This window comes from Amycolatopsis sp. NPDC058986 (assembly GCF_042741125.1).
Lineage (GTDB): Bacteria > Actinomycetota > Actinomycetes > Mycobacteriales > Pseudonocardiaceae > Amycolatopsis.
Genome location: NZ_JBHYJW010000056.1, coordinates 1 through 56,137, shown reverse-complemented (window position 1 = coordinate 56,137; position 56,137 = coordinate 1). Strand labels below are relative to the sequence as shown.

Genomic DNA, 56,137 nt, shown 5'->3' with positions numbered 1-56,137 from the left:
TCGGCACCAAGCTCGGCGGTGGCGAGTCGACGTCGGCGAGCAGCGCCTCGACCACGCACGTCGGCTCGCAGTTCAACAACAACTCCGGGTACTCCGGTGGTGGCGGCGACGGGGGCGGCAGCGGCGGCGGTGGGGGAGGTGGCGGCGGAGGCGGCGGTGCGCACAAGCCGCGCCTGCCGGTCGCGATCCCGCCGCAGCCCGGCACCGGCGTCGACGTCAACCTGCCCGGCGGCAAGACCGTCAAGGCCCCGAACGAGACCGCGGCGAAGGCCGTGCGCGCCGCGTTGTCGCAGCTCGGCGTCCCGTACGTATGGGGCGGCACCGCGCGCGGGCAGGGGCTCGACTGCAGCGGGCTGACCATGACGTCGTACAAGGAAGCGGGCCTCCAACTGCCGCGCACCGCGGCCCAGCAGACTGTCGGCGCCGAGGTCCCGTCGATGGACCAGCTGCTGCCCGGTGACCTCGTCGTGTGGTCCGGGCACGTGGCGATGGTGATCGGCGACGGCCAGATGGTCGAGGCGGGCGACCCGGTGCAGGTCAGCAAGATCCGCACCACCAACGCGGGGCAGTCCTTCATCGGCTTCTACCGGCCGACTGGCTAATCTGGGCAACGTGGCTGAATTCGACATCGACCTCGCGTCCGCGCGGGTCGCCGAGCAGGTGGAACGCACGGCCCGCGAGGCCGGCGAACGCTTCGCCAGGAGCGGGCCGGTCGTCGGCCGCGCCGAGTCCGGTGACGGCGCGGTCAAGGTCGAGGTCGCGCCGGGCGGGCTGCTCACCGGGATCGAGCTGAGCCGCTCGGCGCTGCGCTACGGCTCGGCCGCGCTGGCCGAGCAGATCTTCGAACTCGCGCAGCGTGCGACCCGCCGCGCCGGAGACCGGATGTACCACCAGCTGGCGCCGGTCCTCGGTCCCGACGACGAGAACCTGAAGTCGCTGGGCTTCGAGCCGATCCCGGAGGACGACGTCGACGCCGAACCGCCCGCCGGGTACTACGGGAGATGAGCACGGTGGACCAAGTCCCGGTCACCTCGACCACCAGACAGCTGATCGACCAGGCCCGCGCCCGGCAGGACGCGCTCGCGCAGGTCGAATCCCTGATGGCACAGGCACGCGGCACCGCACACGATGTCGACGGAACGATCGAGGTCACCGTCGACGCGCGCGGCAAGCTGCAGCGGCTGTGGCTCGCCCCGGACGCGGTGAACTGGGGCCACGACCGGCTCGGTTCGCTGATCGTCGAGGTGTCCCAGGCCGCGATGCGCGAGGCCACGCAGGACAGCTACAACAAGGTCGCGCTGCTGCTCGGCGAGGACATGACGTACATGATCGAGCAGATGTCCGGCATGCCCGCGCCCGCGCGGGCCGAGGACGACGATCCGGGCATGACCGTCGAAGAATTTCAGCGGCAACGCGCACAGCGGCTCGGCGAAGCCCCGCCCGCGACGCATACGTCCACTGTAGACACTGCGAGCGCCGCGCACGAAGACGATGACGCGTACTGGGAATCCTTCGACCCGGCCTCGCTCCGCTCCGACCGCTAGTTCGGCGCGGCCAGTTTTTCGCACAACGCCGGCGGAAACTCCGGCTCCACCGCTTTGACCTCGGCGCAGCCGCCGTCTTTCGCGCCCGCGAAGCTCTTCCAGCCGTTGCCCGCCCAGTGGTAGAAGACCCGGTTGGCGCGGCGCGTGTTCTGGCACGCCGGCGCGCCTTCCGCGGGCGGGCAGTCACCGACGTGCCGGTCGAGGTCGAGGACGAGCCAGTTCTGGTCGCAGCCGCGGAGATCGCGGGCCCCGTGCAGGCGGTTGACCGGGACGTCGGCGCTGAACACCGTCTGGTTGATCCACGGCTCGGCGCAGTGGTCAGCGGGTGGGACGCAACCCAGGTATTCGTCACAGTGGCCGTACCCGGCGCCCTTCCGGTGCCAGGCCTGGCCGCTGTTGAGCGAGATCGCGCGGTCCCCGATCGGCGATCGCGCGGTGAGCGGGACGTCGATTTGTTCCTTGCGCGGGCAGGCTTCGCGGGCCAGCGTCGCACGCGTGCTGTACACGATGTTGGCGTAGACCGTGTCGTTTTCTTCGGTGACCTTGTCGACATGCGGTGAGCGCGCGCAGTCCGGCTCCCCGGCGGGCACGGTGGCCCGCGCGACCACCACGTTCGGCTCCGGGCCGGGACGCACGGCCGTGACCTCGGCCTGAAGGTCCCTCCACACCGTTTCCGCCGCGCCCGCCGGGGCTTCGCCGGTGTCGGACGCCGGTGCACGCGTGGCGGCGAAGACAATGCCGCCCACCAGCAGCACGCCGAGCACGACCAGCATCGGTGGCGCGAATCTAGGCCATTTGCTCATTCTCGTTCCCCCTCGTCACACCGAGTCGCCGATTCTCCGCTCGATCGGCTGGACTTCCCACGCGCCGGTTTTCCGGCGGTCCGCACGTGGAGATCATGGACGCTCCGGTCCCCGATGGAAAGGTGAAAATTCCGCCATGGCACCGACGAGAACCGTACTGAGTGCCGCTCTCGCGCTCCTGATCGCGGCCACGGCCGCGGCTCCCGCGCAGGCCGCCGAACCGCGCGACGAGGTTGTGGGCTCCGCGGTGTTGCCGAGCGGCGACGACTACCCGTACCGCGACCAGCCCGACGTCGTGGACCGATGGGCCTTCTATTCCGGGCAGGACACGTCGTTCGTGGCCTGGCGGATGGAACAGCTGACCGGGTACTTCCACAATTCCATGTCCCGCAACGGAATCGCCGGGCACTGGGGCAACGCCCCGGAGTGGGCGGCCAACGGGCGCAGGCTCGGCTACGACGTCGACCGGGTGCCGAAGGCCGGTGCGATCGCGCAGTGGGATCCCGGGAAGCTCGCTCCGCCAGGACATGTCGCCTACATCGCCGCGGTGACGGGTGATCAGGTGACCGTGGAGGAGTACAACTGGTCGACGCCGCTGCGGTACAGCACACGGGTCGTGCCGTCGAGCCAGCTCAGCTGGGTGATCCACTTCGCGCCGGGAACCTAGCCGCGACGTCCACAAAGGACTTGACCCGTGCGGTTTCCCCGGCGCGGCGCCACAGTACGCCCCAGCCGACGTCGGGGGACCCGCGGAACGGGACGAACGCGATCCGCGGGTGACTGAAATACGTCGTCGCGTGCGCCGCGAGCGGACAGATCCCACCGCCGTTCGCGATGACGGCGAGCAGTTCCTGGAAGGTCTCCAGCGGCTCCCCGCGTTCGATGGGCTTGCCGCCCGGGGTGTGCCACGGCTCCGGCGGGGCGATCCAGTACGGCGCGGGCGGATTCGCCGCGCGGAGCACGCGATCCCGGGCAAGATCTTCGAGAGTGACGTGCTCGCGTCGCGCGAACGGATGCCGGGCCGGAACGGCGAGCACCATCGGCTCGGTGTACACGACCGGCCCGGCGACGAGATCCGTTTCGTTCACCGGGAACAGCGTGATCAGCGCGTCGATGTCACCCGCGCGGAGCATGCCGAACGGGTCGGCGAAGTCGACCTCACGGATCTGCACCTCGCAGTCCGGATGTCGTTCGCGGAAAGCATCGAGCAGTTCCGCGACGAGATCGGCGACGCCGGGCGCCTCGAAGCCGAGGCGCAGCACCCCGCCGATCCCGCGCCCGGCGGCCACCGCGCGGGCGATCCCGTCGTGAATGCCCTGGTACGCGGGCGCGAGATCGGCACGCAACCACCGCCCGATCGGAGTCAGCTCGACCCGGCGGCTCGTGCGCGCGAACAGCGGCGCGCCGATGCGGCGTTCGAGCTGCTTGACGCTCTGGCTGACTCTGGCCTGCGAGACGTGCAGACGCTCGGCGGTGCGCCCGAAGTGCAGTTCCTCGGCGAGCGTCAGGAAGATCTCGATGTCCCGCAGTTCCATAACCTCCATGTTATCGATCGGCCCGGTTTCGCGCGTTGTTCGGGCCTCGCTCCGGCGAGAAGGTGGAGAGGTCGAAGAGACCTTCTGAACAGGGAGAACACAAGATGCGCGCACGGATGACGAACCTGCCGAAGCTGGCCGCCGGTGGCTACAAGGCGATGGTGGCGCTGGAGATGTACCTCGCCGGGACGAACCTGCCGAAGAGCACGTTGGAGCTGGTGAAGCTGCGGGCGAGTCAGATCAACGGCTGCGGCTTCTGTGTCGACATGCACGCCCGCGACGCGAAGAAGGCCGGGGAGACCGACGAACGGCTGTGGTCGGTCGCCGCGTGGCGCGAAGCGCCGTACTACACCGACGAGGAGCGCGCGGCGCTCGCGCTGACCGAGGCCGCGACACGTCTGGCCGACCGGTCGGACCCGGTGCCCGACGACGTCTGGGACGACGCCGCCGACCACTTCGACGAGGAATCCCTCGCGGCGCTGGTGGTCGCGATCGCGGCGATCAACGCGTGGAACCGGATCAACGTGACGACGCGGCAGCTCGCCGGTGGCGCGTCCTGAGCGTGGGCGTGCGACCCTGAGGGCATGGCGAACCGACTCGCGACCGCGACCAGCCCGTACCTCCTTCAGCACGCCGAGAATCCGGTGGAGTGGTGGCCGTGGAGCGAGGAGGCGCTGGCGGAGGCGCGGCGCCGGAACGTGCCGATCCTGCTGTCGGTGGGGTACGCGGCCTGCCACTGGTGTCACGTCATGGCCCACGAATCCTTCGAAGACGAGAAGACCGCGACGTTGATGAACGCGCACTTCGTCAACATCAAGGTGGACCGCGAAGAGCGTCCCGACATCGACGCCGTGTACATGGCGGCGACACAGGCGATGACCGGCCAGGGCGGCTGGCCGATGACGTGTTTCCTGACCCCGGAAGGAAAACCGTTCCACTGCGGCACCTACTATCCGCCGACGCCGCGGCACGGGATGCCGTCGTTCAGTCAGCTCCTGGTCGCGGTCGCCGAGGCGTGGCAGGACCGGCCCGACGAGCTGCGTTCCGGGGCGCAGCAGATCGTGGGGGCGCTGGCCGAGCGGAGCGGCCCGCTAAATGAGTCCGAAGTGGACTCTCCGGTGCTGGCCGCCGCCGTCGAGAAGTTGCGGGAGGAAGCCGATCCGGTGAACGGCGGCTTCGGTGGGGCGCCGAAGTTCCCGCCGTCCATGGTGCTGGAGTTCCTGCTCCGGCACCATGAGCGAACGGGCTCGGACATCGCACTGTCGCTTGTGGACTCCACGGCCGAGGCGATGGCGCGTGGCGGCATGTGCGACCAGCTCGCCGGTGGCTTCGCACGGTACTCGGTCGACGCCGCGTGGGTGGTGCCGCATTTCGAGAAGATGTTGTACGACAACGCCTTGCTTCTGCGTTTCTACGCCCATCTGGCGCGGCGGACCGGCTCCGCGACGGCTTGGCGGGTCGCCGAGGGAACGGCGTCCTTCCTGGAGGGCTACCTTCTCACCGAGCAAGGCGGATTCGCCGCGTCCCTCGACGCCGACACCGAGGGTGTCGAGGGCCTGACTTATGTCTGGACACCCTCGCAGTTGCGTTCGGTGCTGGGTGACGATGAGGGCTCGTGGGCCGCGGAGTTGTTCGGTGTCACCGAATCCGGCACGTTCGAGGAAGGTGCTTCCACGCTGCGACTGCTGCAGGACCCGGAAGACGCGGACCGCTTCGAACGGGTGCGGCTGGCCTTGCTGGACGCGCGGGAAATCCGGCCGCAGCCGGGCCGGGACGGCAAGGTGATCGCCGCGTGGAACGGCCTGGCCGTCGCCGCGCTGGCCGAGGCCGGTGTCGCGCTGGGCCGTCCACAATGGATAGACCTGGCTCGTGGCGCCGCCGAATTGCTGCTGGACGTCCACGTCGTCGACGGCAGGCTGCGCCGGAGTTCGCGCGATGGCGTCGTCGGCGAGGCAGCCGGTGTGCTGGAGGACTACGCGTGCGTCGCGGACGGCCTGCTCACGCTGCACCAAGCGACCGGTGAACCGCGTTGGCTGACCGAGGCCACTCGGTTGCTCGACCTCGCTTTGACGCACTTCGCCGTCGAGGACGCCCCCGGCGCCTACTACGACACCGCCGACGACGCGGAAACGTTGGTACAGCGTCCTTCCGACCCCGGCGACAACGCCACCCCGTCCGGCGCTTCGGCGCTCGCGGGCGCGTTGCTGACGGCGTCGGCGCTCACCGGCGTCGAGTCCTCGGCCCGGTATCGCGAGGCCGCCGAGCAGGCCCTGCGCCGGGTCGGCCTGCTGGCCGCGCGCGTGCCGCGGTTCGCCGGGCATTGGCTTTCCGTCGCCGAGGCGGCGCAATCGGGCCCGGTGCAGGTCGCCGTGGTGGGTTCGGCGCGTGATGAGCTGGTCACCGCGGCCGCGCGGGCGATCCACGGCGGCGGCATCGTGCTCGGCGGCGCCCCGGACGCTCCCGGCGTCCCGCTGCTGGCCGACCGCCCGCTGGTCGACGGCGTCGCGGCGGCCTACGTCTGCCGGGGCTACGTCTGCGACCGGCCGGTGACCACCGCCGAGGCCGTTGCCGCCCAGCTCTGAGCGTGCGCTGACAGCGAACACCCTGGTCAACGGTTGTATTCGGCGTATCGTCAGTAGCGATGTAATTATGTAATCGTCGCTGGAGGCGACCATGAACACGTGCTTCGGGGTGGTGGGACACATGGGACGAGGATGGAAGGGCCGCGGTGGCTGGCAGCAGACCGAGGTGCCCTCGGCGGACGACGCGGCCGCGTGGTTCGGCGGGCGGTTGCCGGACGGCTGGTTCACCGGGGACGCGGAGGTCACCGTCGACCGGGACGAGATCGTCGTCGTCGGCGAGCTGCCGTCACTGACCGGTGAGTATGCCGACGACGCGGCCCGCGCGGCCGCGGAAGAGGGCCGGATCAGCCGGTTCCGCGAGGAAACGCGGGACGAACGCATCGAAATCGCGCGGCAGGCCGAACACCGCTATCAGCGCAAGGTCGCCTGGGGCGCCCGGATCGGCGGCACGAAGGTCCTGTTCACGACGTTGTCCGCGCCGGTGATGACCCGCCTGCGGCAACCGGAACGTCAGGTCCTCGACACGCTCGTCGACGCCGGCGTCGCGCGCTCGCGGTCGGAAGCACTGGCGTGGGCGGTCCGCCTCGTCGGCCAGCACGCCGACACCTGGCTGGCCGAACTACGCGAGGCCATGACCAAAGTGGACGATCTGCGCGCCAAAGGCCCGGACCTGGGCTGACTCGCGTACCCAGAGGGTCGGCTCACGGGCCGACCCTCTGGGTACGTCAGCCGACTGCTCAGGTACGCGAGCCGACTGTGCGGGTGCAGGCGCGGCGGCGGCGCTCATGAGTCCTTGACACTTCTTCGGCACCCTGTCCGCCATGAAGTTCTTTCGCGCGGCGGTCGCCGCATTGATTCTGGCCTTGGTGACCGTCACGGCGCCGCAGGCGGCAGCCACGCAGGGCGTCGGCGTCGTCGAGTACAACCTCGGCGATCAGGCGTTCCGCGATCCCACCGTGTCCGTGCCGATGGAGCTGGCCGCCGTCGTGCACTACCCGCGCGACCTCGGCCGACGTCCGCATCCGCTGATCGTGCAGGAGCACGGCAGCTGGTGGAGCTGTGTGGACCCCGTCGCGAAGACACCGCAGGGCGACTGGCCGTGCCCAGCGGGGCAGCGACCGCTGCCGAGCTTCCGTGGCTACGACTATCTCGGTGAGAAGCTGGCCGAGCGGGGTTTCATCGTCGTCTCGATCAGCGCCAACGCCATCAACGCGCATCTCCTCGGCGAGGAGGGCTACTTTTCCCGGGCGCATCTGGTCAACAAGCACCTGGAGCTGTGGCGGGACCTGGCGCGCGGCGAGGGGCCGCTGGCGGGTGCCCTCGGACGGTTCCGCGGGCACGTCGACCTCACCCGCGTCGGCACGATGGGACATTCCCGCGGCGGCAAGGGCGTGATGTGGCAGGCCTCCGACAAGCACACGCCCGAGTGGCCCGCCGGCGTCCGGATCCGCGCGGTCGTCCCGCTCGCGCCGGTCTACTTCAACTACCCCGAGGAGAACAACAGTGACGTGCTGGTCACCAGGGTGCCGTTCAAGGTCATTGTCGCCAGCTGCGACGGCGCTGTCGGCGTCGTGGGCCTGCAATACGTCAAGGACGTCGAGGGAAAGAACTCCGATGCCAGCGCGGTGACGCTCACCGGGGCGAACCACAACTTCTTCAACACCGAATGGTCGCCCGGCAAGATCGGCGGGGAGGACGACGCGCCCGCGAGCTGCGTCGGCAAGCTGACACCGGCACAACAGCGCGGCGGCGCCGTCCGTGAGATCGTCTCGTTTTTCACGAGCCGCCTGCAGGTCTGACTCTGACCTGCGAGATCCGCAGTGGTGCGGCAGGCTGGCGGGTAAGGGAAACCAGCCTGCCGCACCCGGAGGAATCGTGGACGTCCCAGCAGTACCCGCCAAAGTGGATCCGGACGCGCTGACCGCCGTGCTCGACGGCCGATGGGCCGCGCTGCGGCGCGACGTCCGCGCGCAGATGACGGCCGCGTCCTTCCGCGAGACAGTGGGTTTGGACGTCGAGGCACACCGCGCGCAGGTGCTGGACCAGCTCCGGAAGCTCGCCACCACGGACCTGCCCGGCCTGGGTTTCGATCCCGCGTACGGTGGTGGGGGAGACGTCGGTGGTTCGGTGACGTCCTTCGAGATGCTCGGCTTCGGGGACCTGTCGCTGATGGTGAAGGCCGGGGTCCAATGGGGCCTGTTCGGCGGCGCTGTGCAACTGCTGGGGACGTCGCGGCACCACTCGCGGTACCTCCAGCGGATCAAGGATCTCGACCTGCTCGGCTGTTTCGCGATGACGGAACACGGGCACGGCTCGGACGTCCAGCATCTGCGGACGACGGCTGCTTACGATCCGTCTACTGGCGAATTCGTCGTGCACAGCCCGGATGCCGACGCGGCCAAGGAGTACATCGGCAACGCCGCCCGCGACGGCGAACTGGCGGTTGTGTTCGCCCAGCTGGTGACCGGCGGCGAATCCCGTGGCGTCCACGCCTTCCTGGTCCCGATCCGCGTCGACGGCGGCCCCGCATCCGGTGTGTCCATTGAGGACTGTGGGGCCAAGGCGGGCCTGAACGGTGTCGACAATGGACGGTTGCGCTTCGACCACGTCCGTGTCCCGCGCGAGGCCCTGTTGAACCGCTTCGGCGACGTCGCCCCGGATGGGACGTACTCGAGTCCGATCGAGAGCGACGGACGACGTTTCTTCACCATGCTCGGCACGTTGATCCGCGGGCGTGTCAGCGTCGCGGGCAGTGCGGGCAACGCGACGAAACGCGCGCTGACCCTGGCCGTGCGCTACGGCGAAACGCGGCGCCAGTTCGCCAAACCGGACGGCGAAGAGGTCGCGATCCTGGACTACCTCGGCCACCAGCGGAAACTGCTCCCTGCCCTGGCGTCGACGTATGCCCTGCACTTCGCCCAGGAAGAACTGGTCTCGAAGCTGCACGACATCCCCGCCGACGCCCCCGACGAGGAACAACGCGAACTCGAATCCCGCGCCGCGGGCCTGAAAGCCGTTGCCACCTGGCACGCGACGTCCACCATCCAAGCCGCGCGCGAAGCCTGCGGCGGCGCCGGCTACCTCGCCGAAAACCTGCTGCCCGCCCTGAAAGCCGACACCGACGTCTTCACCACCTTCGAAGGCGACAACACGGTGCTACTGCAACTCGTCGCGAAGGGCCTGCTGACGAGCTACAAGGAATTCTTCTCCGACCTGAGCCCGCTGGCCACCGCCCGCTTCGTCGCCGAACAGGTGGTGGACGCGGTTCTGGAACGCACGGCCGCCTTGAAGTTCCTCGAACGCCTCACCGAATCCGCCGACTCCGAGGTCCTGTTCGACCGCGACTGGCAACTCCGCATGTTCGAAGACCGCGAAGAACACGTCCTGAGTGGCGTCGCCCAACGTCTACGCCGCGCTTCTTCCGACGATGCCTTCTCTGTGTTCAATTCCGCGCAGGATCATGTTTTGCGTGCTGGCCGCGTCCACGTCGACAACTTGGTCCTGCAAGCTTTCGTCTCGGCTCTTTCCCGCTGCGCGGACCCGGACGCCCGTTCTCTGCTTGAGCGGGTCTGCGACCTCTACGCCCTCTCCACTCTCGAAGCCGACCGCGCCTGGTTCCTCGAACACGGTCGCCTGACCGCCGCCCGCTCCAAGTCCCTGACCGCCGCCGTCAACTCCCTGTGCGCCGCTCTGCGCCCCCAAGCGCGGACACTCGTGGACGCTTTCGCCGTCCCCGAACAATTCCTGGCCGCGCCCATGTTGCACTCCTGAACGTGCCTGGCCGTCAGGCCGGAATCGATACGGAGTGTTAAAAGATGAACGCGGTCGGGCACCGGATTGGCCGTAGCGTGTCATCCTGACGAGGCGCAACGCTGAGGTGCATGGCTCAATGTCGTGCCAGGACCAAGGCGAACAAACTTTGCAAACGCCGGGTCCGTCGCGCTGGAGAGCGCTGTTTCGACCATCGCGGTATGCCTGAGGCCGGGCCACGACAACGAAAAACGTCGCCGCGACGGAAGAAATCCTCGAAGCCGGGAGCCACGAGCCGAGCACCCTCGTCTCGCCGCGAAGTCAAGCAGCGTAAGCGGCAGAAGCGTGTGGAAGAGGCCGCGAAGCTCTGTCACGAGGTCGCTACAGACGGCTGGCAACAAGCGGTCGCCACCCGCGCCACCAACTACATCACCGGACACACCTGGGAGCGGCTCTTCTCGGCCAGGAAGAGGCGCAACTGCAAGGCATTTGCCCGTCTGGCTGCGAAGATCCTGTCCTACAAACAGAAGCTTCACGGCCTTGCGGGAGCGCTTGGGGCATGGCTTGCCGGGTCTCTGGGCGGCGGCCGATTGGTCCGGGCCGTGGCCAAGGAACTCGCCGCTGCGATCCCGTTGCCCACCGACGCCAAGATGGTGGCGGTCGCGCGAGGCCTCCAGCTCACCGGGATACTCCTGTGCCTGGCCAACGGTGACGATCTCACGCGTTGCCAGTGCTTCATCGATCTCGCCCTCAACGAGACCAAAGATCGTCTGAAGAAGCTTCTCGCCGCCGCCGTAGACGACTGGGCGCGCCTCCCTGATCGTGTCCCCTTGTCCAAGGAACTCGAACCACTATGAGGCTTGCGGTTAGGCGTACATCGCGAGCCAGATGGCGATGTAGTGCGACACCGCCGCCAGCACCGTGCAGGCGTGGAAGTACTCGTGGTAGCCGAAGGTGTCCGGCCAGTGGTTCGGCCACTTCGTCGCGTAGAAGACGGCGCCGAGGGTGTAGAACAGGCCGCCGACGCACAGCAGCACGAGGGCGGCGACGCCGGCGTGGGTGGCGAGTTCGGGCATCACGAAGATGGCGACCCAGCCCAGCGCGATGTAGATCGGGACGCCGAGCCAGCGCGGGGCGTGCGGCCAGAGCATCTTCATCGCGACGCCGAGGATGGCGCCGCCCCAGACGATGCCCAGGATGACGTAGCCGGTCGGCTTCGACATCGCGAGCAGGGTGAACGGTGTGTAGGTGCCCGCGATGAACAGGAAGATCATCGAGTGATCCGCCCGTTTCATCCACTTGTAGGCGGTCGGGCTCCACACGCGACGGTGGTACAGCGCGCTAACGCCGAAGACGCCGAGCACCGTCAGGCCGTAGACGCTGGTGGCCAGCGCGGCCACAGGGGACACCGTGGCCGCGGCCAGGCTGATCAGGGTCGCCGCGGCGGCGACGGCGCCGAAGAAGGACCAGAAGTGGATATGCCCTCGCAGCCGTGGGCGGGTGTCCACGGGCAGCGGGCCGGACGGCTGGGGTTCAGTCGCGAGGGTCACATGCCAAGGCTACGTAACCGTAGGTTTTTCGCCAGTACCCGTGGCGAGTCACACGTCTCTCCGAGGGTGCGTACGCTCCCGTGACGTGAGTCTCCGGTCCTTCTTGTCCACAATCGTCTACAGCGCGTACGGGCGGCGCCTGATCCAGCAGGCCGCAGGCCGCCATCCGCGCCACATCGCCATCATGCTCGACGGCAATCGCCGCTGGGCCAGGGAAGCGGGCTTCACCGACGTCGCGGACGGGCATCGCGCGGGCGCGAAGAAGATCGCGGATTTCCTGAGCTGGTGTCAGGAAGCCAACGTCGAGGTGGTCACGATGTGGCTGCTCTCGACCGACAACCTCAACCGGGATCCCGACGAGCTGACGCCGCTGCTCAAGATCATCACCGACGTCACCGACGAGCTGGCCGGGCCGGACACGCCGTGGCGGCTGCGGATCGTGGGCGCGCTCGATCTGCTGCCCGCCGAGGTCGCCGAGCGGCTCACCGCGGCGGCGGCGCGCACGGAGAACCGGCCGGGTATGGAGGTCAACATCGCCGTCGGCTACGGCGGCCGCCAGGAGATCGCGGACGCGGTCAAGAAGCTGCTGCTCCAGCACGCCGACGAGGGCACGTCGATCCGCGAACTGGCGAAGATCCTCGACGTCGATCACATCTCCGAGCACATGTACACGTCGGGTCAGCCCGATCCGGACCTCATCATCCGTACCTCCGGGGAGCAGCGGCTTTCCGGGTTCCTGCTCTGGCAGTCGGCACATTCGGAGTTCTGGTTCACCGAGGCCTACTGGCCCGCCTTCCGCCGGGTCGACTTCCTGCGCGCGATGCGTGACTACGCCTGGCGTCACCGTAGGTTCGGCGCCTGACGCGCGAGGGGCCCCGGAGCGAACTCCGGGGCCCCTCGACCTGCTTGGCTCAGTGGTTCGCGAACGAGTGCGCGACCAGGGCCGGGGTGGTGGCGATGCCGGTGTAGGCGCCCGCCACCAGCGAGGCCGCGCCGTAGCCGAGGGCGCCGCCGCCGTGGATGAACGTGGTGTACGCGTCACCGAACGTCGGGTCCGGGGCGCCGGTCGGCTCGGCGCCGCCCGTGGAGGCGAACGCGGTGCCGCCCAGCATCATCAGACCGGCGGCGGTGGCAGCGACGAATCCAGCTTTCTTCAGCACTTATTGCTCCTCGATAGAACTTTCGGGATTGGGGGAACTGGGGACTCCAAGGGGGTGACCCCGTAGTTGGAAAATTACTCGCTTATCACTGGATACGTTTGCCCGGTGCACCTATCGTGTGAGCCTTGACCAGGCGGTTTCACTCGGTCCGGTTCTCTTTCCCGGTCGCAAAATGCGCCTGAAAATCTTTCGTGGTAAAAGCTGTCAGCCGATCGAATAAACACGTTGAGTCAGTGAATTCGCCGAGACAATTCTGTCGAGGGAAGATGATTTCGCGCTGTCGATCACGCAGAGTCACGGTTACGGGTGGTCGATGTCGGACGACTGACGGTGAGATGACGAATTGGCGAATCACCTGTGTGGCTGCCTGCACGATCCTCCGGACGTAGGTACCTTCCGGAGGTGAGGGCGCGCGTACCGTGCGGGTCCTCGCGGGAGGCCCTGGTCGTGGCGGTGATCGAAGGGGCGGCGCAGCCGCCCACGAGATGCACGAGGGGGCCGGCACCCGGCCCTCGTGGCCGTGTCCGCTGACGCATCCAGCGTCGGAGGAAGCGGTTTCAGCCAGGGAGGTGCCCGGCCCAGCGAGTGCGGGCGTGGGGTGCACACGCCCTCGAGGGAGATGCCGTCGTGACTGCGCAGCGTTTGCCCCGCAAGGCCTCTGGCCGTTCTTCGACCGGTGCCGAATCTGGCCCGGAGAAAGCCTCGATCTCGCCCGAAATCCAGCGGTCCACCTTCGTGCTCGACACGTCGGTCCTGCTCTCCGACCCGTGGGCGGTGACCCGTTTCGCCGAACACGCCGTCGTGCTTCCGCTGGTCGTCATCAGTGAACTGGAGGCGAAGCGGCACCACCCCGAGCTCGGCTGGTTCGCTCGTGAATCCCTGCGCCTGCTCGACGACCTGCGCCGCCAGTACGGCAGGCTCGACGCGCCGATCCCGATCGGCGAGCACGACGGGACACTGCAGGTGGAGCTGAACCACTCGGACCCGACGGTGCTGCCGGTCGGTTTCCGTACCGACTCCAACGACCACCGGATCCTGGCCTGCGCGCTGAACCTCGCGGTCGAACGGGACTCGGTCACGCTGGTGACCAAGGACATCCCGCTGCGGGTCAAGGCGGGCGCCGTCGGCCTCGACGCCGACGAGTACCGGGCGCAGGAGGTGACGCCGTCGGGCTGGACGGGCATGGCGGACGTGGACGTCCCGCAGGAGCTGATCGACACGCTGTTCAGCGCGAACTCCGCGGATCCGGTGGAGTTCGGGATCGACGACGTGGGCGAGCTGCCGTGCCACACCGGGCTGCGGCTGCTGGGCGGCAACTCCAGCGCGCTGGGGCGGGTGACCGCGGACAAACGGATCCGGCTGGTGCGCGGTGACCGCGAGGCGTTCGGGCTGCACGGTCGTTCCGCGGAGCAGCGGATCGCGCTGGACCTGCTGCTGGACTCCGACGTCGGCATCGTGTCGCTGGGTGGGCGCGCGGGCACCGGGAAGTCGGCGCTGGCGCTGTGTGCTGGGCTGGAGGCGGTGATGGAGCGCCGCCAGCACCGCAAGGTCGTGGTGTTCCGGCCGGTCTACGCCGTCGGCGGCCAGGAACTCGGCTATCTGCCGGGCTCCGAGAGCGAGAAGATGCAGCCGTGGGCGCAGGCGGTGTTCGACACGCTCGGCGCGCTGGTCAGCCAGGACGTGCTGGACGAGGTGTTCGACCGCGGCATGCTCGAAGTACTGCCGTTGACGCACATCCGTGGCCGGTCGCTGCACGACGCGTTCGTCATCGTGGACGAGGCCCAGTCCCTCGAACGCAATGTGCTGCTGACGGTGCTTTCGCGGCTCGGCACGGCGTCACGAGTGGTGCTCACCCACGACGTCGCGCAGCGGGACAACCTGCGGGTCGGGCGGCATGACGGCGTGTCCGCGGTGATCGAGAAGCTCAAGGGGCACCCGCTGTTCGCGCACGTCACGCTGACGCGCTCGGAGCGCTCGCCGATCGCGGCGCTGGTCACCGAGATGCTGGAGGACCACGGCTGATCGACTGTCCGTGAAGGCCTCCTTACCGGCGCCCAGTGCCGGTAAGGAGGCCTTCACGGCACGTCACCAGCCTGTGGGCAGCGGGCGGCCCTCGGCGAAACCGGCGGCCGACTGGACGCCGAGCAACGCGCGCTCGTGGAACTCTTCGAGCGTCCGCGCGCCCGCGTAGGTGCAGGCGGACCGGACGCCGGAGCCGATCGAGTCGAGCAGGTCCTCGACGCCGGGGCGGGCCGGGTCCAGCGCCATGCGCGAGGACGAGATTCCTTCCTCGAACAGGGCTTTGCGGGCGCGGTCGAAGACGTTGTCGGTGCGTGTCCGCGCGCCCACCGCGCGCTTCGACGCCATGCCGAACGACTCCTTGTACGGCTTGCCCTGCTCGTCGAACCGCAGGTCGCCGGGGGATTCGTAGGTACCGGCGAACCACGAACCGACCATCGCCATCGACGCGCCGGCGGCGAGCGCCAGCGCGACGTCGCGGGGGTGGCGGACACCGCCGTCGGCCCAGACGTGCTTGCCCAGCTCGCGCGCGGCGGCCGCACAGTCGGCGACGGCGGAGAACTGCGGGCGGCCCACGCCGGTCATCATCCGCGTCGTACACATCGCGCCGGGGCCGACGCCGACCTTCACGACATCCGCGCCCGCCTCGATGAGGTCTCGGGTGCCGTCGGCGGTGACGACGTTCCCAGCCACGACGGGGACCCGCGGCGACACCGAGCGGACGGCCTTGAGCGCGGCGATCATCTTCTCCTGGTGGCCATGTGCCGTGTCCACCACGAGCACGTCGACACCGGCCGCGAGGACCGCCTCGGCCTTCGCCGCGACGTCGCCGTTGACGCCGATCGCCGCGGCGACGCGCAGGCTGCCCGAGTCGTCGACCGCGGGGGTGTAGATCTCGGAGCGCAGCGCGCCGACCTCGGTGAGCACCCCGGCGAGCTTGCCGTCGGAGTCGAGACCGAGCGCGAGGCGGCCGCCGTGGTCGTGCAGCCGCTCGAAGACCTCGCGCGGGGACGTGTTCAGCGGGACGCTGACGAGCGCGGGCTCCGCGACGTCGGCGAGACGCGCGAAGCGGTCGACACCGGCACAGGACGCCTCGTCGACGACGCCGACAGGGCGGCCGTCGTCGTCCACGACGACCACGGCGCCGTGGGCACGTTTGTGGACCAGGTTGAGGGCGTCCGCGACGGCGTCACCGCCGGTCAGCACGAGCGGGGTGTCCCACACCGGGTGCCTGCTCTTCACCCAGGCGACGATGTCGGTGACGGCGGCGCTGTCGACGTCCTGCGGCAGCACGACGAGGCCACCACGGCGGGCGACGGTCTCGGCCATGCGGCGCCCGGCGACGGCGGTCATATTGGCTACCACGATGGGGATCGTCGCGCCGGTGCCGTCCACAGTGGACAGATCGACGTCGAACCGGGACTCCACGGCGGACCGGTTCGGCAGCAGGAACACGTCGTCGTAGGTCAGGTCGTGAGCGGGCTGATGCCCAGTGAGAAAGCGCACGAGTCGCCAGGATACCTGCATGCCACACTGAGTGCATGAGCGACGCTTGCGAGCGAATCATGGGCATCATGCGCCTTGAGGGATTGGACGCAGCCTCGCGGAGCGAGTCGATCGCATGAGCAACCGGGATCGCGACGAGGCGGGCCGCGCCCGCAACGCCCGCCCGCGCGACGGCCTCGGCAGGCCGTTGCCCTACGGCGCCGAAGGGGTCGAGCGTCAGCCCGAGGGGATCGCCCGGACCCCAGCCGAGACCGTGATCGAGGCGCAGCGCCTGCTCGACGAAGGAAAGCCGTTCCACGCGCACGAGGTGTTCGAGGACGCGTGGAAGGCCACGGACGGACCCACCCGGGAGCTCTGGCGAGGCCTCGCGCAACTCGCCGTCGGTCTCACTCATGCTGCGCGCGGCAACTGCGTCGGCGCGGCGGCGCTGCTGGAGCGAGGCGCGGCCAATATCGAACCGTTCCGTCAGGAGCCGCCGCACGGGATCGACGTCGCGGGGCTGCAGGAGTGGGCGCGCTCGCTCGCCGCGGAGGCGAAGGACCGGGTTCGGGTGGAGCCGGTCGCGCCGCGCCTACGTCCCGGGGCACAGCGATAGCAAAGGTCCCTCGCTCCCGCCCGGCGATAGCAAAGGTCCCTTGCTCTCTTTTTGCAGGTCAGGGCGTCGACCACGCTGCTGATCGGGCCTTCTCGGCGGCGATCGTCGTACTTTCGCCGTGGCCGGTGCGGACCGAGGTCGTGTCCGGCAGCGTGAACAGCCTGTCCCGGATCGAGCGCACGATGGTCGGGTAATCCGAGTACGACCGCCCTGTCGCGCCTGGCCCGCCGTGGAACAGCGTGTCGCCGGTGAAGACGATGTCGAGCTCTTCGGCGTGAAGGCAGATCGCGCCCGGCGCGTGGCCCGGCGTGTGGAGGACGCGCAGCGCTGTGCCTGCGATGGTCAACGTCTGCCCGTCGGCGAGGTCGCCGTCGGGCGCGCGGTCGGGGTGGGTGAGGTTCCAGACGACGCGGTCCTCGGGGTGCAGGAGGATCGGTGCTCCTGTTTCCGCCGCCAGTTCGGGGGCGGCATTGACGTGGTCGTTGTGCGCGTGCGTGCAGACGATCGCCCGCACCTTCCGGCCACCGATGGCGTCCGCGATGGCCCCGGCGTCGTGGGCCGCGTCGATCACGATCACCTCGGACTCGTCGCCGACGAGCCAGACGTTGTTGTCGACGTCCCAGCTGCCGCCGTCGAGCTCGAAGACGCCGGAGGTCACCACGTTCCGCACCGTTGCCGTCATGGGACGACCCTATCCAAGGTTGACATACCGCCGGTATCTACCGGAAGGTATCCTTACTGCCAGTAAGAACCGGGTCAGGGAGCGTGAGATGACGGCTGTCCGAGAACTCCTGTCCGAACCGCTGAAGCTTCGCTGCGGCGCTGTTCTTCCGCATCGGATCGCGAAGTCGGCGCTGAGCGAGCAGCTCGGTGACCGCCGCAACCGCCCGACCCGTGAACTCGCCGAGCTGTACCGGACGTGGGCCGAGGGGGGCGCCGGAGTGCTGGTGACCGGCAATGTCATGGTCGATCCCACCGCGCTCGGCGAACCCCGCAACGTCGCTCTGCCCGCGGAGCCCGACCCGGCCGAGTTCCGGCCGTGGGCGCGTTCGGTCGAGGGGACCGACGCGCAGCTGTGGGTCCAGCTCAACCATCCCGGCAGGCAGAGCCCACGGTTCCTTTCCCGGCAACCGGTCGCGCCCTCGGCCGTGCCATTCGGCGACCGTGGCATCCGGACCGCGTTCGCGGCGCCCCGCGCGCTGAACGGCGATGAGATCGAGGGGATCATCGACCGGTTCACGCTCGCGGCTCGGGTATTCGTCGAGGCCGGATTCAGCGGAATCCAGCTCCATGGTGCCCACGGCTACCTGATTTCGCAGTTCCTTTCGCCGCTGACGAACCTGCGGACCGACGAATGGGGCGGTGACGCGGCGCGGCGTCGACGGTTCCTGCTGGAACTCGTGCGGCGGGTCCGGGCGGAGATCGGTGACGACGTCCCGCTGTCGGTCAAGCTCAACAGCGCGGACTTCCAGCGGGGCGGGTTCGACGAGGGCGAATCGCTCGAAGTGGTTCGTCTGCTGGGCGAGGCGGGACTCGACCTGCTGGAGATTTCCGGTGGCACGTATGAGAAAGCCGCGATGATGGGCGCCGGCAGGGCGAGTACGCGCAAGCGCGAGGCCTACTTCCTGGACTACGCGGCCAAGGCGCGCGAAGTCAGCGATGTCGCGTTGATGGTGACCGGCGGTTTCGCCACGGCCGAGGGCATGGCCGACGCACTGGGCTCGGGCGCGCTCGACGTCATCGGTCTCGGCAGGCCGATGACCGTCGATGTCGGCCTCCCAGGACGGCTGCTCGCCGGAGAGGATGTCGAAGCCCAGCGGCTGTGCCCGAAGACGGGCATCCGGCTCGCCGACAGCCTGCTCGAAATCCAGTGGCACACGCAGCAGATGCACCGCGTCGCGGCAGGGAAGCCGGTCGATCGGCGGCGTGGTCCGCTCCGGACCCTCGTGCAGGGCGGGCTCGCGGACCCGCTCAACGCGTTCCGCCGGGTCCGCGGCTAACCAGCGTCCGCGGCCTCGGGCTGCGCCGGGGTTTTCGCGACCGCCTTGGCGTCGGCGCGGCGAGTGAACAGCCTGTCGAGCCCCAGCGCGCCGATCGCGAGTGCGATGAAGAACAAGCCGATGATCGCGCAGTTCAGCGTGATCCGGCCGTAGCCGAGCTTCGTGGCGTCGATGAACGGGTACGGGTAGTAGTCGATGATCGCGCCGCGGATCAGCGTGAAGGTCACCCAGGCGAGCGGGTAGAGCAGTGACCACCAGACCGTGCTCCAGCGCACCAGGCCGCGCGGCCCGCACAGCAACCAGCCGAGCACGCACATGATCGGCGAGACCTTGTGCAGCATCGTGTCCGCGAACAGCGCGAGTCCGTGCAGTTCGTACAACCCGGCGAGCGCGACCTGGTAGACGACGCCGGTCACGGTGATGCCGGCGAGCGCGCACAGCCACAACACCGGGAAGAGGCCCGTGGTGCGGGCGAGTCCGAGTGCGAGCAGCGCGGTCGTGATGGTGACCAGCACGTTCGAGTCGATGGTGAAGAAGCACAGCAGGTTCGCGACGCGGCCCGCCGCGGTGGCGAAGCGGCCCTCTGCGACGTTCGAGGTGGCGATGACCTGGGTGACCAGTCCCGTCAGCGCAGCCAGCGCGGTGAGCGCGAACCAACCGCGGGCGATCTTCGACTCCGGCATTCCTGGGACCGTACCCGGGGTACGCCCCGATACCCGTGGACCTCACCCGAACGGCGCGGCTGGTGGCTCGTGAGGGAGCAGGGGACCTTTGCTCACGCTCGTTAGCGCGCTAATCATTAGCGAGCCAAGAGACGATAGCAAAGGTCCCTTGCTCCTCTTCGCGCCTAGCGCAGCGCCTTGACCAGGGCGGGGACGAAGACCGAGGCGTCGATCGTGCCCCAGCCGCTGACGATGTCGAAACCCTTCGCGGCAGTGAAGCCGGTGACGCCGTCCTGGCTGTTGTCGCCGGTCACGACGTCGACGATGCCGGCCTTGGTGCCCTGCGGACCGAGCTTCGTGTACAGGGCGGGGTTGATTTGGCCGAGTTTGCCGTGGTGGGCCTGCACGGCGAGCGCGAGCACGCCGGCGAACAGCGGAGCGGACTGCGACGTGCCCTGCACGCCTTCCATGCTGATGTCCGGGAACGACCGCATCGTGCTGCCGGTGATGGTCTTGACGCCGTTCTGCCACGACGGCCGCGCATAGGCCTTCGACAGGCCTGCGCCCGAGCCGAAGCCGTTGTCCGCCACATTCACGACGTCGTCTGGCTTGGTGCGGTTGCCGCTGGCGTCCAGGTGCAGTTGCGTGCCACCGAGCGTCGTGACGCGCGGGTCGCTGGCCGGCCATTCGGCGACGCGGTACGGGTAGTTGCCCGGGCCGTAGAGATAACCGCCGGTCGGGCCGTCGTCACCGGACGAGGCCACCATCGTGATCCCGGCCCTGCTCGCGCGGTCCAGCGCCGGGTCGAGCGTCTTGATCGACTCGAACGAGGGGAAGTTCTCCTCGGTCGTGCCGAAACTCATCGAGATGACGTCGACCAGCTTGTGCTCGGTCATGTAGTCGACCGCGTGCATCATCTCCGGCAGTCCGGTGAAGCCCTGCGTCTCCGCCACCGGGGTCGCGGCGACGATGATCTTCGCGTTCGGCGCCATCGCGTGGATCATCGTGACGTCGAGGTCGGTCTCCCCGCCCCAGCCCTGACACGTCTTCGTGTCCACGCCCGGGGCGGTGCACGACGGCACCGGGCCCGAGGGCTGGATGACCTCGAGGTTGGCCGGCGGCAGGCCGTGGCTCTTCGAGTAGGCGTCCAATACGTCCTTGACCTTGTCGTCGCCGAAGGACACCAGAGTGGCCACCGAAGCGCCCGCGCCGGTGACGCCCGTGTTCCACAGCTTCGTGGCGTTGTACGCGGTGCTTTCCTTCGGCAGCGTGGCCATCGCTGCTTCGAGTTTCGCGACCCGCTGTTCGACGGTGTTCGCGCCGACGAACGATTGTGCTGCCGCGGAGAAGTGGTGCTTCGACGGCTGGTGCGCCACGTCCGGAGTCGGTGTCGCGCCCGCGGGCGTCGCGAACGCCGTCACGAGCAGTGCCGAACTCGCGAGCAAGGTCGCAGCGACGGCGGGCCGTCTGAGCTTCCTGACGGCATGGGGCACTCGAAGAGTCATTCGTGTCTCCCGGATTCTGAACGAGCGGAGAGGTCCGAAGACTCACTCTGGTTGATCCGGGGGAGCGGGAACATCGACTTTCGTCTGGCCTTTTACCGGAAAGGAACCACAAAGGACAGCGATGTCGGAAATGACGCATTCTCGTGACAGGATCAGTTTTTACTCCATTTCGGTGACCTCCGCAGGGCCTCCGCGCAGCAGCCCTCGCACGGTGTCGATCGTGTCGGCCTCACCAGGGTCCTTGTCCGGCCGATAGCGGACCACCCGCGCGAAGCGCAGCGCGAGCCCGCCCGGATACCGGGTACTCACCTGCGCGCCGTCGAGTTCGATCTCGACCACGACCTCCGGCCGCACGTACACCGTCCAGTCGTCGCGGCGGGTCTCGATTTCCTGGAACTTCTCGGTCTGCCACGCCAGTAACTCGTCGGTCATCCCCTTGAACGTCTTGCCCACCATGATCGGCGGGCCGCCGTCGGGGTCACGCGCGCCGAGATGCAGGTTCGACAGCGTGCCGGTCCGCCTGCCGTGCCCCCATTCGGCCGCGAGCACCACGAGGTCGATGGTGTGCACCGGTTTCACCTTGAGCCACGCGCGGCCCCGCCTGCCCGCGGCGTACGGCGAGGCGAGGTCTTTCACCATCACGCCTTCGTGCCCGGCCGCCATGGCCGCTTCCAGTACCGAGGCCGCGTCCGCCGGCGCGAGTTCGCCGGGGATGACGTGGTCCCCGGCAACCTTCCGGAGGGCCGTGTTGCGTTCGGACAGTGGTGCGTCGAGCAGGTCGGCGCCGTCGAGATGCAGACAGTCGAAGAAATACGGCCGCAGCAGCAATGCCCGCACCTGCTCCTCCCGCGTGCTGCCGAAGCGGCTCATCGTCTCCTGGAACGGCCGAGGCCGCCCGTCATCGGTCAGCGCGAGTGTTTCGCCGTCGAGGACCACCGATTCACACGGCAGCCCACGCACCAGCTCGACCAGTTCCGCGACACTGCCGGTGATCTCGCGCAAGGTTCTCGTGTAGACGTGGACCTCGTCGCCGAGCCGGTGCACCTGGATCCGTGCACCGTCCATTTTGTACTCGACAAGCGCATGCGCGTGCTCGGCGACGGCCTCGTCCAGCGACTCGGCGGGGGAAGCCAGCATCGGCCGGATCGGCCGCCCCAGGGTGAGCCGGAACTCCGCCAGCCGTGTCTCGCCGCCGGTCAGCGCCGCCAGCCCGGTGACCGGCAACCGTCCGGAAAGCATGAACGCCCGCCGCACATGCTCCACGCCGACCTCCGCGGCGACCGCGATCGCCTCGACCATCACTCCCTCCAGCGCGCCCTGTCGCAGCTCGCCGGTGACCAACCGGAACAGGAACTCCTGCTCGGCCTTCGTCAGCCGCGCGAACAACGCCCTCAGTACGTCGGCACGGCGTTTCACCGAACCCGCACCCGAGGCCGCCGCGACCTCACCCAGCGCGACGTCCACCTCGGCGACCGCGACCGATGGCTCAGCGGCGGGCGGGGTGGCGAGTTCGGCCAGGGTGCGCCAGCCCGCGCCGAGCCGGTCCTGCGCGGTCTGGCCGGTGAGGTACGCGATCACCGCGGGCAGCTCGTCCTCGCCGGAGGCACGCAGGAGCGAGGCCAGGACGGCGATCTTCGCCTTCCTGGACCTGGTCGCCGCCAGTTCGGCGGACGCGGTGACGATGTCGGTGAGGAGCACGTCAATCATCATGACCCGGACCACCGACATTTTCTGGCTGAAGTGCCTCGTCAGGCGTCTGGGTGCAGGTGGAGCCGGTCGAGCAGCCGCGTGGTGATCCGCCGGTTCAGCCGCCCGCGATCCGATCGACAGCGGCGCGGAGCCGCTCCGGCGGGAGCGCGGCGTAACCCAGCACGAGCCCAGGAAACGGGGGCCCTGCCGGGTTGTGCGTGAACTGCGACAACGCGGGGGCGTTCACCCCGCGTTCGGCGAGCATGGCTTGCGTCGCGGTGTCGTCCGTGCCTGCGGGGAGGCGCATCACGACGTGCAGACCCGCCGCGATGCCGACCGGCCGCCAGTCCGGGCGCCGCCGGGCGAGCGCGTCGAGCAGCGTGTCCCGGCGCTGCCGGTAGAGCCGCCGGGTGCGCCGCAGGTGCCGGTCGTACCCGCCGGAGGCGATGAGCCGCGCGAGCGCCGCTTGCGGTAGCGGCGCGCAGCCGAGGTCGTGCATGTGCTTGGTGGCGACGATCGTCTCCCGCAGCCTGGGCGGCGGGATCAGCCAGCCGATGCGCAGCGCCGGGGCGAGCACCTTGCTGACACTGCCGATGTAGCAGACACGCTCCGGATCCAACGCCCGCACAGCACCCAGAGCGGGCCGGTCGTACCGGTGTTCGGCGTCGTAGTCGTCCTCCACGACCACGCCGTCCACCTCGGCCGCCCAGCCGAGCAGCTCGCGCCTGCGGTCGGGATGCAGGGCGACACCGAGCGGGAACTGGTGGGCCGCGCTGACCACGACCGCGCGGCAGTCCGAAGTGGATAGACGAGCGGCGTCGATTCCCCTGTCGTCCACGGGAATGCCCACTGGGTAAAGGGATTGCCGCCGGAACAGTTCCGCCTGCCCGGGATGGCTCGGGTCCTCGACGGCGATCCTGCGCAACCCCTGCTCACGCAACGCGGCGCCGAACAGGGACAGTGCTTCGGCGGCTCCGCTCGTGATCACCAGGTCGTCCGGCCGGGTGGGCAGCGCCCGGACGCGGCCGAGGTAGGCGGCGAGTTCGGCGCGCAGCGCGGGATGCCCGGCCGGATCGGGATAGCCGAGTGCGGAATCCGGCGCGGTGGCCAGCACTTCACGTTCAGCGGCCAGCCATTCCGCGCGGGGGAACGCCGACAGCGCGGGCAATCCCGGACGGAGGTCGAAATCCCAGCGAGCCCGTTCCGGCGGAGGTGCTGACGGCGGCGTCCCGGTGTCCCCGAGCGGGGCGACGTGGGTGCCGGAACCGCGTTTGCCGATCAGGTACCCCTCGGCGATCAACTGCTCGTACAACGCGGTCACGGTGCCGCGGGCCACCCCGAGCTGACCGGCGAGATCCCGGCTGGAGGGCAGGCGCGTGCCGGTCGCGAGCGCCCTGGTGCGGATCGCCTCCCGCAGCGCCGCTTCGACCGCGCGGCCTCGCCGCCCGCCTGAGGCGGACACCGCGGGCAGGAGCAGTTCGCGCAGAGTGGTCCATTCAGTCTTCATTGCCGGGTCAGACTACGCCTGGACCACTTGAGTCAAGGGCGAATCCGTTCCTCCTCGGGGGCCGTGGTGGTCGAGTCGGTGATCCAGCTGGCGAGCAGACCCAGTGCCCGCTCGGTCTCCGAACCGGGCTGCGCGGTGTAGACGACCAGTGCCAGGTCGGGATCTTCGGGCAGGCGCAGCGTCTCGTAGTACAGGTCGAGTTCCCCGACGACCGCGTTGCGGACGATCTTGCGGCCGCGCGCCTTCTCGTGCACCGCGTGTGTCGCCCACAGCTTGCGAAAGTGTTCGCTGCCCAGCGAAAGTTCGCCGATGAGCCGGGCGAGCCGGGGATCGTCGGGATACTTCCCGCTCTCCGCGCGCAGGTTCGCGACGATCTCGCCCGCGACGGTGTTCCACTCGGGATGCAGTTCCTTGGTGCTCTCGTCGAGGAAGAACATCTTGGGGATGTTGCGCTCACTGGGCGGGATGGCGGGCAGATCGAAGCTGAGCGCGCCGCCGAGGGTGTTCCACGCCAGGACGTCGAGGTAGCGGCCGAAGACGAACGCGGGCGTCTGGATGGCGTCCAGCATGAGCCGCAGTTCGGGCCGCACGTGCTGGGGCCGCTGCCGGGCGGGGCGGCGCTGTTTCGGGGCGACGAGGTTGCGGAGATAGGTCACCTCGTCGTCTTTCAGCCCGAGCACCCGGGTGAGTGCGTCGAGGATCGAATCCGAGACGTTGCGGGCACGGCCCTGTTCCAGCCGCGTGTAGTAGTCGACGCTGATCCCGGCGAGCTGCGCGATCTCCTCGCGGCGCAGCCCGGCGACCCGTCGCTTGCCGACCCCGTCGGGCAGACCGAGGTCGGCGGGGTCCAGGGCGGCGCGACGGGCCTTGAGGAAGGCGCCGAACTCAGCTGCGTCACTCATGGCACCGAGTATCCACGCCCGCCCGGTGCATTGCCTGGTACTGCCAGACCTAGGTTGACCGTGACCTGGTCCGTCCTTTCCGTCGCGCCCACAGTGGACCTTGCCAGAGCGACGACGAGGAGGAACAAGATGCGACGGCGAATTCTGGGTGGCACGGGTATCTCGGTGAGCGAGTACGCGTTCGGCGCGATGATGCTGGGGAAATGGGGCAACCCGGACCACGAGGACGGGGTCCGGATGGTGCACGCCGCGCTCGACGCCGGCATCAACTTCGTGGACACCGCGGACATGTATTCCGACGGGGAGAACGAGCGGATCATCGGGAAGGCACTCAAGGGGCGGCGCGACGACGTGGTCCTCGCCACCAAGGGGTTCTTCCAGATGGGGACGGACCCGAACACCGGCGGGGCGTCACGCCGCTGGCTGACCAGGGCGCTCGACGACAGCCTGCGCAGACTGGACACCGACTACATCGACCTCTATCAGGTTCACCGCCCCGACCCGACGACCGACATCGACGAGACGCTGTCCGCCCTGTCGGACTTCGTGCGCTCCGGGAAGGTGCGTGCGGTCGGTTCGTCCGACTTCCCGGCCGAGCAGATCGTGGAAGCGCAGTGGGTGTCCGAGAAACGAGGACATGTTCGATTCCGGACCGAGCAGCCGCCGTACTCGATCTTCAGCAGGGCGATCGAAGCCGCGGTCCTGCCGACCGCGCAGAAATACGGGATGGGGGTGCTCACCTGGAGCCCGCTCGCCAGCGGCTGGCTCTCCGGCCGGTACACCTCGGCGTCCGATGTGGACCTCAGCGAGGGGAGGAAAGTATTGCAGCAGCACAAGTTCGACCCGGCGCTACCCGCGAACGCCGCCAAGCTGGCAGCGGTGGCCGAGCTGACGAAGGTGGCCGCGGACCTGGGGCGTCCGCTAACGCATCTCGCGCTGGCCTTCGTGCGAGCACACCCGGGGGTGACCTCGGCGATCATCGGGCCGCGGACGCCGGAACAACTCGACGACCTGCTGGCAGGCGCAGATCTCGTGCTGGACGACGACGTGCTGGACCGGATCGACGAGATCGTGCCGCCGGGCACCGACCTCAACCGGCTCGACGCCGACTACCTGCCGCCGGCCCTGGCCGACAAGACGTTGCGTCGCCGATGAACTGGTCCATTTTATAGAAGGGAGAGTGGCTCTAGAGATTGGACCACTGAGGCGGCGAGGCTGTCGGCATGGCAGTACTCCGACCCAAGGGCGCACGTGCGGGAGTGGCGTACGGGGTGTCGACCGCGGTGATCGTCGGCGGTTCGGTGCCGGTGACGGGCATGCTCGACGGCTATCCGGTGCTCACCGGCCAAGCGCTGCGTTACGCGCTCGCCGGTCTGTTGCTCCTGAGCTGGGCACGGCTCATGCGCAAGCCGTTGCCGCTGCCGCGGCTTCGGGACGTTCCGACGTTGGTCGCGCTGGCCGCGACGGGAATGGTCGGTTTCCAGGCGTGTCTGTTGCTGGCGCAGCGCTATGCCGAACCGGGTCTGGTCGCGGCGTTTCTCGGTGGGAGCCCGCTGGTGCTGGCGATTGTCGCGCCTCTGCTGGCCCGGCGACGTCCGTCCGTGGCGCCGATCGCCGGTGCGGTGCTGGCCGGCCTCGGTATCGCGGTGCTGTCGGGTGGGGGAGCGGCGCAAGGGCCGGGACTCCTGCTCGCCGCGGCGGCGATGTTGTGCGAGGCCTTGTTCACGTTGCTGGCCGTCGGGCTTGTCGCGCGGCTCGGGCCGCTGGCGACGTCGACGTGGAGTTGCTGTGCTGCGGCGGTCGGTGGCGCGGCGCTCGGCACGGTGGCGGATCCGGCCGGTGCCTGGCGGTGGCCGGACGGGCGTCAGCTCGCCGCGATGCTGGTGCTCGCAGTTCTGGTCACCGCGGTCGCGTTCGTGTTGTGGTACTCGGCCGTGGCGGCGCTCGGAGCCGACCGCGCGGGCGTGCTGATCGGCCTCATGCCGGTTTCCGGGCTGATCGTGTCGCTGGCGCTGGGAGCGCAGGACTTCCGGTTCGGCCAGCTCGCCGGTGTCGTACTGGTGTCATTGGGTGTGGTGGCCGGCCTGCGCCGTGGCAAGGCCGAGCAACGCCGAGCACTTCCGGTCGAAGTTCCGGACGATGTCACCGGCGATGATCCACACCATGACGGTCCGCAGCGGTCCGTGGAGGGTGATGTACTGGGTGAACTCGGTGTTCCCGCCACCGTCGGCGGCGAGGGTGAACGCGAGGTCCATGTGCCCGAGGGGGATGGGCTGGCGTACCGCGATTTCGCTGCCCGGGGTGCAAGCCGTGACAGTGAAGTCGTCCGCGAGCAGTGAGTGGCCACGGCCGCGGATCCGGCCGGTGGGATGGAAGAAACCCGTCGAGCCCGCCGTGAGCGGTCCGTGGAGCACTACACGTGCGAGGTCGGGATCCCAGCGGGGCCAGCTCGCGATGTCGGCGAGGACATCCCAGAGCGCGGCTGGGTCCGCGGGAAGGGTGCGGGTCGAGGTTCTGGTCCAGGTCATGGCCCGACGATATACGGAACTGTCGGTCTCGTAAACTGTGACCTATGACGGACAACCGACGTGGGCGGCCGCGGGTGCGGGGAATCGACGACGCCGTGCGGTCGGCGGTGAACGACCTGCTCGGGGAAGTTGGGTATCAGCGGTGCACGGTAGACGCGATCGCCGCGCGGGCCGGGGTCGGGAAGGCCGCGCTCTACCGGCGCTGGAAATCCAAGGCGGAACTGGTTTTCGCGGCCGCCATCCACGGCGACGCGCTGGCTTCCCCGGCGGATACCGGGACGTTGCGGGGAGACGTGGGAGAAGTGCTGGCAGCCATCCAGTCCTCTTTGGACGGACCGCAGGTGCGCAGCGCCCTGCCGGGCCTGCTGGCCGATGTCCAGGCCGACCCCGGACTGGCGGCGCGGTTCGGCGAGGTGTTTCTGGCGCGAGAGCGGGCGTACCTCGTCGAGATGCTCGACAGAGCCGTCGCCCGTGGCGAACTCGCGCGGCAACCCGACCTCGTGGCCGTACACGTGATGTTGCTCGGATCGGTTTTCGCCTGGCTTCACCTGTTGCAAGAGCCGGTGCCGTCGGATGGCTTGGCGGGCTTGCTCGCGAAACCGGTTCACGCTGGGCTTCGCGCCCTCGCGGACGAGCGGGAGTAGCAAGGGACCTTTGCTACCGCTCGGCGATAGCAAAGGTCCCTTGCTTCGCTTTTCGGGCCTCGGCTACTTGCCGCCGCGTGCCATGCGAAGGACGTCGAGTGCCTCGTCGAGCTGGGCCTCCGTGAGCTTGCCGTCCGCGACATAGCCGCGTTCCAGCACGACCTCGCGGATCGTCTTCAGCTCCTTCAAAGCCTGCTTCGCGACCGCGGCGGCCTCTTCGTAGCCGATGTACTTGTTCAGCGGCGTCACGATCGAGGGCGAGCCCTCGGCGTACTGCCGTGCGCGGTCGACGTTCGCGGTGACCCCGGCGAAGACCTTGTCCGCCAGCAGCCGGGACACCGCCGTGAGCAGCCGTGCGGACTCCAGCACGTTGCGGGCGATCACCGGCAGGTTCACGTTGAGCTGGAAGTTCCCCGCCGCGCCCGCGAACGCCACCGCCGCGTCGTTCCCGATCACCTGCGCGACGACCTGCAGCGTCGCCTCGGGGATCACCGGGTTCACCTTGCCCGGCATGATCGACGACCCCGGCTGCAGATCCGGCAGCGCCAATTCGGCGAGGCCGGTGCGCGGACCGGAGCCCAGCCACCGCAGGTCGTTCGCGATCTTGTTCAACGACACCGCCACGGTCCGCAGGTGCCCGGAGGTTTCGACGACGCTGTCCTGGGTCGCCTGTGCCTCGAAGTGGTCGCGGGCCTCGGTGAGAGGCAGGCCCGTCTCCTCGGCGAGCTGGGCCGAGACGGCCGCGCCGAAGCCGTCGGGTGCGTTGAGCCCGGAGCCCACGGCGGTTCCGCCGATCGGCAGTTCACCCAGCCGTGGCAGGCCGGAGCGCAGCCGCTCGATGCCGAACCGCACCTGCGAGGCCCACGCTCCCGCCTCCTGGCCGAGCGTGATCGGTACCGCGTCCATCAGATGCGTGCGGCCGGATTTGACGACGTCCGCCCATTCCGTGGCGCGCGCCTCGATCGCGGTGGCGAGGTGTTCCAGCGACGGGATGACGTCGGTCAGCACGGCCTCGGTCGCGGCGACGTGGATCGTGGTCGGGAACGTGTCGTTGGACGACTGCGACGCGTTGACGTGATCGTTCGGGTGCACGTCGCGGCCGAGCGCGCGGCTGGCCAGTGTCGCGATGACCTCGTTGGCGTTCATGTTCGACGAGGTGCCGGAACCGGTCTGGAACACGTCGATCGGGAAGTGCGCGTCGTGGGCGCCCCCCGCGACCTCGTCGGCGGCTTTCGCGATCGCTTCGGCGAGGTCGGCGTCGAGCACGCCGAGCTTGGCGTTGACCCGCGCCGCAGCCGCTTTCAGCAGGCCGAGCGCGCGGATCTGGGCGCGTTCCAGGCCACGGCCGGAGATCGGGAAGTTCTCGACGGCGCGCTGCGTCTGCGCGCGGTAGAGGGCGTCGGCCGGGACGCGGACCTCTCCCATGGTGTCGTGTTCGATCCGGTATTCCTGTTCAGCCATGGTCCCAGTTTCGCGCAGCGGCGGCGGCCCCGCCTCGTGTCCTTGGGCACCCGGTCGGGAGTAGGGTCGGACGTGTTCTCGATCACTGCCATCCACCACTGGCTGGAGCGAGCCCATGACACTGCCTTCTGGGGAACCCTCATACGACCTCGTGATCATCGGCGCGGGCCCGACCGGCCTGTTCGCCGCGTATTACGCCGGATTCCGCGGCCTTTCCATGGCCGTGGTCGATTCGCTGCCGGAGCCGGGGGGACAGGTCACCGCCATGTACCCCGAAAAGATGATCTACGACGTCGGCGGGTTCGCCGCCGTGCGCGGACGCGACCTCGTCCAAGGACTGGTCGACCAAGCCGCCCCGTGGAAACCGGACTATCTCCTCGGCCGCAAGGCGGAGAAGCTCGAGAACGCCGACGGCGGCGGCCTGATCCTGACCCTCGACGGTGGCGACACCCTGCGTGCCGGGGCGGTCCTGATCACCGCGGGCATCGGCGAGTTCACCCCGCGCCCGCTCCCCGCCGGGGACGGTTGGCTCGGCCGCGGCATGGTGCACTTCGTCCCGGCGCTGCAAGCGCACGCGGGGCAGCACGTCGTGGTCGTCGGCGGCGGTGATTCGGCGTTCGACTGGGTGCTCGCGCTGCACCCGATCGCGGCCAGCGTGACCCTCGTGCACCGGCGCGCGAAGTTCCGCGCCGCCGAGTCGATCGTGCGGCAGGCGCGGGAACTGGGCGTGCGGATCATCACCGACGCGGAGGTCGCGCGGTTCGTGGAGACGCCGGACGGCGCGCTGACGGCGGTCGACGTCCAGATCAAGGGCGCCGACGACGAGCGGCTGTCCGCCGACACGGTCGTCGCCGCGCTCGGCTTCACCGCGGACCTCGGCCCGATCGAAAGCTGGGGGCTGGAGATCGACCACCGCGCGATCAGCGTCGACACAACCATGGCCACCGCTCGCGAGCGTGTCTACGCGGCGGGCGACGTGGCGGCGTACCCGGGGAAGGTGAAACTCATCGCCACCGGGTTCGGCGAGGCCGCGACTGCGGTCAACAACATCGCCGTCGCGCTCGACCCGGACGCGCATCTGTTCCCCGGTCACTCCAGCAACGCCGACTAGGTCCGGAGTGGAGCAAGGGACCTTTGCTAGCGTCCGTTAGCGTGCTAATCGTTGGCAAGCTGACGAGCGTTAGCAAAGGTCCCTTGCTCTTCTTCCGCAGGTCAGGGGGTGGGTTTCGGGGGAGCGGGTGGCGGTTTCGGCGCGGTCTTCTCGGCGATCCACGACGTGTACGCGACCGCTGAGGTGTAGATCGACGGTCCCGTCGCGCAGGTCGCGTCGCCGTTGCCTGGGCGGCTGGTCAGGCCGAGCAGCAGCCATCGGTCGCCGTCCTTCGCGATCTCCGGGCCGCCGGAATCGCCGTAGCACGAACCGGCCTTGCCGCCGGGGTTCTCGGTGCACAGTTCCGTCTTGGCGTCGAACGGCGCGACGCAGCCCTTCGCGTCGACGACGTGTGTGTCCAGCTGCTGGAGGGTGGCTGGCGGCTTCCCGCAGTCCAGCGTCGGGCAGGTCTGGCCCCAGCCGAGCAGCCGCGTCACCGTGCCTGGTGCGGTGACCGTGCCGAGCGCGATCGGCGCGGTCTTGACCGGGGCGGAAAGCCGCACCAGCGCGATGTCGCCGCCGGGGACATCCGGCTTGTCTGGGTTGAACGCCGGGTTGACCACGAACTCGGCGGGCTGCGCCGTCTCGCCGCCCTGACCGCTGTCGTTGCTGCCGATCCGCGCGGTCACCACCTCGGGCTTCTTGCCGTCCACGCAATGTGCGGCGGTGACGAACCAGGTCGGCGCGATCAGCGCGCCCGCGCAGAACAGCTTCCCGCCCGAGGTGTGCAGCGACACCGTGAACGGGTACGGCTGATCGGCGTCCTTGCCGCCGACGATGTCGTTGTCCGCCGCGGCGGTGCCGGTGACCAGTGCCAACGCGCCCACGAGCGCCAATAGCAGCACCAGCGGGCGCGGTGGCTTCGCGCTCGCGGCGGGGGTACGTGCCTCGAGCTCGGTCACCGGGACTCCTTACGGCAGCGGGGGTACGACGTCGGCGTCGGGCGAGTCGCCGAGGTGACCGTCGAAGTCGACCGAGGCGTACGCCCGCAGCTTGTTCAGCCGGTGGTAGCCATCGATCATTCTGACCGTTCCGGACTTGGACCGCATGACGATCGACTGCGTCGTCGCGCCGCCCGCCCGGTAGTGCACCCCGCGCAGCAGGTCGCCGTCGGTGACGCCGGTCGCGCAGAAGAACACGTTGTCGCCGCGCACCAGGTCGTCGGTGGTGAGTACCCGGTCGAGGTCGTGGCCGGCGCCGACCGCCTTCTCCCGCTCGGCGTCGTCCTTCGGCCACAGCCGCCCCTGCAGTTCGCCGCCGAGGCACTTCATCGCGGCCGCCGCGATGATGCCCTCGGGGGTACCGCCGATCCCGATCAACATGTCGACACCGGTGGTCGGCCGGGCCGCGGCGATCGCGCCCGCGACGTCACCGTCGGAGATGAACCGGATCCGGGCGCCCGCCTCGCGGACCTCCTTGATGATCTGCTCGTGCCGCGGCCGGTCCAGGATGCACACGGTCACGTCGCCCTTGCTGCTGTTCTTCGCCTTCGCGACCCGGCGGATGTTCTCCGCGATCGGCGCGGACAGGTCGATCGTGCCCGCGGCCTCGGGGCCGACGGCCAGCTTCTCCATGTAGAACACCGCGGACGGGTCGAACATCGCGCCGCGCTCGGCGACCGCGAGCACCGCGAGCGCGTTCGGCATGCCCTTGGCCATCAGCGTCGTGCCGTCGATCGGGTCGACCGCGACGTCACAGTCGGGACCGTCGCCGTTGCCGACCTCTTCGCCGTTGTAGAGCATCGGCGCTTCGTCCTTCTCACCCTCGCCGATGACGACGACGCCGCGCATCGAGACGGTCGAGACGAGCTGGCGCATGGCATCGACAGCGGCGCCGTCGCCGCCGATCTTGTCGCCCTTGCCCACCCAGCGCCCGGCCGCCATCGCGGCGGCTTCGGTTACTCGGACCAGCTCCATCGCGAGGTTGCGGTCGGGCGCTTCGCGACGGCGCGGGGCGCTGGCGGACTCGCTGACGGTGGACATGCGGGCCTCCCGGGTTCTGAGCAGGGCGGGTGCCCAGTCTCTCAGATCGCGAACCCGCTGCGGTCGCCCAGCGGCATGGTGAACGTCACTGGGAGTCGTCGCCGGTGTCCTCGACCGAGGCCAGCGCGGCCTCGATACGCTCCCGCGCGCCCTCGAGATGCCGTTCGCAGAGCTTCGCCAGTTCCTCGCCCTTTTCCCACAGGGCAAGCGACTGCTCCAGGGACAGGCCGCCCGCCTCGAGCTCGCGCACGACCTCGACCAGCCGGTCGCGGGCCTGTTCGTAGCCGAGTTCGGCGGTCTCGCTGCCAGGTTCGCTCACGCTCGAAGATCTCCCACCTTGCGGTGTTTTCCGGTGCCTGCCGCCTCCGCGTCGGCGGCGGTGTGAGCGCACACTACCGCGCTGGCCATCGCGTGGTCGTACCCCACGAAGGCGAGCGCGAACTCCTGGCCGTCACCGTCCGCGATGGCCTCTTCGATCTGCTCCTGCGCGCCCGCGACCCGCCGCCGGTGCCCGGCACCCTCCGCGAACCACCATCGGGTGCCGACCTGCATCGACGTCGCCTCGGACAGCCTGCGCAACTGCGGTCCCAGCTCGCGCCGCGCGGCCGCGCCGCATCCCGCCAGCAGCGCCGTCCAGCACGCGCTGGCCGCCTGATCGGTCCTGATCGCCTGGCGCAGCAGCGGCGCTGCGTCGAGCCGGGCCGCGGCGTCCACGGTCAGCGGGAGAAACGCCGGTGACCGGTGGTTCACGACCGTTCTCCATCCGTGGGCGACGCGTTGTCGGTGACGGCGCCCACCGCTCCGTCGCCGACGCGAATGCGAAGCCGGGCACCGCCCTCGATGTCGGAGACGGAGCGCAGTACCTGGAGGTTGCCTTCGTCGTCGGTGAACTGCACGACGGCGTAGCCACGCGCCAGCGTCGCGGCGGGGCCGAGCGCGGTGAGCCGGGCCCTGGCGCTCGCCAGTTCCGCCTGATCCTTCGCGAGCAGGCCGAGCACCGCGCGGCGCGCGCGTTCGCGATGGACGTCGACGTCGTCGGCGCGACGCTCGATCGGGCCCAGTGGATCGGCCAGCGACGGACGGCTACGCAGCTGGTTCAGCAGCCTCGTCTGGGTGTCGACCCAGCCGTGCAGCGCGCGGCGCCCGCGATCGCGCATCTGCCGCACCCGTTCGGTCTCCTCGCGCACGTCCGGGACGATCCGCTTGCTCGCGTCGGTGGGCGTCGAGCAGCGCAGGTCCGCGACGTGGTCGAGCAGCGGGGTGTCCGGTTCGTGCCCGATCGCGCTGACGACCGGCGTGCCGGCGGCCGACACCGCGCGGCACAGTGCCTCGTCGGAGAACGGGAGGAGATCCTCGACGCTGCCGCCGCCCCGCGCGATCACGATGACGTCGATCGCCGGGTCCCTGTCCAAAGTGGAGAGTGCGCGGATGATCTGCGGGACCGCCTGCGGCCCCTGCACCGCGGTGTTGACGACCTTGAACAGCACGTGCGGCCAGCGCGCCTGCGCGTTGACGAGCACGTCGCGCTCGGCCGCGGACGCCCGGCCCGTGATGAGGCCGACGCCTTGCGGCAGAAAGGGAATCCTGCGTTTGCGCGCGGAGGAGAACAGCCCTTCGGCGGCCAGCAGCTTACGCAGCCGCTCGATACGGGCGAGCAGTTCGCCGATGCCCACCGCGCGGATTTCGTTGGCCCGCAAGCTCAACGTGCCGCGGCCGAGGAAGAACGACGGCTTCGCGTGCAGCACCACGCTCGCGCCTTCGCGCAGTGGCGGGTCGATCGAGCGCAACAAGCCGATCGGGCAGGTCACCGACATCGAGACGTCCGCGGACGGGTCGCGCAGTGTGAGGAACGCCGTCGACGTGCCGGGGCGCGCCGAAATCTGGGTCACCTGGCCTTCGACCCACACCGCGCCGAGGCGGTGGATCCAGTCGCCGATCTTGCGGGCGACCGTGCGGACCGGCCAGGGGTGCTCCGCACTTGTCGAGGGAGCCGCCGGTGCGGCGGAGGATTCCGTGCTCACCGGCCCTCCGTGCCGTTCCCTTCCTCGCCGCCGTTGCCGTCGTCCTCGGCCTTGCGCGCGTTGCCGATGCGGCGCGCGAGCATTCCGACGAACGAGGGCCGGTCGGCGTTGGCCCGCTCGTAGGCGAGCAGTTCCTCGAGCTGCGAGACGGACAGCTTGCGCAGCCGGGCACGCAGCTGGGGCAGCGTCAGCTGGTCGTAGTTTGCCAGCCCGGCCGGACCGGAGCCGGTCGATTCGCCAGTGCTGTCGAACTCGCCGTCGAGGTGCTCCGCGGCGAGCGCGCGCTCTTCTTCGGCCCACGGATCGCCGAGTTCCGCTTCGAGGTCGGCCGGTGACACAGGGTGACCGTTGACCTCCGCGCGTGGCTCCGGGACGTCCGCGACCGGGGTGAGCGTCGGCCGGGCGGGCGGGAGGTCCGGTTCGAGGTCCTCGTCGAAGGTCGCCCAGCTGGGCGTGTCCTCGACGGGGCGGAGTCCGGCCAGCGCGTCGTCACCCTTGATGGCCAGCTCGGTGACGTGCTGCTGGACGCGCATGGAGAACTGGAGCACCTGGCTGACCACGGTGACCGGGAGCCCGGTGAGCTGCTTCGGGAGTTCGCGAACCCGCTCGGCGGTGGTGACGGCGAGGCCCGCGGCGACCCGGAGGGGGAGCGGGAGAGGCTTCATGCGTCTAGCCTGCCGCATCTACGCCATCCTGCCCAACCGAACGGGTGGGTCTCTTACCCCGACGTGACTGCGGGCACACCACGGACGAGGGACGCAGCTCACTCGAACGGGACTTCGAATGCGGTACGGGGCTGCCCGTACCCTGGGGGGCATGAGTTCTGCGAGTCCCGGAATCGAGCAGGCGGACACCCCGACGATCAGTGACTCCGGCGCGACCGGCAAGCGAGTGCTGCTCGCCAAGCCACGTGGTTATTGCGCCGGCGTCGACCGCGCGGTCATCGCCGTCGAGAAGGCACTCGAGGTGTACGGCGCGCCGGTGTACGTGCGCAAGGAGATCGTGCACAACAAGCACGTCGTGGAGACGCTGCGCGAGCGCGGCGCGATCTTCGTCGACGAAACCACCGAAGTGCCCGAGGGCGCGCTCGTGGTGTTCTCCGCGCACGGCGTTTCGCCCGCGGTGCACGCCGAGGCGGCGGACCGGAACCTGCGCACCATCGATGCCACGTGCCCCTTGGTGACCAAGGTGCACAAGGAGGTCAACCGGTTCGCGAAGGACGACTACGACATCCTCCTGATCGGCCACGAAGGGCACGAAGAGGTCGAGGGCACCGCGGGCGAAGCCCCGGAGAAGGTGCAACTCGTCGACACCGCCGAGGACGTCGACAAGGTCGAGGTTCGCGACCCGTCCAAGGTCGTGTGGCTGTCCCAGACGACGTTGAGCGTCGACGAGACGATGGAACGCGTCGACCAGCTTCGCGGGCGCTTCCCCGGCCTGGCCGACCCGCCGAGCGACGACATCTGTTACGCCACCACGAACCGCCAGGTCGCGGTCAAGGCGATGGCGGCCGAATGCGACCTCGTGCTGGTCGTCGGTTCGACGAACTCGTCGAACTCCAAGCGGCTGGTCGAGGTCGCGCTCAAGGCCGGTGCCCGCGACGCGCACCTGATCGACTTCGCCCGCGAGGTCGACGAGAGCTGGCTCGAAGGCGTCACGACCGTCGGCGTCACCAGCGGCGCCTCGGTGCCGGACAACCTGGTGATGGACCTGCTGGCGTGGCTCGCCGAACGCGGCTGGGCCGACGTCGACGAGGTCACCACGGCGAACGAGAAGATCGCGTTCGCGCTCCCGCCCGAGTTGCGCAAGGCCCTGTAACAAGCTCAAGAAACAGTTCAGCCGCAAGGCCTCGGACGAGGCCTTGCGGCTGAATGCGTTTTCCAGGCTCGGGAATCTCCGAGGACTCAGCGTTCGTCGTCCCAAGGCCGCGGACGCCGGGGCTGCGGACGGCCCTGGGTGCGACGTGGGGGCGGGGCGTCCCCACCGCGAGGATCCTCGCGCGGGATGCGGCGACGAGGCGGTTCGCCGCCTCGCGGCTCGCGGCGACGCGGAGGTTCGCCGTCCATGGGCCGCGGAGCGCGCGGCTGCCGGGCACCGCCCGGCGGCGGAGTGCGTGCGGCGCGCGTGCCCGGCTCGCGATCAAGCGGTTCCCGGCCGCCACGCGCCGCGCGGCCACCGCCTTCGGCGGGCGGACGGGGACGTCGAGGCGGTTCGCCGTCGCGTCCGGCGCCCCGGCGCGCGTCCGGCGGCAGCGGTGTCTGCCCGGTTCTCGAACCCGGTGGGCGCGGGCGACCGGCGGCGGCCGCTGCGCGCGAGGGCGGGCGCTCGTCGTCTTCGCGGCGACGTTCCGGCTTTGCCTTGCCCTTGACGGCGACCGGCGCGTTCGGGTCACGTTCGCGATAGATCCGGAAGAAGCCGAGGGCCAGGGTCAGCACGGTGGCGATCGCCATCACTGGGAAGCTGTTGATCAGCGGCTGGCCGATGTTGAAGATCCGCGAGAACATGTCGCCGCCGCCGTTCTCCGAGCTGGAGGTGAGCAGCACGATGGCGGGCACCGTTATGGCCAGCACCAGCGGCGGCTGCACCATCGGGCCGAACAACGCCCGACGCTGCACCGCGACGACCGCGGCCACGGCTCCCACGACGTAGCAGATCTGGAACAGGATGCCCAGGTCACCGGTGGCCTTCTTGGCGACGAAGGCGCTCACGACCGCCAAGCCGAGGCAGACCAGCACCGCCCCCCACCAGGGGAGGCCGCGCCTCGCCCCCACGAGCGGACGCTCGTCCCATGGCACTGGTACGTCGTCGGCATCTGGATCGCTCTGGCGATCGCGTATCGCGGTCACAAGGCAACACCGTATCCGGTAGTTGTAAAGATCTTGCTACCCATCCGCGCACATGGCGGACTCACCACCCGGCGGCGTGACGCCGTGTGCGTACCGGAAGGCCTACTGGTCTGGTGCCCGGTGTCAGCTCGCGGCCAGTTCGTCCCCCTTTCTGACCTGCGGGACTTCCGCGGGACTGCCCGCCGCGTCGGTGAGCGGCGCGACCGTGGCGCGGAAGTTCTCCAGCGCCTCCAGTTCCCGGCGCCGGGCGGAGATGAAGCGCTGCAGATGTGTGCCCGAAAGGTTAAGAGCCTCGACCGCGTTACCCGCCGCTCGATGCGCCGCCGCGGCCCCCGCCCGGACCTGTTCGACGTCCTCCACCAGTGCCCGGTCGCTCCCGGCGAACAGCGCGGCCGAGGCCAGCACGCCGAACCCGGTCGGCCCGCAGAGGAACACCCGGCGGTCGATGAGCCAGCGCAGCAGCTCGGGGTCGGTGTCGAGCGCCGCGACCACGGCCGCGTCCGACGGGACGAACATGATCGTGCCGTAGATCGCGTCCGCCCAGCGCTGGTAGCCCTTCCCGGCCAGTTCGGCGGCCCGCGACCGCAGTTGCCGGACGTGCACGCGCAGCGCGTCCAGCCGCTCCTCGGGATCGTCGGTCTCCACCGCCTCAGCCCAGCACGCCATGCTCGCCTTGGCGTCCACCGGCACCGTGCGACCGCCGCCGACCCTCAGCACCATGTCCGGTTTCGCGGCGCCACCGCCCGCGAGGTCGGTCTGCAGGGTGAAGTGCAGCTCCTCGCGCAGCCCGAGAGCGCGCGCGGTTTCCACCAGTACCTGTTCGCCCAGCTCGCCCCGCCCGCTGATCGAGGCGAACGCGACCTCGTAGCGCCGCAGCGCGAGCTGCTGCTGATCGGTGCGGGCACGCTCGGCCGCGACCAGCTTCGCCGCAGCGTCCGCCCGCCGCATGCCGTCGTTGTACAGCCGCCACAGCACGGCGATCGCGACGAGCAGCAGCAGTGCGAGCACCACGGCCGCGGTGGTGATCACCGTGCTCACCGATCCTCCTCCTCATTCTTTCCGGGTCTTCCGGTCCGGCACCCGCCGAACGCGAGGGGGCCATCATGGCGGACGGCACCGACAAAACGCGGAACCGGCTGGTCGCACTGCGTAGCGATGACCGGAATCCGGCGCCTTGCCAGTGTGTCCGTCCCGGCGGGGTTCCCGGCGTTCGCCACGCCCGGCAAGGCCGCTCGAAGGAAGCCGTTCGGACATTCGGCCGCCCACCAGGGGACCTGGACGAAGTAGCTCACACGTTCGAGTGGAGCAGGCGGCGTGCCTCCCCCTTCTTGTCGGGCTCAGGTCCTACCTTGGGCCGCGTGAGACTCCTCCACACCTCCGACTGGCACATCGGCCGCACCTTCCACGGGGCCGATCTGCTCTCCGAGCAACAAGCCGTGCTCGGGCACCTCGCCGACCTCGTGGTCGACGAGGCGGTCGATGCTGTGCTGGTCGCGGGGGACATCTACGACCGCGCTGTGCCGTCCGCGGAGGCGGTCCGGGTCGCCACCACGGCGATCGGCCGGATCCGCGCGGCGGGCGCGCAGCTGGTGATCACGCCGGGGAACCATGATTCGGCGCCGCGGCTCGGCGCGTTCGCCGAATTCGCCGCGGCGGGCGGGCTGCATCTGCGCGCCACGGTCGCCGGAATCGCCGAGCCGGTGCTGATGGCCGACGAACACGGCCCGGTGGCCTGCTACGGCATCCCATACCTGGAGCCGGAACCCTCCCGGCACGCGCTCGGAGTACCGGAAGCGCGCGGCCACACCGGCGTACTCACCGAGGCGATGCGGCGGGTCCGCGCCGACCTCGCCGAGCGCGCCGGGACGCGGTCGGTGGTGCTCGCGCACGCGTTCGTCACCGGTGGCGCGCCGAGCGAATCGGAGCGGCCGATCGCGGTCGGCGGGGTCGAGCAGGTGCCGGGGTCGGTCTTCGACGGTGTCGACTACGTCGCGCTCGGCCATCTGCACGGCCCGCAGACGCTGGCCGAGCACCTGCGTTACTCGGGCAGCCCGCTGGCGTACTCGTTTTCCGAGGCGCGGCAACGTAAATCGGTCTGGCTGGTCGATCTCGACGAGCACGGCCTCGCCGAGGTCCGCAGGCACGAGCTGCCGGTACCCCGGCCGCTGGGCACGCTGAAAGGCGAGCTGGAGGAGCTGCTTTCGGCCCCGGAGTACGACGAATGGACCGAGCACTTCCTGTCGGTGACGGTGACCGACAGGGTGCGTCCGGTCGACGCCATGCGCAAACTGCGCGAGCGGTTCCCGTACGCGGTGCACATGGACTGGGAACCCGAAGGCGGCCATGCGGGCAAAGCGCTGAAGTACGCGGAAAACGTGCGTGGCCGGTCCGACATCGAGATCACCCGCAGCTTCCTGGAGGACTGCCGGGGCACGGGCCCGAGCGAGCGGGAGGAGCGGCTGGTGTTCGCCGCGCTGGAAGCGGCCGATCGTGGGGCGATCGCGAAATGAGACTGCATCGCCTGGAGGTCGCCGCGTTCGGTCCGTACTCGGGGCGCGAGGAGGTCGACTTCGACGTCCTCGGTGCCGACGGCCTGTTCCTGCTGCACGGGGAAACCGGCGCGGGCAAGACCACGCTGCTCGACGCGATCGCCTTCGCGTTGTTCGGTGTGGTGCCCGGTGCGCGTGGCGAGGTCAAACGGCTGCGGTGCGATCTCGCCCAGCCGGACCAGCTGACCGAGGTCGTGCTCGAACTGACCGTGCAGGGTCAGCGGCTGCGGATCGTGCGCAGCCCGGAGTACCAGCGGCCGAAGCGCCGGGGCGAGGGCACGACGACGCAGCAGGCGAAGGTGTCGCTGACCTGGATCGGCGGCCCACCGCACGGATTGCCACCGGAAGGCCTGATCCGGATCGAGGAGGTCGCGCGGACCGTCGAGCGGCTTCTCGGCATGACGGCGCACCAGTTCTTCCAGGTCGTTTTGCTGCCACAGGGCGAGTTCGCGCGGTTTTTGCGTTCGGACACCACCGAGCGCGAAAAGCTGCTGGAGCGCTTGTTCGGTACCGAACGGTTCTCCGACGTCGAGCGCTGGTTCGCGGATCTGCGTGCCGAACGGGGCCGGACGCTGCAGGAGCGCCAGCAGTCGGTGCGCGAGCTGGTGGCCCGGTACGCGCAGGCGGCACAGCAGGATCCGCCGGAGGAGGGGCACGCCGCGTGGGTCGACGACGTGCTGCGCGAGGTCACCGAGCGGGTCGAGTCGCACAAGGCCGAGCACGAGGTGGCACGGAAGGCCGCGGAAGAGGCGGAGGCTGCGCTCAAGGAACGTGAGGCCGACGCGGACCGGGTTCGCCAGGTCCGGCGGGCCCACACCCGGCTGGCCGAGATCGAGGAGCAGGCGGGCCAGCGCGCGGAATGGGCGGAAGAGATCGCGGCGGCGCGGCGGGCCGCCGGGGTGATGCCCGAGGCCGAGGCGCTGGACCGGCGCACGGCCGAGCTCGATGACGCCGAGGAGAAGGCGGAGGCTCGTCGCGGGGAACTCGCGAAGCTGGGTTTCGACGCCGCCGGGCTGGACCACGCCGGGCTGCGCGCCAAGGCGGGCACGGTGCGCGAGGAAGCAGGCGCGCTCGCCGAGTTGGTCGCCGAGGCCGAGCAGCAACGCGCCGACGTCGCCCGCCGCCTGGAGCGGCAGCAGGTCGCGGATCGGGCGGCCGCCGAGGTCGAGGAACTGACCCGCGGGCAGGCCGAGATCCCGGCGAAGCTGGCCGAGCTGCGCGAGGCCGAGCAGGCCGCGGCCACCGCGGTGGCCACTGTGGACAGTGCGAAGGCGAGAGTCGAGGACCTCACGGCGGTAGCGCGGGATGTCGCGGAACTGCCCGCGGCCGAGCAGAAGGTCGGGCGGGGCGAGGCCAAACTGCGGGAGGTCGTCGACGCGCATCAGACGGCCCGGCAGCATCGCCTCGACCTGCGCGAGCGGCGGCTGGAGGGGATGGCGGCCGAACTGGCGGCGGGGCTGGCCGAGGGCGCGGCGTGTCCGGTGTGCGGTTCCGCGGACCACCCGGCACCCGCGAACCACGAGGTCGCGCTGGTCGACCCGGCGGAGGAACGTGCCGCCGAAGAGGCCGAGCAGCAGGCGGAGGCCTTCCGCCAGCGGGTGCTGTCCGCGCTGCACGAAGCCAAGGCGCGGCTGGAAGAACTGCGGAACCGGCTGGGTGAGCGGACCGCCGAGTCGGTGGCCGCCGAACTAGCGCAGGCACGGGAACAGGTCACCGACCTTACCGAGCGGGCGAGCCGCAAGGCCCGGCTCACCGAACGGATCACCACGCTCGAACGGGAGGCCGAGCGACAGTCCGAACGGCTGCGGCTGGCCGAACAGGCTCGGGCCACCGCGATGGCCGAGGTCGGCGCGCTCGACGAGCGGATCGCCGAACGTGATCGGCGGCTGGTCGCCGGGCGTGGCGACTTCCCCGACGTCACCGCGCGGCGGCGGCATCTCCTCGCGCTCGCCGGCGCGCTCGACGCCGTGGCGGAGGCCGAGGCGGCGGTCGAGGGCGCGAGCAAGCGGCTGGCCGAACAACGCATGATGGTCGAGGTCGCGTTGCAGGCCAAGGTGTTCGCGACGCTGGACGCGGCACGCACCGCGCACCGCACCGAGGAACAGATCAAGAAGCTGGAACAGGGCCTCGCCGACGCGGAGGCGTCCGCGGCCTGGGCACGGGAGGTACTCGCCCAGCCCGAGCTGTCCGGCGTTTCCCCGGATGATGTCATCGACGTCGCGGCGGCGGCCGAGGCGGCGCGGCGGACCCGCGTCACGGCCGAGTCGGCGTTCGCGACGCTGCGGGCGGTGATCGAGCAGCACGGCGAGCTGACGCGCCTGGCGGGCCGGATGAAGGCCGCGCTGGCCGAGCTGGCGCCGGTCGAAGAGGAGTACGCCGAGCTGAAGGCACTGGCCGAGGTGGTCAACGGCCGCGGGCAGAACAGCCGGAAGATGTCACTGCGGTCCTACATCCTCGCCGCCAAGCTGGAGGAGGTCGCGATCGCCGCCACCGCCCGGCTGCGGACGATGAGCCAGGGCCGGTACTCCTTCGTGCATTCCGACGCGGCCGGTGCGCGCGGCACACGTGGCGGGCTCGGGCTCGACGTGCTCGACGACTACTCGGGCTCGGTCCGTCCGGCGAAGACGTTGTCCGGCGGCGAATCGTTCCTCGCCTCGCTGGCGCTCGCCCTCGGTCTCGCCGACGTCGTGGCCGCCGAGACCGGGGGAGCACTGCTCGACACGTTGTTCGTCGACGAGGGGTTCGGGACACTCGACTCCGAAACCCTCGACATCGTGATGAACATCCTCGACGAGCTCCGCGCGGGCGGCCGGGTGGTCGGCCTGGTTTCGCACGTCGAGGAGCTGCGCCAGCGGATCCCGACCCGGCTCCGGGTCCGCAAGGCACGGGCGGGTTCGACGCTGGAGGTGGTCGCCTGCTGAAGATCAGGCCAAAATGGAGGCATGACTCAGCCACCGAACGGTGAGCCGCGATACCGGCTGCTCACGGGACCTGACGACGCGCACTTCTGCCGCAGGGTCAGCGATGCGCTGGACGCCGGATACGCGCTCCACGGCTCACCGGCGGCCACGCACGACGGCAACCAGGTGATCGTCGCGCAGGCCGTGGTGTGGCAGGGGCCGGAGAGCACCCCGGTGCAGGCCGCGGTCGCGCACGAACTCGAGGCGATGGAAGACGAGCTTAAGAGCGGCGAGTAACCGGTCGAGCCAGCTCGCTTCGTCGTCAGGCGGCCTCGTGGTCGAGCAGCCAGCGCTTGGTGTCGACGCCCCAGCGGAAGTTGCCGATCGCTCCGCCGGTCTTCACGACCCGGTGGCACGGTACGAACAACGCCGCCGCGTTGCGCGCGCAGGCCGAAGCGGCTGCCCGGATCGCGGCCGGGTTCCCGGTCAGTTCCGCGTAGCCGGCGTAGCTGACCGGTTGCCCGGCGGGCACCTTCCGCAGCACGTCCCAGGCGTGCTGGCGGAAGGCGCCCGAACGCTGCCGGACCTCGATGCCGTCGACGGCGTCCAGTTCCCCGGCGTGGTAGCGGCGGATCGCGGTGGTGACCGGTCCGAGGTCGCGCCGTTCGGTCAGCTCGCCGGGAGCCAGCGACGGTGAGATCAGCGGCGTCAGCTCGGCGACGTCGCCGGTCCAGCCGGAGGCGAGGACGGCCCCGTCCCCGGTCACGACCGTGCTGAACGGCCCGACCTTGGTGTCCACAGTGGACCAATACGCGATACTCACGAAACTTCTCCTTGGCGGTGAAACAGAATCAGGTGAATCAGTCGGGGCGAATCAGAGATCGGCTCGCCACAAGTACATACCGGCGTAGGAACACCACGGTTGCCAGCCCCGGGCTCGTTCAGCGAGCGTGGCGGCGTCGATGCCGAGCGCTTCCGCGCCGCGCCGCAGCGCCAGGTCGTCCGCCAGAAGGACGTCGGGCGCGCCGAGTACGCGCATGAGCACGTAGTCGGCTGTCCACGGTCCGATTCCGGGACAGGCGAGCAACTCGTCGCGCAGTTCCTCGGCGTCGCGGCCGATGTGAACGTCGAGGGCGCCTTCGGCGAGCGCGGCCGCCACCGAGGTGATCGCCTCGATACGCCGCTTCGGTCCGCGCAGGATGTCCGCGCCCTCGGCGGCGATGCGGGCGGATGTCGGGAAGAGCCGCTCCAGCGGGGCGTCTCCGCCGGGCACCGGCTCGCCGAGCGCGTCCGCGAGTGAGCCCGCCGCCGTCCGCGCGGCGGCGACCGAGACCTGCTGCCCGAGCAGGGCGCGGATGACCAGCTCGTCTCCGTCGACCGCCCCCGGCACCCGCATCCCGGGTATCGCGGCCACGAGCGGGGCCAGTGCCGGGTCGGCGCCCAGCACCCGGGTGACCGCTTCGGGGTCGGCGTCCAGGTCGAGCAGCCTGCGGACGCGGCTGACCGCGCTGCTCAGATCCCGCAGGTCGGTCAGGTGCAGTTCGCAGCGCACGTGATCCGGTCGCGGGCTCAGCCACACCGTGCCGCTCCCGTGTGCGAGCCGCAGTGTGCGGCCGTAGCCGGTGATGCCGTTGTCGTCGCTCACGACGTGCTCGACACCGGGAATCGCGCGATCGGCCAGGAATCGCAGGATGCCGTCCGCGTCGAACGGGGGACGGAACGGCAGGCGCAGGCTCAGCCGCGTGGCACCACTGAGCCCCTCGGTGTCCTGACGGCCGCGACGCAGGCTGGCGGCGCGAAGCTGCGAAGGCGTCGTCGCGAACACCTCGCGGATGGTCTCGTTGAACTGCCGGACGCTGGAGAACCCGGCGGCGAACGCGACGTCGGTCAGGGGCAGTTCGGACATCTCGATGAGCAGCCGCGCCGAGTGTGCGCGGTGGGCGCGGGCCAACGCCAGCGGCCCGGCGCCGAGTTCCGCGGTGAGCACCCGGCCGAGCTGCCGTTCCGAGTAGCCGAGCCGTCGCGCCAGGCCGGGGACACCCTCGCGCTCGACCGTGCCGTCCGAGATCAGCCGCATCGCCCGCGCGGCGAGGTCGGCGCGGATGTTCCAGTCCGGCGACCCGGGCACGGCGTCGGGCAGGCACCGGCGGCACGCGCGGTAGCCGTTCGCTTGCGCGGCCGCGGACGTCGGGTAGAAGCTGACGTTCTTCGCCTTCGGCGTCAGCGCCGGGCACGACGGACGGCAGTAGATGCCCGTCGTGCGTACGGCCATGATGAACTGGCCGTCGAAGCGGGAGTCGCGGGCGGCCACCACCCGGTAGCAGCGCTCGGTGTCGCGCCAGATCGCCGGGGCCGCCGAGAGCGGCGCGGTGGCGGTTTGCTGGGTCATGACTTCGATGATGCCAGCAGGTCAGACGTGTGACTGGCGGAAATCCGACAGGACGTTCGCGGGCGCGGGGATACTGTGGCGGCATGACGATCGCCGGGCATCCATGGGAGTGGGACGAACCGGAGTGGCGCGGCCAGGTGGGCCGGGTGCGCGCGGGCAGGCGCTTGGTGCCCGAGCACTGGCCTGGTGGGGCGAAGGTCGCGGTGGCCCTGTCGTTCGATTCCGACCACGAGACAATTCCGTTGCGGGACAAGGAGTTCAGCCCCTGTCAGCTGTCGCAGGGCGAGTACGGCAGCCGGGCCGGTGTGCCGAGGGTGCTGCGACTGCTGGCCGAGCACGGCATCACCGCCACGTTCTTCGTCCCGGCGGTGTCGGCGCTCCTGCATCCCGGCGACATCACGGCGTTCGTCGAGGGCGGGCACGAGGTCGCGTTGCACGGCTGGATCCACGAGCGCAACACCGCGTTGCCGCCCGGCGTCGAACGCGAGTTGACGTTGCGCAGCGCGGATACGCTGGAGCGGCTGGCGGGTACCCGGCCGGTCGGCCTCCGCACGCCGTCGTGGGACTTCAGCACCGACACGCTCGACGTGATTCGGGAGCTGGGCCTGCGCTACGACTCCTCGCTGATGGCCGACGACGAGCCGTACGAGGTGCTGGCCGACGGCGAGCCGACCGGGCTGGTCGAGATCCCGGTCGAATGGATCCGGGACGACGCGCCGTTCTTCCCGCGTGACCCGACGCGGCCCGCCATGGCGCCGCGGCAGGTCCTCGAGATCTGGCGTGACGAGTTCGACGCCGCCTACGCCGAGGGCGGGGTGTTCCAGCTCACCATGCACCCGCACGTAATCGGCCACCGGTCACGGTTGGTGGCGCTGCGGGAACTTGTCGAACACATCGCAGGTCACGACGGGGTCTGGTACGGCTCCCATGTCGAAGTCGCCGAGTGGGTGCTGGTGCACAGCGGCGGAGGAGGCGCCACGTACACTGCGGGGTCGTGAGCCTTACCCTCGGTATCGTCGGCCTGCCCAACGTCGGCAAGTCCACCCTCTTCAACGCGCTGACCCGCAACGACGTGCTCGCCGCGAACTACCCGTTCGCCACGATCGAGCCCAACGTCGGTGTCGTCCCGCTGCCCGACCCGCGGCTGGACAAGCTCGCCGAGGTGTTCGGCTCGGAGAAGATCGTGCCCGCCGTCGTGTCCTTTGTGGACATCGCGGGCATCGTGAAGGGCGCGTCCGAGGGCGCGGGGCTCGGGAACAAGTTCCTCGCGAACATCCGCGAGGCGAACGCGATCTGCCAGGTCATCCGCGTCTTCGACGACCCGGACGTGGTACACGTCGACGGCCGGATCGACCCGTCGAGCGACATCGAGACGATCAACACCGAGCTGATCCTCGCCGATCTGCAGACGCTGGACAAGGCGCTGCCGCGGCTGGAGAAGGAAGCGCGGACGAAGAAGGAGAACAAGCCCGCGCTGGACAACGCGCAGAAGGCCAAGGAGATCCTCGACGGCGGCCGGACCCTGTTCCAGGCGCAGAAGGAGGTCGACTTCGAGGCGCTGCGGGAGCTGAGCCTGCTCACCACGAAGCCGTTCCTCTACGTCTTCAACGCCGACGAGGCCGTGCTCACCGACGAGGCCCGCCGCGAGGAGCTGACCAAGCTGGTCGCCCCGGCCGACGCCGTCTTCCTCGACGCGAAGGTCGAGGCCGAGCTGCTGGAGCTGGACGACGAGGAGTCCGTCCGCGAGCTGCTGGAGTCGGTCGGCCAGAACGAACCGGGCCTGTACTCGCTGGCGCGCGCCGGCTTCCACACCCTCGGCCTGCAGACTTACCTCACCGCGGGCCCGAAGGAGGCTCGCGCGTGGACGATCCCGCAGGGCGCGACCGCGCCGCAGGCCGCCGGGGTCATCCACACCGACTTCGAGCGTGGCTTCATCAAGGCCGAGGTCGTTTCCTACGCGGACCTGATCGAGGCCGGCGCCATGGCTGCCGCGCGCTCCGCCGGGAAGGTCCGCATGGAGGGCAAGGACTACGTCATGGCCGACGGCGACGTCGTCGAATTCCGCTTCAACGTCTGAAGTGCGACATACCACCACATTGGTGATCTTGCAACCATGCAGGTCAGATAGGTTTGGTCTTTCAGGATCAACCTCTTACCCGTGCCTGTGCTGACCTGGAAGCACCCCTCAGAACCCCTTCTTTGCTGACGTGGGATGCCAACAGGGCACGCTCGAACTGGCAGGTTGGACACAGGTCAAACCCAGCCTTGGTTACCACGCATTGCAAGCATCGCTGTGGCGGGCGAGGACGACAACCGTCCTAGCCCCAGGTGGCCACAGTGACTGTCGCTACGGATACGGCGACCGTCGAGGGCTATGACGACCGCCCGTGCGTCGCCATCAGCGGGGTGGCTAAGGGGGTCGCTTCTGTGGCAAGGGGGCGGTTCCCTCGCAAGTCCAGAGGGGGCAGCGAGCGGTGTCCCGTGACTGAGGCGTTTGTGCCGGACGAACCGCGAACCGGCCTTCGGCGTCAGTGCGGCCTGGTCCCGGTACGCTTCCCAAGGTCACCACGGTTGGAGGAAAGACATGGGTACTTCGGGGCGTCTCAGCTTGTCGTGGATCAATAAGGACAGGTCGCTCATCAGCACCCAGAACGGTGGCTATGAGTGGGTCGACCGGGATGACTTCCGGGTGTCCGAGACACGCCTCCTCCGTGATGTCGCGGTGGTGGGAGAGGTGCACGACGATCTCAAGCGCGCCGAAGACAATCTGTTGATTGCGGGGGATAGTGGGGACGCGCTGCGGGCTCTCACGAGACTTCCTGAGTTTTCGGACAAGTATCTGGGAAAGGTGAAGCTCGTATACATCGACCCGCCCTTCAATACGGGGCAGGCTTTCGAGCACTATGACGACGGGCTTGAGCACTCCGTTTGGCTGACGATGATGCGCGATCGACTTTTACTCATTCGCGAACTTCTGGCCGACTCTGGAAGCGTTTGGGTGCACCTCGATGACGCGGAAATGGCCTACTGCAAGGTGCTCATGGATGAAGTGTTCGGCCGCAGGAATTTCATCTCAACGATCGTTTGGAAGCGCCGGAACGATCCCCGTAACACGGCGCAGTACCTCTCGGGTGATCATGACTCGATCTTGGTGTTTGCCAAGAACATTGATGCGCTGAACTTCAACAAGCTTCCGCGCACCGAGGCCATGGACTCCGCCTACACCAACCCCGACAGCGATCCTCGTGGACCGTGGCGGCGCGGTGACCTCGCAGCCCGGAATTACTACTCCAAGGGAACCTACCCTGTTGTAACCCCTAGTGGTCGGAAGATCTCCGGTCCTCCGTCAGGAAGCTATTGGCGTGTCTCCGAGGAGGAGTTGAAGCGCCTCGACGCTGAAGGTCGGATCTACTGGGGGCCGGATGGAAACAGCCGACCGTATTTGAAGCGATACCTCACCGAGGTGAAACAGGGGCGTGTCCCATCTTCGGTCTGGCATCCAGAAGAGGTGGGGTTCGTCCGAAACGGCAAGGAGGAGGTCCGCGCTCTGGTGGGTGATGTTTTCGCTACTCCGAAGCCTGAGCGACTTCTGCGCCAGGTTATCACGATCGCGAGCGACCCGGAGGACATCGTCCTGGACTGCTTTGGCGGCTCAGGGACCACAGTCGCCACTGCGCACAAGCTGGGGCGCAGATGGGTAACGGTCGAGCGTGAAGCGGATACTGTGGAGAGTTTCGTTCGTCCCCGGCTTGAGAAGGTTGTCAACGGAGACGATTCCGGCGGAATTACGGACTCATCAGGGTGGGAGAAAGGCGGAGGATTCCGCTATCTCGAAGTTGCTCCCAGCATGTACGAATGCGTAGGTAAGCGGCTACTCCTTGCCTCCTGGGTGGTCGGGGACGCCTTCGTCGAGACTGCCTGTGCGCAGCTCCCTGGCTTCGAGTTGGAGCTGGGTGCCGAGCGGCCGTTTGTCGGCCGAAAGGGGCGACAGCGACTCGCTGTTGTCGACGGGCTTGTATCCGAGAGCACGGTTCGGTCTGTTGTTGAGGCCTTGAGTGAGAACGAGAGGGTGCTCATCGTTGCCAAGAGTTACTTGCGTGAGGCAGCAAGCTTACTGGAGAACATTAGCCCCGGCTCGCGTATCAAGAAGGCTCCTCAGGACCTGTTGGACATGAAGGGACGTGTACTGCGTTGAGCTGGATCAGGTACGACCAGGCGACGATCGAGGACCTTGCTACTCGCATGGAGCTGCGGGACCCAAACAGTCGCGCCGTGGCCAAGATCGTTGAGGAGATTCAGTCGGGGGACGGGCGAGAAATCGTTTGCGATCTGGCAACTGGCGTGGGAAAGACCTACATCTGCCGAGCTCTGATCGACTATCTCGCAGACCAGGGCGTTCGCAACATTCTGATCGTCACTCCGGGCCGAACCATCCAGAGGAAGACCGTCAATAACTTTAATCCCGGTCACCCGAAGTTTGTTCCTGGGGCGAACTACGAGCCCATCGTTATCACGCCTGAGAACTATGCCGGAGGGCGAGTTGGCGACGCGCTGCATGATCCTGATGCGCTGAAGGTCTTCATCTTCAACGTCCAGTTGCTTACGAAACCGACTGCCAAGACCTCGCGTACTGCGCACATGACCGATGAGTTCATCGGGACCGCGCTCTACGACCATCTGCGTACGGCTGAAGATTTGGTCATCATCGCAGATGAGCACCACGTGTACCGCAGCGAGGCAAAAAAGTTCCACGAAGCGGTCCGGGATCTTGAATCTCGCGCGCTTGTGGGTCTTACGGCTACCCCTGACGAGGCGGATCGCAGGGTGCCCGACCGGGTTGTGTTCCAGTATTCACTCGCCGAGGCCATCGCGGATGGGCTGGTGAAGATCCCCGTCATCGTCTATCGGGAGGACGGGCACACGGACATCGCTACCCAGTTAGCCGATGCTTGTCAGCTGCGCCGAGTGAAGGAGGAGACGACTCGGGACTGGGCTGAAAGCAACAGGCTGCCTATGGTCAACCCCGTCCTCTTTGTTGTGTGCCAGAGCGTCGCCGAGGCCACCGAAGTAGCCGCCATGCTGACCGGTCCCGGATTCATCGATGACCCCGAAGCGGTATTGCAGATCACCTCGGGCAGCAAGGAGGACGCGCTCGAAGCGCTGGCAGGCATTGAGGACACCGATTCCCCGGTGCGGGCAGTCGTGTCCGTCAACATGCTCAAGGAAGGGTGGGATGTCAAGAACATCAGCGTGATCGTCGCGCTGCGCACCCTCGCTTCCGAGACCCTTACCGAGCAGATCCTTGGTCGTGGTCTCCGCCTCCCCTACGGCGAGCGCGTCGGGTTCTCAATGGTCGACACCGTCGACATCATTGCGCACGACTCGTACCGAAAGCTCCTGGCCTCGAAGGAAGCGCTACTAGAACATGTCCTTCCTCAGAAGGCCGCGAAGGCTGGCGTCGGGGTTCCCCGGCCCGGTGGCGCAAGTCCCTTGCCGGGATACAGGGAGGTCGAGACACAAGGGATGTTGGTCTTCACCGCCGGGGCGCCCGTTAGGGACGGTGGTTTCGGCACGGAGACGTCTGAGGCAGCATTCATCGGCTTGGCGGATATGGAGCACCGGCTTGCTGAAGCCGGGGTCGAGAAGAAGCAAATCCGGCAGGTCATGAAGCCTGCCGAGGGGGCGCCGAGTATCAAGTTCCCCAGCAAGCGTCTGTTGGAGAAGCCGGACACGTATAGTCTCTCCTTCGTAAACCCTGACGCTGTCGTGAACATGGGGAAGCGATTCAAGGATGTGATAGAGGTTGACTTGAAGCGTAAGGCGATCAGTGCCTCGCGCGGGCTCGACGGCACGGTAACTATTCACACGCAGGATCAGAAGTCCAGCGTCGCGACTCAACGTAGTTGGCCGATTTCGAAAGTCAGGGAGGACCTCGAAGAACGGATCCTTAACCTGCCGCAGTTGAAGCTCACAACGGAGGAGGTCAACGCTGCGCAGGAGATCGTGCGAGTGTTCCTCGGCGCGGCGATCGAAGGCGCAGCGATCGAGGTTGACGCGGAGGACAGTACGCCCTGGGAGGAAGCTCGGGCGGATCTCGCGCTGTCACAGTTGGAGAATCTGGTGGCCTCCAGCTTCAAGCAGAAGCTCGCGACATCCGAGTACGAGCTCGTGACCGTGATCGTTCCGCCTCCGGCTCAGTCGTGGCCGGTACCGACGATGCCGAAAATGCAGATTATCGGCAAAGTCATCAAGGGCATGGGCTACACGGATTGGAGTAGCTCCATTCTCCCCGTCGTGCACTTCGACGCGCTGTCGACTGAGGTCAAGCTTGCCAATCTAATGGACGATAGTTCCAAGATTGAGTGGTGGTTGCGGCTCGAATCGCGAAGCGGTACGTACATCCAGCTCGCCAGCGGGGCGCGTTATTACCCTGATTTCATCGCCATAGACAAGGATGGCGTGCGCTGGCTCGTCGAGGGCAAATCCAACGCGGAGGCGGCCAGCGAGTCGGTGCTCGCTAAGAAGGAGGCCGCCGAAGCATGGGCGAAGGAAGTAACCGAACTTGGGCAGTTCGGGACATGGAAGTACCTGTTCGCCACCGAGGAGCATCTGAGCCAGTCGAATAGCTGGGACACCTTGCTGACGGTCACAGGTGCTCGGGGATAGGACATCGGAATCGCGAAGAGGAGCCCAGTCTGATGCCTGGGGCCCGACGGCAATGCATGGCACGGTAATCTGGTCGAGTTCCGCTTCAATGTCTAGTCGGTAGTCGGATGGAAGCCCCAGCGGGATGGTGATCCTGCCGGGGCTCCCGGAATGAGGACCGGATCTCGGGCCGGATTCTCTGACTACTGCAGACCGGAGACGCCGGGGACGACCACGCCGTACAGGTCGGCGATGGTCGCCAAGGCGCTGTGGTGCAGTTGCTCGGCGCTCACTTCCGCGACCGGCGTCGTCAACGGCCGGGTGGCGCAGGCGTCGGCGACGACTGTCGGGCGGTTGCCGCGCAGGAACGCGCCCTCGGCGGTGAACGTGACGCACATATTGGTCATGAACCCGGCGATGACCACGTTCTCGTGCCCGGCGGCGTCGACCTGCTCGCCAAGGTCGGTGTTCACGAAGGCGTTCGGCGCGCCCTTGACGACGACCGGCTCGCCCTCGGCCGGGGCGACGTCCGGGTGGATACCGCCGATCTCGGCCCGCACGTCGTACGGCGTGCCTTCCCCACCGTCGTTGACGACGTGGATCACCTTCGCTCCGGCGGCGCGGGCCTTGGCGAGCAGGTCCTTGGCCGCGGCCAGCGCGGGCCGCCATCCCTCCAGTTCCATCACGCCGCGGGTGTAGGTGTTCTGGTAGTCGACCATGATCAGCGTCGAGCCGGCCAGCGCCGCCGGGGTCTGGTCGAACCCGTTGAGCTCCCGCAGCGTCGTCCTCGCCATGTTCGGATGTCCTCTCGTTCGTTCTTTGCCCGCCCTTTGACCAGGCACAACCGACGCTAGACTCGGGGGAGGATGTCGGCAATGACATGCAAAGCGCAGAAACCGACATGGCGGAGCGGAGTGGGATGAAGAGATCGGAACGGCAGGCCCCCGAGAGACTCATCGCCGTGGTCCTGTTCGACCGGATCGACCTCCTCGACGTGACCGGTCCCGCCGAGGTTTTTTCCTTGCTCCAGCGGGAAATGGAGCGTCCGACGGGCTACCGCGTGGTCCTCGCCGCCGAGACGCTGGACCCGGTGACCACCTCCGCCGGAGTGCGGGTCCTGCCGGACGTGACCTTCGGGGAGTTGTCCGGGAAGGCGATCGACACCCTGGTCGTGCCGGGGGCGGTGACGGTCGGGGAGGGCCGGGAGATCGTCGCCCGATGCGACCCCGCCGTGGTCGAGACGGTGCGGCTGCTGGCCGGGCACACCCGCCGTGTGGCGTCGGTTTGCGTTGGCGCGCACATCCTCGCCGCGGCCGGGCTGCTCGACGGCAAGCGCGCCACCACGCACTGGTCCACCGCCCGGCAACTCGCCGCGGAGCACCCCGAGGTCACCGTCGACGCCGACCCGATCTTCATCCACGACGGCACGGTGTGGACCGGGGCGGGTCTGAGTGCCTGCCTCGACCTCGCCCTGGCGTTGGTGGCCGACGACTTCGGCCCGGAACTGGCCTCCCGGGTCGCGCGCCAGCTCGTGATGTTCCTGCGGCGGCCGGGCGGGCAGAGTCAGTTCAGCGTGTCGCTCGAGCCGGTGTCCGCGACCCGGCGGGTCGACGGGCTACGTCACCACATCGCCGCCCACCTCGCGGAGCCGCTGACGGTCGCCGACCTCGCGGCGCATGCGCACGTCACGGATCGGCAGATTACGCGGGTGTTCAAGGCCGAGCTGGGGATGACTCCCGCCGCCTATGTCGAGCACGCCCGCGTCGAGGCGGCTCGGCACAGGCTGGAGACGACCGACGAGACCTTGTCGCGCATTGCCGGCACCTGTGGTTTCGGTACTGTCTCGACGATGACGCGGTCTTTCCGGCGAACACTGAACACGACGCCGGGCGAGTACCGGGAGCGGTTCCGGATCGGATAGCCGCTGTGGAACCGGCCGAGTTCCACAGCGGTTCGAGCCGACGCGGGGCGTTGTCAGGAGACGGAGTCCTTGGCCTTGCGGAACAGCGCGGCGAGTTCGTCGGTCATCCAGTAGCGTGCGGTCTCGCCTTCCGGATAGTCCCAGTGCCACAGCCATTCGCGCCCGGCGGACAGGCAGTGCTTGCCGGGCGCGCCGAGTAGTCCGGCAATGCTGCGCCTGCCGTGCGGAGCGTCGAGCGACTCGGCCAGTTCGTCCCCGCTGAATTTCCGGCCGGGGCTGTCCATCAGGATCGAGAAGAGATCTCTCGCTCTGCCGGTGAAGCTTCTCCACAGTGTTCTGGCCAGTTCCAGGTCGGTGGGCTGCCACTCCTGCAGGAGCGTGTCCTCCTCGTCTGCCTGTGCCTGCTGCCGCGCCAGCCAGCTCCCATACATCGTGTAGAAGTCCGCGATCCGGTCTTCCGGGACCTTGATCGTCACGTCGATCATGTCGTGCTCCTGTTTTCGGGTGAGAGCGATCAGGAGCGGAATCCTAGCCCGGTCCGGATCTGGTTTCGACCGGCGTTTCGCCGCTAGTCTGCGCACGTCGAGATCCTTCCACTGGGGAGAGTCCACTGTGCACAAACGAAGATTCGTCATGCCCGGAATCGCGGTCGCGCTGACCATCGGACTGGCGGTACCGGCGTCGGCGGCCCCTGCTTCGGCCGTCGAGCTCGCGCCGCTGCCGGGCGGATATCAGGCCACGGCCACGGGTATCAACGACAGCGGTGTGGTCGTCGGCTGGTCCTCCACGCGAACCGGGCCGACGCGGGCGGTGCGGTGGAACGCCGACGGCACTGCCGTCGCGTTGCCCGCGCTGGGCAGCGGCACCTCCAGCAGCGCGCGTGCCATCAACGACTCGGGAGTCGTCGTCGGCCAGGCGGACGCGGGAAACGTGGGCGTGCACGCGGTGCGGTGGACGCCGGACGGCACCGCCGTCGACCTCGGCACCCTGCCCGGAAGCACCTACAGCGGCGCCAACGGCGTGAACAACTCCGGGGTCGCCGTCGGCTACGCCTACCTGAGCTTCAGCTCGATCAAGCACGCGGTGCGGTGGAACGCCGACGGGACGAGCACCGACCTGGGGGTGCCCGAAGGCTACGAAGTCAGCGAGGCCCACGCGATCAACGACGACGGCACGATCGTCGGAGAAGCCATGGACAGCGACTACAAGCGCTGGCACGCCATCCGCTGGAACACCGACGGCACGGTCACCGACCTCGGCACCGCGCCTGGGGCTGCCGTCAGCTGGGCACTGGCGATCAACGGCGGCGGGACCATTGCCGGGACGTCGCAGACGGCGGCCAGGAAGAACCACGCGACGCGCTGGAATACCGACGGCACGGTCACGACGCTGCCCACCTTGCCGGGCGGGGACAACAGCGGCGCCGGGGGCATCAACAGCGCTGGTGTGGTCGTCGGGTTCTCCAACTCGACGGGCGCGCCGTCGCACGCGGTGCGCTGGAACCTCGACGGCACCGTGACCGATCTCGGCGCGCTGCCCGACGGCGGGGACACCAACGCCGAAGGGATCACCACCGACGGCACGATCGCCGGTATCGGGCACACCGCGGGAGACAGTCAGTTACACGCGCTGCGCTGGCCCGCCGGCTGACCAGTAGTGGGGGGGGGGGGGTTGGGGGGGGCGGGGGGGGGGGCGCGCCGGGCCCCCCCCGCGGCGGCGGCGCGCCGGGGGGTGCCGAGCCGCTGGTTGAGTCCGGCGTGGGTCGGGGGGGCGGACGACTCCACCCAGGACG

The 56,137-nt window shown here is 69.0% G+C and carries 52 protein-coding genes and 1 pseudogene (1 of these 53 cut by a window edge); 28 read left to right on the top strand and 25 right to left on the bottom strand.

Features of this window, described 5'->3' with window-relative positions; genetic code table 11:
* The 3 genes in view from ACFW0G_RS35725 to ACFW0G_RS35715 are tightly spaced (at most 10 nt apart) and all read left to right on the top strand, a layout consistent with a single transcriptional unit that may run on beyond the window.
* On the top strand, positions 1–602 hold the 3' portion of the coding sequence (locus tag ACFW0G_RS35725; protein ID WP_378329901.1) for a C40 family peptidase. It extends 523 nt beyond the left edge of the window; only the last 602 of its 1,125 coding nucleotides appear in the window; its start codon lies off the left edge, out of view; it ends in the stop codon at positions 600–602.
* A gap of 10 nt (positions 603–612) precedes the next feature.
* The gene (locus tag ACFW0G_RS35720; protein WP_378329900.1) at positions 613–1,005 is read left to right on the top strand and encodes a YbaB/EbfC family nucleoid-associated protein; all 393 of its coding nucleotides are present in this window, start codon (positions 613–615) and stop codon (positions 1,003–1,005) included.
* Complete coding sequence (locus tag ACFW0G_RS35715) at positions 1,002–1,544, top strand: YbaB/EbfC family nucleoid-associated protein (RefSeq protein ID WP_378329899.1); 543 nt, start codon at positions 1,002–1,004, stop codon at positions 1,542–1,544. Before ACFW0G_RS35720 ends, ACFW0G_RS35715 begins: the two co-directional genes overlap by 4 nt.
* Here the strand turns inward: ACFW0G_RS35715 and ACFW0G_RS35710 are convergent.
* A complete protein-coding gene (locus ACFW0G_RS35710; protein WP_378329898.1) occupies positions 1,541–2,347 on the bottom strand; it encodes a hypothetical protein in 807 nt (268 codons plus the stop codon). The two genes, ACFW0G_RS35715 and ACFW0G_RS35710, sit on opposite strands and share 4 nt — an antisense overlap.
* Before the next feature lie 136 nt (positions 2,348–2,483).
* Between ACFW0G_RS35710 and ACFW0G_RS35705 the strand changes: the two genes are divergently transcribed.
* Entirely contained in the window at positions 2,484–3,014 is a 531-nt protein-coding gene (locus ACFW0G_RS35705) for a CHAP domain-containing protein (protein WP_378329897.1), read from the top strand.
* Here the strand turns inward: ACFW0G_RS35705 and ACFW0G_RS35700 are convergent.
* Positions 2,980–3,882, bottom strand: coding sequence for a LysR family transcriptional regulator (locus ACFW0G_RS35700; RefSeq protein ID WP_378329896.1), 903 nt, complete (start codon positions 3,880–3,882; stop codon positions 2,980–2,982). The genes ACFW0G_RS35705 and ACFW0G_RS35700 overlap by 35 nt on opposite strands.
* Positions 3,883–3,986: 104 nt before the next feature.
* Between ACFW0G_RS35700 and ACFW0G_RS35695 the strand changes: the two genes are divergently transcribed.
* From ACFW0G_RS35695 to ACFW0G_RS35670, 6 genes are all read left to right on the top strand, one after another.
* Positions 3,987–4,442, top strand: coding sequence for a carboxymuconolactone decarboxylase family protein (locus ACFW0G_RS35695; RefSeq protein WP_378329895.1), 456 nt, complete (start codon positions 3,987–3,989; stop codon positions 4,440–4,442).
* A gap of 24 nt (positions 4,443–4,466) precedes the next feature.
* A complete protein-coding gene (locus tag ACFW0G_RS35690; protein ID WP_378329894.1) occupies positions 4,467–6,464 on the top strand; it encodes a thioredoxin domain-containing protein in 1,998 nt (665 codons plus the stop codon).
* 121 nt (positions 6,465–6,585) lie between these two features.
* The gene (locus tag ACFW0G_RS35685; RefSeq protein ID WP_378329893.1) at positions 6,586–7,143 is read left to right on the top strand and encodes a hypothetical protein; all 558 of its coding nucleotides are present in this window, start codon (positions 6,586–6,588) and stop codon (positions 7,141–7,143) included.
* Between the two features lie 142 nt (positions 7,144–7,285).
* A complete protein-coding gene (locus tag ACFW0G_RS35680) occupies positions 7,286–8,263 on the top strand; it encodes an alpha/beta hydrolase family protein (RefSeq protein WP_378329892.1) in 978 nt (325 codons plus the stop codon).
* A gap of 76 nt (positions 8,264–8,339) precedes the next feature.
* Positions 8,340–10,235 (top strand): acyl-CoA dehydrogenase, encoded by a 1,896-nt coding sequence (locus ACFW0G_RS35675; protein ID WP_378329891.1) that lies wholly within the window; start codon positions 8,340–8,342, stop codon positions 10,233–10,235.
* A gap of 200 nt (positions 10,236–10,435) precedes the next feature.
* On the top strand, positions 10,436–11,071 hold the full coding sequence (locus tag ACFW0G_RS35670) for a hypothetical protein (RefSeq protein ID WP_378329890.1): 636 nt from the start codon (positions 10,436–10,438) through the stop codon (positions 11,069–11,071).
* A 9-nt stretch (positions 11,072–11,080) separates the two neighbouring features.
* Here the strand turns inward: ACFW0G_RS35670 and ACFW0G_RS35665 are convergent, their stop codons facing one another.
* Positions 11,081–11,722 carry a hemolysin III family protein gene (locus ACFW0G_RS35665; protein ID WP_378329913.1) on the bottom strand — a complete coding sequence of 214 codons (642 nt, stop codon included), beginning with the start codon at positions 11,720–11,722 and terminating at the stop codon, positions 11,081–11,083.
* 127 nt (positions 11,723–11,849) lie between these two features.
* Here ACFW0G_RS35665 and ACFW0G_RS35660 point away from each other — a divergent pair, with 127 nt between their 5' ends.
* Positions 11,850–12,626 (top strand): isoprenyl transferase, encoded by a 777-nt coding sequence (locus tag ACFW0G_RS35660; RefSeq protein WP_378329889.1) that lies wholly within the window; start codon positions 11,850–11,852, stop codon positions 12,624–12,626.
* Between the two features lie 49 nt (positions 12,627–12,675).
* Here ACFW0G_RS35660 and ACFW0G_RS35655 read toward each other — a convergent pair whose 3' ends face one another.
* A complete protein-coding gene (locus ACFW0G_RS35655) occupies positions 12,676–12,924 on the bottom strand; it encodes a hypothetical protein (protein WP_378329888.1) in 249 nt (82 codons plus the stop codon).
* Between the two features lie 735 nt (positions 12,925–13,659).
* Here ACFW0G_RS35655 and ACFW0G_RS35650 point away from each other — a divergent pair.
* Positions 13,660–14,946, top strand: coding sequence for a PhoH family protein (locus tag ACFW0G_RS35650; protein ID WP_378329912.1), 1,287 nt, complete (start codon positions 13,660–13,662; stop codon positions 14,944–14,946).
* Positions 14,947–15,009: 63 nt separating this feature from the next.
* Here ACFW0G_RS35650 and ACFW0G_RS35645 read toward each other — a convergent pair whose 3' ends face one another.
* Positions 15,010–16,449 (bottom strand): GuaB1 family IMP dehydrogenase-related protein, encoded by a 1,440-nt coding sequence (locus ACFW0G_RS35645; RefSeq protein WP_378329887.1) that lies wholly within the window; start codon positions 16,447–16,449, stop codon positions 15,010–15,012.
* A 115-nt stretch (positions 16,450–16,564) separates the two neighbouring features.
* Between ACFW0G_RS35645 and ACFW0G_RS35640 the strand changes: the two genes are divergently transcribed.
* A complete protein-coding gene (locus ACFW0G_RS35640; protein WP_378329886.1) occupies positions 16,565–17,044 on the top strand; it encodes a DUF309 domain-containing protein in 480 nt (159 codons plus the stop codon).
* A gap of 58 nt (positions 17,045–17,102) precedes the next feature.
* Here ACFW0G_RS35640 and ACFW0G_RS35635 read toward each other — a convergent pair whose 3' ends face one another.
* The gene (locus ACFW0G_RS35635; RefSeq protein WP_378329885.1) at positions 17,103–17,726 is read right to left on the bottom strand and encodes an MBL fold metallo-hydrolase; all 624 of its coding nucleotides are present in this window, start codon (positions 17,724–17,726) and stop codon (positions 17,103–17,105) included.
* A gap of 88 nt (positions 17,727–17,814) precedes the next feature.
* Here ACFW0G_RS35635 and ACFW0G_RS35630 point away from each other — a divergent pair, with 88 nt between their 5' ends.
* Positions 17,815–19,044 (top strand): NADH:flavin oxidoreductase/NADH oxidase family protein, encoded by a 1,230-nt coding sequence (locus tag ACFW0G_RS35630; protein ID WP_378329884.1) that lies wholly within the window; start codon positions 17,815–17,817, stop codon positions 19,042–19,044.
* Here ACFW0G_RS35630 and ACFW0G_RS35625 read toward each other — a convergent pair.
* The 5 genes from ACFW0G_RS35625 to ACFW0G_RS35605 all read right to left on the bottom strand — a co-directional run bounded on the left by ACFW0G_RS35625 (position 19,041) and on the right by ACFW0G_RS35605 (position 25,309).
* Entirely contained in the window at positions 19,041–19,727 is a 687-nt protein-coding gene (locus ACFW0G_RS35625) for a Pr6Pr family membrane protein (RefSeq protein ID WP_378329883.1), read from the bottom strand. The two genes, ACFW0G_RS35630 and ACFW0G_RS35625, sit on opposite strands and share 4 nt — an antisense overlap.
* Positions 19,728–19,891: 164 nt before the next feature.
* Positions 19,892–21,211, bottom strand: coding sequence for a S8 family serine peptidase (locus ACFW0G_RS35620; protein ID WP_378329882.1), 1,320 nt, complete (start codon positions 21,209–21,211; stop codon positions 19,892–19,894).
* Positions 21,212–21,370: 159 nt separating this feature from the next.
* Entirely contained in the window at positions 21,371–22,909 is a 1,539-nt protein-coding gene (locus ACFW0G_RS35615; RefSeq protein ID WP_378329911.1) for an ATP-dependent DNA ligase, read from the bottom strand.
* Between the two features lie 106 nt (positions 22,910–23,015).
* Positions 23,016–24,407 carry a PLP-dependent aminotransferase family protein gene (locus ACFW0G_RS35610; protein WP_378329881.1) on the bottom strand — a complete coding sequence of 464 codons (1,392 nt, stop codon included), beginning with the start codon at positions 24,405–24,407 and terminating at the stop codon, positions 23,016–23,018.
* A 32-nt stretch (positions 24,408–24,439) separates the two neighbouring features.
* The gene (locus ACFW0G_RS35605; RefSeq protein WP_378329880.1) at positions 24,440–25,309 is read right to left on the bottom strand and encodes a helix-turn-helix transcriptional regulator; all 870 of its coding nucleotides are present in this window, start codon (positions 25,307–25,309) and stop codon (positions 24,440–24,442) included.
* A 129-nt stretch (positions 25,310–25,438) separates the two neighbouring features.
* On the opposite strand from ACFW0G_RS35605, the gene ACFW0G_RS35600 reads away from it, so the two are divergent.
* A complete protein-coding gene (locus ACFW0G_RS35600; RefSeq protein ID WP_378329879.1) occupies positions 25,439–26,464 on the top strand; it encodes an aldo/keto reductase in 1,026 nt (341 codons plus the stop codon).
* 68 nt (positions 26,465–26,532) lie between these two features.
* Positions 26,533–27,375 (top strand): annotated as a pseudogene (locus ACFW0G_RS35595) (DMT family transporter); the annotation flags it as partial.
* Here ACFW0G_RS35595 and ACFW0G_RS35590 read toward each other — a convergent pair.
* Positions 27,373–27,837: an SRPBCC family protein gene (locus tag ACFW0G_RS35590; protein ID WP_378329878.1), complete on the bottom strand. Its 465-nt coding sequence runs from the start codon at positions 27,835–27,837 to the stop codon at positions 27,373–27,375. The pseudogene ACFW0G_RS35595 and the gene ACFW0G_RS35590 overlap by 3 nt on opposite strands.
* Positions 27,838–27,881: 44 nt before the next feature.
* Between ACFW0G_RS35590 and ACFW0G_RS35585 the strand changes: the two genes are divergently transcribed.
* Positions 27,882–28,481: a TetR/AcrR family transcriptional regulator gene (locus ACFW0G_RS35585; RefSeq protein ID WP_378329877.1), complete on the top strand. Its 600-nt coding sequence runs from the start codon at positions 27,882–27,884 to the stop codon at positions 28,479–28,481.
* 63 nt (positions 28,482–28,544) lie between these two features.
* Here the strand turns inward: ACFW0G_RS35585 and ACFW0G_RS35580 are convergent, their stop codons facing one another.
* Positions 28,545–29,942 (bottom strand): class II fumarate hydratase, encoded by a 1,398-nt coding sequence (locus ACFW0G_RS35580; RefSeq protein ID WP_378329876.1) that lies wholly within the window; start codon positions 29,940–29,942, stop codon positions 28,545–28,547.
* A gap of 115 nt (positions 29,943–30,057) precedes the next feature.
* On the opposite strand from ACFW0G_RS35580, the gene ACFW0G_RS35575 reads away from it, so the two are divergent.
* Positions 30,058–31,053 (top strand): NAD(P)/FAD-dependent oxidoreductase, encoded by a 996-nt coding sequence (locus ACFW0G_RS35575; RefSeq protein WP_378329875.1) that lies wholly within the window; start codon positions 30,058–30,060, stop codon positions 31,051–31,053.
* A 101-nt stretch (positions 31,054–31,154) separates the two neighbouring features.
* Here the strand turns inward: ACFW0G_RS35575 and ACFW0G_RS35570 are convergent, their stop codons facing one another.
* The 6 genes from ACFW0G_RS35570 to ACFW0G_RS35545 form a co-directional block, all read right to left on the bottom strand.
* Positions 31,155–31,934, bottom strand: coding sequence for a S1 family peptidase (locus tag ACFW0G_RS35570; protein WP_378329910.1), 780 nt, complete (start codon positions 31,932–31,934; stop codon positions 31,155–31,157).
* 69 nt (positions 31,935–32,003) lie between these two features.
* A complete protein-coding gene (gene glpX / locus ACFW0G_RS35565) occupies positions 32,004–33,074 on the bottom strand; it encodes a class II fructose-bisphosphatase (protein ID WP_378329874.1) in 1,071 nt (356 codons plus the stop codon).
* An 85-nt stretch (positions 33,075–33,159) separates the two neighbouring features.
* Positions 33,160–33,393: an exodeoxyribonuclease VII small subunit gene (locus tag ACFW0G_RS35560; RefSeq protein ID WP_378329873.1), complete on the bottom strand. Its 234-nt coding sequence runs from the start codon at positions 33,391–33,393 to the stop codon at positions 33,160–33,162.
* Positions 33,390–33,824: a hypothetical protein gene (locus tag ACFW0G_RS35555; protein ID WP_378329872.1), complete on the bottom strand. Its 435-nt coding sequence runs from the start codon at positions 33,822–33,824 to the stop codon at positions 33,390–33,392. The genes ACFW0G_RS35560 and ACFW0G_RS35555 overlap by 4 nt, the downstream gene beginning before the upstream one ends.
* Entirely contained in the window at positions 33,821–35,095 is a 1,275-nt protein-coding gene (gene xseA, locus ACFW0G_RS35550) for an exodeoxyribonuclease VII large subunit (protein ID WP_378329871.1), read from the bottom strand. Before xseA ends, ACFW0G_RS35555 begins: the two co-directional genes overlap by 4 nt.
* Positions 35,092–35,760 carry a lipid droplet-associated protein gene (locus tag ACFW0G_RS35545; RefSeq protein WP_378329870.1) on the bottom strand — a complete coding sequence of 223 codons (669 nt, stop codon included), beginning with the start codon at positions 35,758–35,760 and terminating at the stop codon, positions 35,092–35,094. Before ACFW0G_RS35545 ends, xseA begins: the two co-directional genes overlap by 4 nt.
* A 151-nt stretch (positions 35,761–35,911) precedes the next feature.
* Here ACFW0G_RS35545 and ACFW0G_RS35540 point away from each other — a divergent pair, with 151 nt between their 5' ends.
* Complete coding sequence (locus ACFW0G_RS35540) at positions 35,912–36,913, top strand: 4-hydroxy-3-methylbut-2-enyl diphosphate reductase (RefSeq protein WP_378329869.1); 1,002 nt, start codon at positions 35,912–35,914, stop codon at positions 36,911–36,913.
* Between the two features lie 86 nt (positions 36,914–36,999).
* On the opposite strand, the gene ACFW0G_RS35535 is transcribed toward ACFW0G_RS35540, so the two are convergent.
* Positions 37,000–37,866 carry a DUF6542 domain-containing protein gene (locus tag ACFW0G_RS35535; RefSeq protein WP_378329868.1) on the bottom strand — a complete coding sequence of 289 codons (867 nt, stop codon included), beginning with the start codon at positions 37,864–37,866 and terminating at the stop codon, positions 37,000–37,002.
* Between the two features lie 198 nt (positions 37,867–38,064).
* The gene (rmuC, locus tag ACFW0G_RS35530) at positions 38,065–38,979 is read right to left on the bottom strand and encodes a DNA recombination protein RmuC (protein WP_378329867.1); all 915 of its coding nucleotides are present in this window, start codon (positions 38,977–38,979) and stop codon (positions 38,065–38,067) included.
* A gap of 320 nt (positions 38,980–39,299) precedes the next feature.
* On the opposite strand from rmuC, the gene ACFW0G_RS35525 reads away from it, so the two are divergent.
* From ACFW0G_RS35525 to ACFW0G_RS35515, 3 genes are read left to right on the top strand one after another with little or no spacing between them, the layout of a single operon-like run.
* On the top strand, positions 39,300–40,451 hold the full coding sequence (locus ACFW0G_RS35525; protein WP_378329866.1) for an exonuclease SbcCD subunit D: 1,152 nt from the start codon (positions 39,300–39,302) through the stop codon (positions 40,449–40,451).
* Complete coding sequence (locus ACFW0G_RS35520) at positions 40,448–43,411, top strand: AAA family ATPase (RefSeq protein WP_378329865.1); 2,964 nt, start codon at positions 40,448–40,450, stop codon at positions 43,409–43,411. The genes ACFW0G_RS35525 and ACFW0G_RS35520 overlap by 4 nt, the downstream gene beginning before the upstream one ends.
* A gap of 21 nt (positions 43,412–43,432) precedes the next feature.
* Positions 43,433–43,687: a DUF1737 domain-containing protein gene (locus tag ACFW0G_RS35515; RefSeq protein ID WP_378329864.1), complete on the top strand. Its 255-nt coding sequence runs from the start codon at positions 43,433–43,435 to the stop codon at positions 43,685–43,687.
* A 25-nt stretch (positions 43,688–43,712) separates the two neighbouring features.
* On the opposite strand, the gene ACFW0G_RS35510 is transcribed toward ACFW0G_RS35515, so the two are convergent.
* Positions 43,713–44,213 carry a methylated-DNA--[protein]-cysteine S-methyltransferase gene (locus ACFW0G_RS35510; protein ID WP_378329863.1) on the bottom strand — a complete coding sequence of 167 codons (501 nt, stop codon included), beginning with the start codon at positions 44,211–44,213 and terminating at the stop codon, positions 43,713–43,715.
* A gap of 51 nt (positions 44,214–44,264) precedes the next feature.
* The gene (locus ACFW0G_RS35505; RefSeq protein ID WP_378329862.1) at positions 44,265–45,779 is read right to left on the bottom strand and encodes an AlkA N-terminal domain-containing protein; all 1,515 of its coding nucleotides are present in this window, start codon (positions 45,777–45,779) and stop codon (positions 44,265–44,267) included.
* Between the two features lie 83 nt (positions 45,780–45,862).
* On the opposite strand from ACFW0G_RS35505, the gene ACFW0G_RS35500 reads away from it, so the two are divergent.
* The 4 genes from ACFW0G_RS35500 (at position 45,863) to ACFW0G_RS35485 (ending at position 52,445) form a co-directional block, all read left to right on the top strand.
* Positions 45,863–46,777 carry a polysaccharide deacetylase gene (locus ACFW0G_RS35500; protein ID WP_378329861.1) on the top strand — a complete coding sequence of 305 codons (915 nt, stop codon included), beginning with the start codon at positions 45,863–45,865 and terminating at the stop codon, positions 46,775–46,777.
* A complete protein-coding gene (gene ychF, locus ACFW0G_RS35495) occupies positions 46,774–47,856 on the top strand; it encodes a redox-regulated ATPase YchF (protein WP_378329860.1) in 1,083 nt (360 codons plus the stop codon). The genes ACFW0G_RS35500 and ychF overlap by 4 nt, the downstream gene beginning before the upstream one ends.
* 507 nt (positions 47,857–48,363) lie before the next feature.
* The gene (locus tag ACFW0G_RS35490) at positions 48,364–49,974 is read left to right on the top strand and encodes a site-specific DNA-methyltransferase (RefSeq protein ID WP_378329859.1); all 1,611 of its coding nucleotides are present in this window, start codon (positions 48,364–48,366) and stop codon (positions 49,972–49,974) included.
* Positions 49,975–50,021: 47 nt separating this feature from the next.
* On the top strand, positions 50,022–52,445 hold the full coding sequence (locus ACFW0G_RS35485) for a DEAD/DEAH box helicase (protein ID WP_378329858.1): 2,424 nt from the start codon (positions 50,022–50,024) through the stop codon (positions 52,443–52,445).
* 182 nt (positions 52,446–52,627) lie between these two features.
* Here ACFW0G_RS35485 and ACFW0G_RS35480 read toward each other — a convergent pair whose 3' ends face one another.
* Positions 52,628–53,218 (bottom strand): isochorismatase family protein, encoded by a 591-nt coding sequence (locus tag ACFW0G_RS35480; protein WP_378329857.1) that lies wholly within the window; start codon positions 53,216–53,218, stop codon positions 52,628–52,630.
* Positions 53,219–53,343: 125 nt separating this feature from the next.
* Here ACFW0G_RS35480 and ACFW0G_RS35475 point away from each other — a divergent pair, with 125 nt between their 5' ends.
* The gene (locus ACFW0G_RS35475) at positions 53,344–54,345 is read left to right on the top strand and encodes a GlxA family transcriptional regulator (protein ID WP_378329856.1); all 1,002 of its coding nucleotides are present in this window, start codon (positions 53,344–53,346) and stop codon (positions 54,343–54,345) included.
* Between the two features lie 53 nt (positions 54,346–54,398).
* Here ACFW0G_RS35475 and ACFW0G_RS35470 read toward each other — a convergent pair whose 3' ends face one another.
* Positions 54,399–54,830, bottom strand: a complete 432-nt coding sequence (locus ACFW0G_RS35470) for a DUF6416 domain-containing protein (protein ID WP_378329855.1) — start codon at positions 54,828–54,830, stop codon at positions 54,399–54,401.
* A gap of 148 nt (positions 54,831–54,978) precedes the next feature.
* Here ACFW0G_RS35470 and ACFW0G_RS35465 point away from each other — a divergent pair, with 148 nt between their 5' ends.
* On the top strand, positions 54,979–55,995 hold the full coding sequence (locus ACFW0G_RS35465; RefSeq protein ID WP_378329854.1) for a DUF3466 family protein: 1,017 nt from the start codon (positions 54,979–54,981) through the stop codon (positions 55,993–55,995).
* Positions 55,996–56,137: the final 142 nt, after the last annotated feature.

What these genes read in the sequence shown, in the direction of transcription:
- ACFW0G_RS35705 (WP_378329897.1), top strand. Translation starts at nt 2,484, where the DNA reads ATGGCACCGACGAGAACCGTACTGAGTGCCGCTCTCGCGCTCCTGATC.
- ACFW0G_RS35465 (WP_378329854.1), top strand. Translation starts at nt 54,979, where the DNA reads ATGCCCGGAATCGCGGTCGCGCTGACCATCGGACTGGCGGTACCGGCG.
- ACFW0G_RS35670 (WP_378329890.1), top strand. Translation starts at nt 10,436, where the DNA reads ATGCCTGAGGCCGGGCCACGACAACGAAAAACGTCGCCGCGACGGAAG.
- ACFW0G_RS35470 (WP_378329855.1), bottom strand. Translation starts at nt 54,830, where the DNA reads ATGATCGACGTGACGATCAAGGTCCCGGAAGACCGGATCGCGGACTTC.
- ACFW0G_RS35475 (WP_378329856.1), top strand. Translation starts at nt 53,344, where the DNA reads ATGAAGAGATCGGAACGGCAGGCCCCCGAGAGACTCATCGCCGTGGTC.
- ACFW0G_RS35505 (WP_378329862.1), bottom strand. Translation starts at nt 45,779, where the DNA reads ATGACCCAGCAAACCGCCACCGCGCCGCTCTCGGCGGCCCCGGCGATC.
- ACFW0G_RS35585 (WP_378329877.1), top strand. Translation starts at nt 27,882, where the DNA reads ATGACGGACAACCGACGTGGGCGGCCGCGGGTGCGGGGAATCGACGAC.
- ACFW0G_RS35680 (WP_378329892.1), top strand. Translation starts at nt 7,286, where the DNA reads ATGAAGTTCTTTCGCGCGGCGGTCGCCGCATTGATTCTGGCCTTGGTG.
- ACFW0G_RS35630 (WP_378329884.1), top strand. Translation starts at nt 17,815, where the DNA reads ATGACGGCTGTCCGAGAACTCCTGTCCGAACCGCTGAAGCTTCGCTGC.
- ACFW0G_RS35625 (WP_378329883.1), bottom strand. Translation starts at nt 19,727, where the DNA reads ATGCCGGAGTCGAAGATCGCCCGCGGTTGGTTCGCGCTCACCGCGCTG.
- ACFW0G_RS35690 (WP_378329894.1), top strand. Translation starts at nt 4,467, where the DNA reads ATGGCGAACCGACTCGCGACCGCGACCAGCCCGTACCTCCTTCAGCAC.
- ACFW0G_RS35540 (WP_378329869.1), top strand. Translation starts at nt 35,912, where the DNA reads ATGAGTTCTGCGAGTCCCGGAATCGAGCAGGCGGACACCCCGACGATC.
- glpX (WP_378329874.1), bottom strand. Translation starts at nt 33,074, where the DNA reads ATGTCCACCGTCAGCGAGTCCGCCAGCGCCCCGCGCCGTCGCGAAGCG.
- ACFW0G_RS35600 (WP_378329879.1), top strand. Translation starts at nt 25,439, where the DNA reads ATGCGACGGCGAATTCTGGGTGGCACGGGTATCTCGGTGAGCGAGTAC.
- ACFW0G_RS35620 (WP_378329882.1), bottom strand. Translation starts at nt 21,211, where the DNA reads ATGACTCTTCGAGTGCCCCATGCCGTCAGGAAGCTCAGACGGCCCGCC.
- ACFW0G_RS35635 (WP_378329885.1), bottom strand. Translation starts at nt 17,726, where the DNA reads ATGACGGCAACGGTGCGGAACGTGGTGACCTCCGGCGTCTTCGAGCTC.
- ACFW0G_RS35685 (WP_378329893.1), top strand. Translation starts at nt 6,586, where the DNA reads ATGGGACGAGGATGGAAGGGCCGCGGTGGCTGGCAGCAGACCGAGGTG.
- ACFW0G_RS35610 (WP_378329881.1), bottom strand. Translation starts at nt 24,407, where the DNA reads ATGAAGACTGAATGGACCACTCTGCGCGAACTGCTCCTGCCCGCGGTG.
- ACFW0G_RS35520 (WP_378329865.1), top strand. Translation starts at nt 40,448, where the DNA reads ATGAGACTGCATCGCCTGGAGGTCGCCGCGTTCGGTCCGTACTCGGGG.
- ACFW0G_RS35715 (WP_378329899.1), top strand. Translation starts at nt 1,002, where the DNA reads ATGAGCACGGTGGACCAAGTCCCGGTCACCTCGACCACCAGACAGCTG.
- ACFW0G_RS35485 (WP_378329858.1), top strand. Translation starts at nt 50,022, where the DNA reads ATGGAGCTGCGGGACCCAAACAGTCGCGCCGTGGCCAAGATCGTTGAG.
- ACFW0G_RS35640 (WP_378329886.1), top strand. Translation starts at nt 16,565, where the DNA reads ATGAGCAACCGGGATCGCGACGAGGCGGGCCGCGCCCGCAACGCCCGC.
- ACFW0G_RS35580 (WP_378329876.1), bottom strand. Translation starts at nt 29,942, where the DNA reads ATGGCTGAACAGGAATACCGGATCGAACACGACACCATGGGAGAGGTC.
- ACFW0G_RS35575 (WP_378329875.1), top strand. Translation starts at nt 30,058, where the DNA reads ATGACACTGCCTTCTGGGGAACCCTCATACGACCTCGTGATCATCGGC.
- ACFW0G_RS35710 (WP_378329898.1), bottom strand. Translation starts at nt 2,347, where the DNA reads ATGAGCAAATGGCCTAGATTCGCGCCACCGATGCTGGTCGTGCTCGGC.
- ACFW0G_RS35695 (WP_378329895.1), top strand. Translation starts at nt 3,987, where the DNA reads ATGCGCGCACGGATGACGAACCTGCCGAAGCTGGCCGCCGGTGGCTAC.
- ACFW0G_RS35545 (WP_378329870.1), bottom strand. Translation starts at nt 35,760, where the DNA reads ATGAAGCCTCTCCCGCTCCCCCTCCGGGTCGCCGCGGGCCTCGCCGTC.
- ACFW0G_RS35590 (WP_378329878.1), bottom strand. Translation starts at nt 27,837, where the DNA reads ATGACCTGGACCAGAACCTCGACCCGCACCCTTCCCGCGGACCCAGCC.
- ACFW0G_RS35490 (WP_378329859.1), top strand. Translation starts at nt 48,364, where the DNA reads ATGGGTACTTCGGGGCGTCTCAGCTTGTCGTGGATCAATAAGGACAGG.
- ACFW0G_RS35480 (WP_378329857.1), bottom strand. Translation starts at nt 53,218, where the DNA reads ATGGCGAGGACGACGCTGCGGGAGCTCAACGGGTTCGACCAGACCCCG.
- ACFW0G_RS35515 (WP_378329864.1), top strand. Translation starts at nt 43,433, where the DNA reads ATGACTCAGCCACCGAACGGTGAGCCGCGATACCGGCTGCTCACGGGA.
- ACFW0G_RS35700 (WP_378329896.1), bottom strand. Translation starts at nt 3,882, where the DNA reads ATGGAACTGCGGGACATCGAGATCTTCCTGACGCTCGCCGAGGAACTG.
- ACFW0G_RS35500 (WP_378329861.1), top strand. Translation starts at nt 45,863, where the DNA reads ATGACGATCGCCGGGCATCCATGGGAGTGGGACGAACCGGAGTGGCGC.
- ACFW0G_RS35605 (WP_378329880.1), bottom strand. Translation starts at nt 25,309, where the DNA reads ATGAGTGACGCAGCTGAGTTCGGCGCCTTCCTCAAGGCCCGTCGCGCC.